The 50,139-nt window shown below is 42.5% G+C and carries 36 protein-coding genes (1 of these 36 cut by a window edge); 18 read left to right on the top strand and 18 right to left on the bottom strand.

Going from position 1 to position 50,139, the window contains the following annotated elements:
• Positions 1-317 precede the first annotated feature (317 nt).
• Positions 318-743: a hypothetical protein gene (locus PL9631_RS09935; protein WP_083619624.1), complete on the top strand. Its 426-nt coding sequence runs from the start codon at positions 318-320 to the stop codon at positions 741-743.
• Here the strand turns inward: PL9631_RS09935 and PL9631_RS09930 are convergent.
• Positions 740-1,912, bottom strand: coding sequence for an IscS subfamily cysteine desulfurase (locus tag PL9631_RS09930; RefSeq protein WP_083619622.1), 1,173 nt, complete (start codon positions 1,910-1,912; stop codon positions 740-742). The genes PL9631_RS09935 and PL9631_RS09930 overlap by 4 nt on opposite strands.
• Before the next feature lie 130 nt (positions 1,913-2,042).
• Between PL9631_RS09930 and PL9631_RS09925 the strand changes: the two genes are divergently transcribed.
• From PL9631_RS09925 to PL9631_RS09905, 5 genes are all read left to right on the top strand, one after another.
• Positions 2,043-2,693 carry a DUF3386 domain-containing protein gene (locus PL9631_RS09925; RefSeq protein WP_083619619.1) on the top strand — a complete coding sequence of 217 codons (651 nt, stop codon included), beginning with the start codon at positions 2,043-2,045 and terminating at the stop codon, positions 2,691-2,693.
• Between the two features lie 101 nt (positions 2,694-2,794).
• Positions 2,795-3,034: a NifU family protein gene (locus PL9631_RS09920; RefSeq protein WP_083619616.1), complete on the top strand. Its 240-nt coding sequence runs from the start codon at positions 2,795-2,797 to the stop codon at positions 3,032-3,034.
• A gap of 102 nt (positions 3,035-3,136) precedes the next feature.
• Positions 3,137-4,990, top strand: a complete 1,854-nt coding sequence (locus PL9631_RS09915) for a response regulator (RefSeq protein ID WP_083619613.1) — start codon at positions 3,137-3,139, stop codon at positions 4,988-4,990.
• Between the two features lie 53 nt (positions 4,991-5,043).
• Positions 5,044-7,074: a PAS domain S-box protein gene (locus PL9631_RS09910; RefSeq protein WP_083619610.1), complete on the top strand. Its 2,031-nt coding sequence runs from the start codon at positions 5,044-5,046 to the stop codon at positions 7,072-7,074.
• Between the two features lie 144 nt (positions 7,075-7,218).
• Positions 7,219-7,440 carry a hypothetical protein gene (locus tag PL9631_RS09905; protein ID WP_083619607.1) on the top strand — a complete coding sequence of 74 codons (222 nt, stop codon included), beginning with the start codon at positions 7,219-7,221 and terminating at the stop codon, positions 7,438-7,440.
• 142 nt (positions 7,441-7,582) lie between these two features.
• Here the strand turns inward: PL9631_RS09905 and PL9631_RS09900 are convergent, their stop codons facing one another.
• Together PL9631_RS09900 and PL9631_RS09895 are read right to left on the bottom strand one after the other, a co-directional pair.
• The gene (locus PL9631_RS09900; protein WP_079680193.1) at positions 7,583-7,726 is read right to left on the bottom strand and encodes a chlorophyll a/b-binding protein; all 144 of its coding nucleotides are present in this window, start codon (positions 7,724-7,726) and stop codon (positions 7,583-7,585) included.
• Between the two features lie 154 nt (positions 7,727-7,880).
• Positions 7,881-8,465, bottom strand: coding sequence for a DUF3611 family protein (locus PL9631_RS09895; protein ID WP_083619603.1), 585 nt, complete (start codon positions 8,463-8,465; stop codon positions 7,881-7,883).
• A 60-nt stretch (positions 8,466-8,525) separates the two neighbouring features.
• On the opposite strand from PL9631_RS09895, the gene PL9631_RS26085 reads away from it, so the two are divergent.
• The 3 genes from PL9631_RS26085 (at position 8,526) to PL9631_RS09885 (ending at position 9,802) form a co-directional block, all read left to right on the top strand.
• Positions 8,526-8,696 (top strand): hypothetical protein, encoded by a 171-nt coding sequence (locus tag PL9631_RS26085; RefSeq protein ID WP_186440269.1) that lies wholly within the window; start codon positions 8,526-8,528, stop codon positions 8,694-8,696.
• 346 nt (positions 8,697-9,042) lie between these two features.
• Positions 9,043-9,336: a hypothetical protein gene (locus PL9631_RS09890; protein WP_083619600.1), complete on the top strand. Its 294-nt coding sequence runs from the start codon at positions 9,043-9,045 to the stop codon at positions 9,334-9,336.
• 31 nt (positions 9,337-9,367) lie between these two features.
• A complete protein-coding gene (locus tag PL9631_RS09885; RefSeq protein ID WP_083619597.1) occupies positions 9,368-9,802 on the top strand; it encodes a heavy metal-responsive transcriptional regulator in 435 nt (144 codons plus the stop codon).
• Positions 9,803-9,922: 120 nt separating this feature from the next.
• Here the strand turns inward: PL9631_RS09885 and PL9631_RS09880 are convergent, their stop codons facing one another.
• Positions 9,923-10,135 carry an Hfq-related RNA-binding protein gene (locus tag PL9631_RS09880; protein WP_083619593.1) on the bottom strand — a complete coding sequence of 71 codons (213 nt, stop codon included), beginning with the start codon at positions 10,133-10,135 and terminating at the stop codon, positions 9,923-9,925.
• 124 nt (positions 10,136-10,259) lie between these two features.
• On the opposite strand from PL9631_RS09880, the gene dapF reads away from it, so the two are divergent.
• On the top strand, positions 10,260-11,108 hold the full coding sequence (gene dapF, locus PL9631_RS09875) for a diaminopimelate epimerase (RefSeq protein WP_083619589.1): 849 nt from the start codon (positions 10,260-10,262) through the stop codon (positions 11,106-11,108).
• Positions 11,109-11,144: 36 nt separating this feature from the next.
• Entirely contained in the window at positions 11,145-12,311 is a 1,167-nt protein-coding gene (locus PL9631_RS09870; protein WP_083619586.1) for a hypothetical protein, read from the top strand.
• Positions 12,312-12,398: 87 nt separating this feature from the next.
• Here the strand turns inward: PL9631_RS09870 and PL9631_RS09865 are convergent, their stop codons facing one another.
• From PL9631_RS09865 to PL9631_RS09855, 3 genes are all read right to left on the bottom strand, one after another.
• Complete coding sequence (locus PL9631_RS09865) at positions 12,399-18,068, bottom strand: Ig-like domain-containing protein (RefSeq protein ID WP_197046315.1); 5,670 nt, start codon at positions 18,066-18,068, stop codon at positions 12,399-12,401.
• A gap of 602 nt (positions 18,069-18,670) precedes the next feature.
• Positions 18,671-19,162, bottom strand: coding sequence for a YajQ family cyclic di-GMP-binding protein (locus tag PL9631_RS09860; protein ID WP_083619583.1), 492 nt, complete (start codon positions 19,160-19,162; stop codon positions 18,671-18,673).
• Between the two features lie 96 nt (positions 19,163-19,258).
• The gene (locus tag PL9631_RS09855; protein WP_083619580.1) at positions 19,259-19,762 is read right to left on the bottom strand and encodes a DNA recombination-mediator protein A; all 504 of its coding nucleotides are present in this window, start codon (positions 19,760-19,762) and stop codon (positions 19,259-19,261) included.
• 110 nt (positions 19,763-19,872) lie between these two features.
• Between PL9631_RS09855 and PL9631_RS09850 the strand changes: the two genes are divergently transcribed.
• From PL9631_RS09850 to PL9631_RS09840, 3 genes are all read left to right on the top strand, one after another.
• Positions 19,873-21,300 (top strand): carotenoid oxygenase family protein, encoded by a 1,428-nt coding sequence (locus tag PL9631_RS09850; RefSeq protein WP_083619576.1) that lies wholly within the window; start codon positions 19,873-19,875, stop codon positions 21,298-21,300.
• Between the two features lie 95 nt (positions 21,301-21,395).
• Complete coding sequence (gene leuS, locus PL9631_RS09845) at positions 21,396-24,200, top strand: leucine--tRNA ligase (RefSeq protein ID WP_231516698.1); 2,805 nt, start codon at positions 21,396-21,398, stop codon at positions 24,198-24,200.
• A 318-nt stretch (positions 24,201-24,518) separates the two neighbouring features.
• The gene (locus tag PL9631_RS09840) at positions 24,519-25,532 is read left to right on the top strand and encodes a tetratricopeptide repeat protein (protein WP_083619569.1); all 1,014 of its coding nucleotides are present in this window, start codon (positions 24,519-24,521) and stop codon (positions 25,530-25,532) included.
• 104 nt (positions 25,533-25,636) lie between these two features.
• Here the strand turns inward: PL9631_RS09840 and PL9631_RS09835 are convergent, their stop codons facing one another.
• Complete coding sequence (locus PL9631_RS09835) at positions 25,637-26,437, bottom strand: sulfite exporter TauE/SafE family protein (protein WP_197046314.1); 801 nt, start codon at positions 26,435-26,437, stop codon at positions 25,637-25,639.
• A 292-nt stretch (positions 26,438-26,729) separates the two neighbouring features.
• Between PL9631_RS09835 and petH the strand changes: the two genes are divergently transcribed.
• The gene (gene petH, locus PL9631_RS09830; protein WP_083619566.1) at positions 26,730-27,932 is read left to right on the top strand and encodes a ferredoxin--NADP reductase; all 1,203 of its coding nucleotides are present in this window, start codon (positions 26,730-26,732) and stop codon (positions 27,930-27,932) included.
• 344 nt (positions 27,933-28,276) lie between these two features.
• Positions 28,277-29,236, top strand: a complete 960-nt coding sequence (locus PL9631_RS09825) for a GDSL-type esterase/lipase family protein (RefSeq protein ID WP_197046313.1) — start codon at positions 28,277-28,279, stop codon at positions 29,234-29,236.
• 1 nt (position 29,237) lies between these two features.
• Here the strand turns inward: PL9631_RS09825 and PL9631_RS09820 are convergent, their stop codons facing one another.
• Entirely contained in the window at positions 29,238-29,423 is a 186-nt protein-coding gene (locus PL9631_RS09820; RefSeq protein WP_083619559.1) for a hypothetical protein, read from the bottom strand.
• A 427-nt stretch (positions 29,424-29,850) separates the two neighbouring features.
• Here PL9631_RS09820 and PL9631_RS09815 point away from each other — a divergent pair, with 427 nt between their 5' ends.
• The gene (locus tag PL9631_RS09815) at positions 29,851-34,206 is read left to right on the top strand and encodes a Calx-beta domain-containing protein (protein ID WP_083619556.1); all 4,356 of its coding nucleotides are present in this window, start codon (positions 29,851-29,853) and stop codon (positions 34,204-34,206) included.
• Positions 34,207-34,414: 208 nt separating this feature from the next.
• On the opposite strand, the gene PL9631_RS09810 is transcribed toward PL9631_RS09815, so the two are convergent.
• From PL9631_RS09810 to PL9631_RS09770, 7 genes are all read right to left on the bottom strand, one after another.
• Complete coding sequence (locus tag PL9631_RS09810; protein WP_083619553.1) at positions 34,415-36,565, bottom strand: polyribonucleotide nucleotidyltransferase; 2,151 nt, start codon at positions 36,563-36,565, stop codon at positions 34,415-34,417.
• A 392-nt stretch (positions 36,566-36,957) separates the two neighbouring features.
• Positions 36,958-37,299: a hypothetical protein gene (locus PL9631_RS09805; RefSeq protein ID WP_083619550.1), complete on the bottom strand. Its 342-nt coding sequence runs from the start codon at positions 37,297-37,299 to the stop codon at positions 36,958-36,960.
• 161 nt (positions 37,300-37,460) lie between these two features.
• Positions 37,461-37,778: a hypothetical protein gene (locus tag PL9631_RS09800; protein WP_042155751.1), complete on the bottom strand. Its 318-nt coding sequence runs from the start codon at positions 37,776-37,778 to the stop codon at positions 37,461-37,463.
• A 345-nt stretch (positions 37,779-38,123) separates the two neighbouring features.
• On the bottom strand, positions 38,124-40,199 hold the full coding sequence (locus PL9631_RS26710) for a serine/threonine-protein kinase (RefSeq protein WP_231516691.1): 2,076 nt from the start codon (positions 40,197-40,199) through the stop codon (positions 38,124-38,126).
• Positions 40,200-40,330: 131 nt separating this feature from the next.
• Positions 40,331-40,618, bottom strand: a complete 288-nt coding sequence (locus PL9631_RS09780; protein ID WP_083619543.1) for a DUF7734 family protein — start codon at positions 40,616-40,618, stop codon at positions 40,331-40,333.
• A 9-nt stretch (positions 40,619-40,627) separates the two neighbouring features.
• Positions 40,628-43,216, bottom strand: a complete 2,589-nt coding sequence (locus tag PL9631_RS09775; RefSeq protein WP_083619540.1) for an ATP-binding response regulator — start codon at positions 43,214-43,216, stop codon at positions 40,628-40,630.
• A gap of 323 nt (positions 43,217-43,539) precedes the next feature.
• Entirely contained in the window at positions 43,540-44,790 is a 1,251-nt protein-coding gene (locus tag PL9631_RS09770) for an RNA-guided endonuclease InsQ/TnpB family protein (RefSeq protein WP_083619537.1), read from the bottom strand.
• Positions 44,791-45,242: 452 nt separating this feature from the next.
• Here PL9631_RS09770 and PL9631_RS09765 point away from each other — a divergent pair, with 452 nt between their 5' ends.
• Complete coding sequence (locus tag PL9631_RS09765) at positions 45,243-47,390, top strand: hypothetical protein (protein WP_231516690.1); 2,148 nt, start codon at positions 45,243-45,245, stop codon at positions 47,388-47,390.
• A 398-nt stretch (positions 47,391-47,788) separates the two neighbouring features.
• Here the strand turns inward: PL9631_RS09765 and PL9631_RS09760 are convergent, their stop codons facing one another.
• Positions 47,789-49,885 carry a M3 family metallopeptidase gene (locus tag PL9631_RS09760; RefSeq protein ID WP_083619531.1) on the bottom strand — a complete coding sequence of 699 codons (2,097 nt, stop codon included), beginning with the start codon at positions 49,883-49,885 and terminating at the stop codon, positions 47,789-47,791.
• Between the two features lie 77 nt (positions 49,886-49,962).
• Positions 49,963-50,139: the 3' portion of a 30S ribosomal protein S6--L-glutamate ligase gene (gene rimK / locus PL9631_RS09755; protein ID WP_083619529.1), read on the bottom strand. The gene runs 738 nt beyond the window's last position; only the last 177 of its 915 coding nucleotides appear in the window; its start codon lies off the right edge, out of view — the gene reads right to left on this strand; it ends in the stop codon at positions 49,963-49,965.

Genomic DNA, 50,139 nt, shown 5'->3' with positions numbered 1-50,139 from the left:
AATTATACACCATCTGTAGGGGCGAACGGCCGTTCGCCCCTACTAGATATGGTTGTTTTGCGTAAGTCCTGTCTGTGCAAACTCATTCCCTGTTCCCTGTTCCCTATATATCACGAAATCTTAACACTCACTTGAGAACTGGAGAAATTTCTGTAACAATAAATACAGCAGGGGAAATATTTATGAGAAATGGGAGCAAACTGGGGAATAAGTGTTTGTTGTTCAGTTTTAGACCGATGAAAACAGACTTGATATCCCGACTCAAAATATCAGCGCTGTTTGTAGTGCCTAAACCCTCTTAAAAAGGAGTGTTTCTTATGAAAACTAAATGGGAAATTTATCAAGAATTAGAATTAATTCCTGATACGGTTTCATCCCCTGGGGATGAAAAAAGAATATCAAGATTTTATCGAAGTCAAATATGGCGATCGCTCGTTAACCATTGTACCACAAATTTATCAAATAAACAGATATTTAATCATCTTAATACCTGTTTTGAAATCGATCTTTGCGATCCTAATATAACCCAAAAAAATAATTTTTTCAAAACCATTTGGCTGATTTTAAATCAACCCATTCAACCCTCTCATTTTTTAAATCAATCCAAACCTTATATCTGGAAAAGTCATAACTTTTTAGGGAACACTCAATGGCATATTTATGATCCCAAAAGTGGATATACCTATGATTTAGACTCGGAAGAAGATGTTTTAGTCTGGTTAGAAAAGCGAAATTATCATTAATGAATTGAGCGAGATTGAACTTTTCTCAAGGCTTGAATCGTGTTTATAGTATGATCTGCCACTTGGTTAATTTCTGATTCTGTGGTGAACCGACCCAAACCAAAACGAATCGAAGCATAGGCTAAATGATCGGAATGACCTAATGCTTTTAAAACGTGGGAGGGTTCAATTTTTGTTGAGGTACAAGCGGAACCAGAAGACACGGCCATCATCGGTTGTAATCCTAATAATAAAGCCTGACCATCAACGCCGTCAATACTAATGTTTAAATTTCCCGCTAACCGTTGGGTAGGATGACCGTTTAAATAAATTCCTTCTAGGGTTGATAATTTATTCCAAAGGTTTTCCCTCAGTTGAATTAACCGTTGAGTTTCAATTAATCTTTCAGCTAAAGCAATTTCAATCGCTTTAGCAAATCCCACAATTTGAGGCGTACATAAAGTTCCTGAACGCATTCCCCTTTCATGCCCCCCACCATGGATTTGAGCCGCTAATTTAACCCTAGGATTCCGTCGGCGAACATATAACGCTCCGATGCCTTTGGGGCCATAAATTTTATGGGCGGTTAAAGACATCAAATCAATATTAAGTTGCTGAACATCCAGAGGAATTTTACCTATAGCTTGGGCGGCATCGGTATGAAATAAAACTCCCTGACCATGACAAAGTTCTCCAATTTCAGCTAAGGGTTGCAGCACTCCAATTTCATTATTAGCCGCCATAATTGAGACTAAAATCGTATCGGGACGAATGGCTATTTTAAGTTGATCTAAATCTATCATGCCATCGGGTTTAACCTCCAGATAAGTTATTTCAAACCCCAAAGATCCTAAATAATTACAGGGATCGAGAACGGCATTATGTTCGGTAATCATAGTAATAATATGTCTACCTTTATTAAAATAGGCTTCAGCTACTCCCTTTAACGCTAAATTATTAGATTCCGTTGCCCCACTGGTAAAAATAATTTCTTCGGGAGAGCAGTTAATCCCATTAGAAATAATTTCTCTGGCTTGTTTAACGGCGGCTTCAGCTTCCCAACCATAAATATGATTAATACTGGCAGGATTGCCAAAATATTGGGTAAAATACGGCAACATGGTTTCTAAAACCAAGGGATCAACGGGGGTTGTAGCATGACAATCGAGATAAATTGGACGTTCAGACATCGTTATTAATAATCATAGGTTAATTTTAATCTCTGATGTTTAAGTGTAGTCTATTTTTTTAGAATCAAACCCAGAAACCCTTTATTATTGTATAATACAGATTATAGTGCTATTCATCCTTCCGTATTTTATGACCGACTCAAAAAACGCTTTAGATCTGTTTCGGACGGCCTATGAACATCGTTATACTTGGGACTCTAATTTCCCGGGTTATCGCGCTGATATTCAACTTAAACAGGGGGATGAAGTCTACACAGGACAGATTCAGATTAACCCGGACATGACCGTAGAAGTGACCGAAATTGCCGACGAAGAAGTCAAGCAAAGCGTCTATACCCAACTGCGGGATATAGTCACCCATCGCAAACGCAGTTCTTTTGAACAAGCCCATGGAAAAAACAAATTTAGTTTAGGAGAAATCGACGATACGGGGGCTTTAGAAATCCTGGTCGAAGGTGATGCGATGGGATCAAATTATTCCGTCCGTGGCGATCAAATTTCCCGAGTTAGCCGGGTTATGGGTCGGATGGCATTTGTGATTAATACCCATGAAAGTTTAGACACCGGAGAAGGTTACGCAGCCAGCCGTTATGATGCGGTATTCCGCAACCCTCAAACTCAAGAAATTATCAAGGAACTCGAGTTTGAAGATACTTTTGAGAAATTCGGTAACTATTACATTATGACTCGCCAAGTTGTTAACTCCAAAGAAGCCGAGCAAGTGATGACAAAGGAGTTTAACTATTCCCAAGTCAAATTGCTTGAACCCGTTGCAGTTTAACTGGGATCAGTGATCAATAAAGTGGGATTCATTTATTCCCAAATAACGTTAGGATGAAACTATCCCAACCCGATTTCTGTACTATCAATTTAAGGTAAATCATGACTACACTAGCACTAACTGAAGAAAACGTAGAGACTGTTTTAGATGAACTGCGTCCTTATCTGATGGCGGATGGGGGAAACGTGGAAATCGTTGAACTTGATGGCCCGATTGTCCGACTCCGACTTCAAGGAGCCTGTGGTTCCTGTCCGAGTTCGACGATGACTTTAAAAATGGGAATTGAACGCCGTCTACGAGAAAGAATTCCTGAAATTGATCTGGTTGAAGCCGTTGCTTAGGGGATTTTTTCCCTAACAGATTGTCCAAGGTTCAATTATTCATAATAATGAACTTTGGACTCGATAAATCTCCCCTTTTTCTCTCTAATTTTCGTCCCGTCCATGCGTGTTTTATTGGTAGAAGATGATCAGGATCTAGCTGAGACTTTGGTAGAGGCTTTAGTTCACCAAGGTGATACTGTTGATCGGGTAAAAGATGGGATTTCGGGATGGGAAAAAGCCGAAAAACTGATTTATGATCTGATAATTGTAGAGGTGGAATTACCCGAGTTAGATGGGATAAGTTTATGTAAAAAACTGCGATCGCAAAATATTATAAATCCGATTATTTTATTAACAGCTTCTGATCATCGAGGAGATCAAGTCATAGGCTTGGATGCGGGAGCGGATGATTATGTCGTTAAACCCTTTGATATTCAGGAATTATTAGCTCGAATTCGGGCTATATTTCGCCGACGTCAACCCACGGTCTCCATCCTTTTGGAATGGGAAGATCTGCATTTGAATACGAAAACCTGTGAAGTTATTTATCGGGAAATGCTCCTGAATTTAACCCCGAAAGAGTATGGATTATTGGAACTATTTCTCCAACATCGTCAACAGGTTTTTAGTTTAGACCTAATCCTAGAACAACTCTGGACATTTGAAGATCCCCCAACAGAAAATGCTGTCCGAGCCCATATTAAAGGACTCAGAAATAAACTTAAAAATGTCGGTGCTCCCGCCGATTTAATTGAAACAGTTTATGGCTTAGGATATCGTCTTAAACAGCAATCCTACCCTAAAACTAAACAATCAAAAACCAGTATAAAACCTCCGGTAGATCAATATAAACTCAATCAAGCCACCATTGAAATTTGGCACAGATATCGAGGCAAAATTTGCGATCGCATTACCCTACTAGAAGAATTTCATCGCTCCATTCAAAAGGGAAAACCCGATCAAAATATTCAACAAAAAGCCCAACAAGAAGCCCATAAACTGGCTGGGTCTTTAGGAACATTCGGCTTAGGAGGAGGATCTATTATAGCCAAAGAAATCGAACAACTCTGTCAAAATTCCACCTTAAATCTAGCAGAAATTACCCTATTTAAAGAATTAGTCTTGAAACTCAGACAGGAAGTTGAACAATACTCTCCTCCGGCTACCGCAGAAAACCCCCAACCCCCCCCGATCAAATCCGATCATAAAGTTTGGATTATCAGTCAGGATCAATTATTAATTGAATCCGTAGAAATAGCGGCTAAAAATTCAGGAATAGAAACCCAAATTCTCACCGATTTATCCTTAATTACAGCCCTGCAATTACAATCCCATAAAAAATCCTATCCTCCCTTGGTATTTTTAGATTTTGACTTCTATTTCTCCTATGAGTTATTAACCCAACTAACCCAACAAACTCCCCCGATTCCTGTAATTGTTTTAACGCAACAAAAAAACCTAACCCAACGGGTAAAAGTCGCCCAATTTGGCGGCCAAGGATTCCTAGAAAAACCCATCACCTCCGAACAAATTATTAAACTGATGATGGATACCTTTCGTCAAAACTGTAGCTTCAATGCTAAAGTTTTAATTGTTGATGATGATGCCCAGATTCTCGCTACCTTTCAAACGCTGCTGCAACCTTGGGGAATTCAAACCTTTACCGTCGAAGACCCCCGACATTTTTGGGAAATTCTCGAAACCACAACCCCCGACTTACTCATTTTAGATATTGAAATGCCCTATTTAGATGGGGTTGAAATTTGTCAAATTGTTCGGGCTGATTCCCGTTGGAAAAGTTTGCCCGTAATGTTCCTCACCGCCCATACCAATCGAGATCTACAACATCAAGTTTTTATGGTCGGTGCCGATGATTACTTAACAAAAACAACAGAAGCTTCTATCCTCGTCAATCGAATTTTAAATCGATTACGGCGAAGCCGAAGTTTACGAGAATCCTCAACCCAAGTTTAGTGGCTTTTCGCCTATCCTAATTAGCCTCTAAAAATTATTAAAATTTTATTAAAATGATTGATCAAAATTCTGAAACTAAAACTCAATTGATTGCTTCCCTACAAGCAATTAATCAACAATTAATTCAAGAAATTCAAGAAAGACAACGGGTTGAGGAATCCTTGCGAGAGAGTTGTCAAAGGTTGAAAACCTTGATTGATACCATGGGGGATTTAGTCTGCTTTAAAGACGCTTCAGGACGTTGGTTAGAAGCTAATCAAGCAACCTTAGAAGTCTTTCACATCCCGACAGATTATCAGGGAAAATCCGACGCAGAATTAGCAGAATTACTAGAACAGATTCACGGTAAAACTTTCTATAAAAATGCCTTAATTAATTTTCAAAAATCCGATCAAGAAGTTTGGGAAAATCAGCAACCTTGTCACCAACAAGAAATTATTCCTGATATTAATGGCAACTCCAGAATTTTTGATATGATTAAAGTCCCTTTATTTCATCCGAATGGAGAACGAAAAGGATTAGTGATCTTAGGACGAGATATTACCGAACATCAACAAGCCGAAAATGCTTATAAACAATTAGCTGCCATTGTAGAATCCTCCGAAGATGGAATTATTGGTAAAACCTTAGAAGGAAAAATTATTAGCTGGAATAAAGGGGCTGAACAAATTTATGGTTACTCCGAAACTGAAGTGAAGGACTGTCCCTTTAGTTTATTAACTTTACCAGAAAGATCCAGCGAAGTCCCTCAAATTTTAGCCAGTATTCAATCGGGGGGAAGTATTGATCATTATGAAACCGTTCATATTCGTAAAGATGGACAACATATTGATGTTTCTTTAACCATTTCTCCGATGAAAGATGATCGGGGAAATATTACGGGAATTTCTACTATTTCCCGGGATATTAGTTATCAAAAAAGAATCGAAAAAACCCTAGAACAACTCCGTCATCAAAATGAATTAATTTTAGATTCAGCCGGAGAAGGAATTTGTGGTTTAAACCGAGAGGGAAAAATCACCTTTGCTAATCCCGCCGCCGCTAGAATGACCGGATATACTGTCCGAGAATTACTCATGAGTGATTGGCAAAAAATCACGCGGGGAGTTACAGTCATTTTGACTTCCCATACTCTCCCTGAAAAACCCACGAATTTCGGGTATCAACCCTTAAATTATCAACAAAATTCTCAAATTTTTGAAACCTTAAAAGATGGTTTAGTTCGCCATATTGATCAGGAAGTATTTTGGCATCGAAATGGGTCTTATTTCCCCGTCGAATATGTCAGCACTCCCATTCAAAACCAAGGAGAAATTATTGGGGCTGTGGTCATCTTTAAAGATATTACCGAACGGCAAGCCATGGAAAAAATGAAAGATGAATTTATCTCCGTTGTTAGTCATGAACTGAGAACTCCTTTAACCTCAATTCATGGGGCTTTAGGATTATTAGCCAGTGGATTATTAGATACCCAACCCGAACGAGTTAAACGAATGTTTGAAATTGCCGTTACCAATACAACCCGTTTAGTCCGTTTAATTAACGATATTCTTGATTTAGAACGGATGCAGGCTGGGCAAATTACCCTAGATAAAAAATACTGTGATTTAGCCGATTTAATGGTTCAAGCGAATAATGAAATGATGGGAATGGCAGAAAAAGCGGGTGTGAATTTATCAATAAAACCCCTAAGCGTTCATCTCTGGGTCGCCCCAGACCGAATTATTCAAGTATTAACTAATTTATTAAGTAATGCCATTCGATTTTCCGGTGCTGATAGTTGCATTTGGTTTGATGCCACACTCCACCATTCCACTTCCTTGGAAGTTTTAATTACTGTCCAAGACCAAGGACGGGGAATTCCGGCCGATAAACTGGAAACCATTTTTGGTCGTTTTCAACAGGTGGACGCCTCCGACTCCCGCCAAAAAGGCGGAACTGGACTCGGACTCGCTATTTGTCGCAGCATTGTGCAGCAACATGGGGGGCACATTTGGGCGGAAAGTCAATTGGGCAAAGGAAGCACCTTTTTTGTGCGTTTACCCGTTGTGGCGGAAACCGGAGAAGATATGGATTTTCAGTAATATAAAGTTTTGTAAAAAAAACCGAATTTTTCTCACTATTTTTCTTTTCTTCACAAGATCTTCATGTTTCCCTCCTATTCTAAATAGTGTAGTCCACTGCACTCACAGCCCTACTCACTGCAACTCACCTAGGAGGTGGAGATCATGCCCTCAGTCTATCTTATGCTTCTGACTTTTGCCCTGGGTTCTATCTGGATCTATACACAAACCTCTAATGATATTCCCTTCGTGTTAGCCGGGGTAATTGGACTCATCTGCCTAGTTTGGGGGTTTGCCTTCGCCCATTGGAGCCTTCAAATTCTGATTGTACTGGGGTTATGGCGTTTATATAAAGTTTATATGCCGGAAGAAGTTAACCTGAGTTAATTTTAAATCCTTTCATTTATTTCTAATCACGAAAATCCCCCAAACACTAAGAATTTGAGGGATTTTTGCTATTTTAGGGGTAATTTGGGTTCTGAGGTTAAGTCCCAGAACCCTTGAATGTGTTGAAAACAATCCGAACAACTTACATTAAACCTAATTGAGACAGAATCCCTTGACCAGTTAGGAATTCCGTGGCTAAACCAATAGCGAACCCTAACATGGCTAAACGGCCATTCCAAGTCTCCGCGAAGTCTGTAAACCCAAACTTGGTATCTTTGCTTTCCATAATCAAAAAATCTCCTGTTTGCTTGAGCCAACTACATAAAAGTTAACACAGTTTCCAGAAGTTTGCAACTTTTTGTTAAGAAAGGTTGACAAAAATCCAAACCCTTATCTATAAGTACATTCTTTCTGTTCCCCATTCGTAATTCGTAATTCCCCTAATTCTTGTAAATTCGGTTGATCAGCCACAGTGCCCCAGCAATCCCAATAAAATGAGCCAAAATCGTATGGGTATTGGCTAGAACCACGAAAAAATCCAGGGGTTGGATAAAATCTTGCAAGTTGCCAGAAGGGGAGAATAAACCCCGAGGTTGGGAAATCGCTTTAGCTAAGAGAATCCCATTAATCGCTTCCGAAGCCAGCAAAGTCACCGCCATGCCAGTTAAATTACTGGTTAACCCTGTGCGGATGCGTTTGAAAGTTTCTCCCCGACTGGGACGGGTGATCCCCGGTGCTTTCAATCTACGGGCCAAACGAGTATAACCAAAGGCCTGAAAAATACTAAATCCTAAAATTACTAATCCGATTAAGGCAAAGACCAAACCCCCACCAATTCCCGATGTAGAGGCCGTTGTTCCCGTCGCCCCGCGACTAAAAACTAAAATAGCGAAAAGCTGAATAATAAACGAAATTACCCATAAAACCAGTTGTGTCCAAAAGCAAATCCAGCCTGTGGTACGCAGGGTAGAGGCAACTCGTTGAACCGAATTCGGAATCGGTGATGGGTCAGGTATATAGGACATTTTTTATGCAATCAGGGGGTAGAATCAAAATCAACGCACGAAAAACCCAAGGAATTCAATATGAACCAACCCCAACCGACGACAACCCCTAACCTCAACGAACCCAAATTTGGATTCAATCAATATGCTGAACGGTTAAACGGTCGAGCCGCCATGATTGGTTTTTTGATCACCTTGGCGATTGAATACTTTAGCGGACAAGGTTTATTATCCTGGCTCGGGTTGAGTTAATACTACCAAATTGATTGATGATTGGTCATCAGTCTTCCGTTGCACCGAGTCAGGGATAATTTAGGGTACAAAGAGTCTACGCACCCAACCAGAGAAACCGGGTTTTTTTACGAGGTTTCTCGGGCCCCATGCGTAAGTCCTATCAAATCCAGACTAAACAAAATCCTAAGTTTCCCCCTGCGGCCAACGGATGACCAATCACCCAAATCCAGTCAATCCCTATAAATTAGGTTAAATTAGGATTAGATGAACTTTCAAGTGAAGAAAACTATAAGATAATTCTGTCGGAGCCAACTCCGAAAGAGTTTACCGAAATTAACCCTGAAAAATTTAGAGTGAAATTGTGATGAATGCTTTATGGCCGCGTGTTCTCAGGTCTGTTTATCGTCGAGAACCTATTGTTAGTTTTGTAGTCACGGTGGGAACCGTAGATGCAGTCATTGGTGGAGTTAGTTCCAGTTTATCCTTATTAAGTTTTGGACTCTCTACCGTTGGGGTAATCTTGGTTTTGCGGTGGTGGATGGGTCAAAAGTCTAAACTTGAACAAGCCGAAACCGCCCCAGAATACGCGCTTCCCCCGAGTTCGGCTCGTTCTCCCCTGCCTAGACTTACGGATAAAAAACAACGTTCTTCCTATTAAATCTATTAATAGTTAGTTAGGGTTACGGAAAATGGATGTTGTGATTGCAGATGAAAGACTAAAAATCGGTGATGTCGCCCAACGAAGCGGTTTATCCGTAAAAACCGTTCGTTATTATGAAGAAATTGGCTTATTAGCGCCGACCGTTGAACGCTCAGACTCAGGATATCGACTTTTTGAGCCGTCGGTGGTTCACCGCTTGGGCTTTGTTAGACGCGCTCAAGCGTTGGGTTTAAGTTTAAATGAAATTAGAGATATTTTAGAAATTAGCGATCGCGGGGAACTTCCCTGTGAGGAGGTTAAACAACATTTAGCGATCAAAGTTGAGGAGATTAATCACCAAATCAAAGCCTTGGAAATTCTAAAAGGCGAGTTGCAACAACTACTAAACCATTGGCAAGATCATCCTTCATCAATGCCCATAAAAACCACGATCTGCCCCAATATTCAAGCAGAATCAAGTTAACACCCTCCGCTCTCCTTGACTTCTTCCTCATCCCATTTCTCTCGAATCGTGCAACCCCGGCCCCTTTTTTGAAAGGGGGTTAGGGCGATCAATTCCCGGCCACTTCACCCAGAATGGGGATCAGGATTTAGGACGGATAAAACCAATCGAATGTCTAAAAATCAAGACTTGTAAGTTGTTTGAGTCCTGTAAGCAAATACAGTTAGGATCTTGCCAAAGAACAGTTCCTACGAGCAGATCATTCGTGATCAATTTAACTTCCACCAAGTTTTTATCTTTGGTATACCCTTGAACTTTTCTAATGCTGGGTAAATCCGTATTAAATTCAGACATAAGGAGTTGTTTTTAATTCAACATTAAAAGGATAATAGAGAAGGAGTCAGGGATTTTCAAGTGCTTGATTAACCCTCGACAATGACGCCCAAAGTTAAAATAACCCGCTTCAGTGGAGGAGTTCATGACCATTACATTTACGAAATATCACGGTTTAGGAAACGATTTCATCCTGATTGATAATCGTCATCAGTCCGAACCCCTAATCACCCCAGAACAAGCCATAGAACTGTGCGATCGCAATTTTGGTATTGGTGCTGACGGCGTGATATTCGCCCTGGCGGGAACCTCCAACACCGACTATACCATGCGAATTTTCAACTCCGATGGCTCGGAACCTCAAATGTGTGGAAACGGCATTCGCTGTCTGGCTAAATTCATCGCTGAACTGGAAAACCGCGATCAAATTACATCCCCAGTTAGCTATAAAATCCATACCCTAGCGGGTGTAATTACTCCGGTCTTACAAGCCAACGGCCAAGTTAAAGTGGATATGGGAGTTCCGCGACTTTTAGCCCAGGAAATTCCCACCACCCTCGCCGCGGCCGATCAGAAAGTGGTTGATGTTCCCTTACTTGTGGCTGGACACCCTTGGAATGTCACCTGTGTGAGCATGGGAAACCCCCATTGTATTACCTTTGTGGAGGATGTTGAAGAAATTAAACTCGCAGAAATCGGCCCATTATTTGAGCATCATGCCGTTTTCCCCGAACGCACCAATACGGAATTTATTCAAGTGATTAACCGCAATTATCTCAAAATGCGAGTCTGGGAACGGGGGGCTGGAGCAACTCTCGCCTGTGGAACTGGAGCTTGTGCGTCTGTAGTTGCTGGAGTTTTAACGGGAAATTGCGATTTTATTGCTACAGTGGAACTACCGGGAGGTTGTCTTGAAATTGAATGGTCAAATCAAGATCAACATTTGTATATGACCGGGCCAGCACAACGGGTGTTTACCGGGAATTATTATTAGCAATCACCGAATTTAAGAGTTAAAAAGGTAAATAATATGGGTGGAGGGATTTATCTGATTCAGGATGATGATCGGCTGGTTGAAATGATGGAACAGCCCTACGATTCTGAAGACCAAATACAGGAATTATTAGAGACTTATCCTAATCTTTTAGCCGGGGATGAAATGGATCGGGTACAGACGCGCCATGGTACATCTGTACGACGATGGTTATTAATCTCCCGGGACGTAACCCTTCCGGCGGAGGAAGATAACGGGGGTCGCTGGTCAATGGATCATTTATTTCTGGATCAAGATTCTATTCCTACGCTGGTTACAGTTAAACGCAGCCGCAATGCGGAAACTCGACAAAAAATGATTGGTCAGATGTTAGATAATGCGGCAAATTTAGGATTATATTGGCCGATAGAATCAATCATTTCTCAATTTGAAGCCAATTGTCGAGATCAAGGTCGAGATCCAGAACAAGTATTTGAAGAATTTCTGGGTTCGGATCTGAATGAAGATGGATTTTGGCAAAAGGTTAAAACCAATTTGCAAGCGGGAAAACTGCGTTTAGTATTTGTGGCGGATGAAATTACCAGTCCCTTAAGACGGGTGGTAGAATTTCTGAATAAACAAACGGATTTAGTCGAAGTTTTGGCTTTAGAAATTAAACAATATGTCAGTCAAGATGGTTTAAAAACCTTGGTTCCTCGATTAATTGGTCAAACAGCCGAAGCCCAACAAAAAAAATCCAGTGCTACGGGAGAACGCCGTCGTTGGGATGAGGTTTCCTTTTTTGAAGAACTCCACCTGCGTCGGGGAGAGGATGAAACACAAATAGCCCAAGAAATTCATAACTGGGCAAAAATTCAAGAACCGGAAATCATTATCCAATGGGGGACGGGAGATATTTATGGTGGGTTTACGGCTTTATTAAACCAAAAAGAAAAAGGTCGAAAACAGTTAAAGTTATTTACCGTTGATATTTCAGGACGTTTAGAAATTTCTTCTAATAAATATGGTTCTCAACCACCTTTTGATCGACAAGAAAAATGGTTAGAACTCAGAAATAAATTGAGTGCGATCGGTTTATCTCTCCCCTTAGAACCCACGGAATATCGAGAACCTACATTACAGTTATCCAACTTAGAAGATCAAACCGTATTGCAACAAGTTCTAAAAACATTTGATTGGGTGATTTCTATGATTAAAGCCTGAAGGAGTAAACCCACCAAGGCCAAAAATTATCGGTGTTAGATAAGAGTTAGAGAGACGCGCCGTGGCACGTCTCTACATTAATTACTGTTAGCCTAGAACAAAATTACTCTCACCAATCAAGCTACTATTGACTCCAAACAGTTCAGCCAAATGTTGTTGACTGCTGGCGACTTTAATCAGAGTCGAGCCGTTAAAAGAGGTAATTTGTAACTGTTCAAAAGTTAAGCCTCCGGTTAAAGCGATAATATCCTCTCCGTTAGTAAAGTCGGTAATCAGGTTATTCCCAAAACTACTGGCCAGATAGAAGCGGTCATTACCCGCACCACCTGTTAGGGTGTCATTGCCCCCGGCTCCGACTAACCAGTCATTACCCTGACCTCCGGTTAAGATATCGTTACCCTCACCGCCATCGAGGGTATCATCCCCTAAATCTCCGAATAGGATATCATTGCCCTCATTTCCATCTACAAGGTCATTGGCTTGACCGCCATAGAGGGTGTCATTATCTGCACCACCAGACATAGTGTCTTGGTCTTCTCCACCCAAGAGCAGGTCATCACCTCCATTGCCTTCTAAGACATCGCTGCCCACATCTCCGAATAGGCTGTCGTTATCGTTACCGCCTCGGAGGGAGTCATCGTTTTGACCGCCAAACAGCTGATCATCACCGTCGCCTCCTTGCAAAAAGTCATCATCTTGACCGCCTAAGAGGATGTCATTACCGTCATTTCCGATTAGGACATCTTTGCCTTCATCCCCAAAAATGAGATCATTATCCTCACCACCGATAATATAATCATCTTCTTTACCTCCATAAGCGATGTCATCTCCGCTACCGAGGTCGAGGTAATCATTGCCTTTATACCCGTACACCTGATCATTTCCAGCACCTGAGTTAATCCAGTTATTCTCATCTGTGCCGAATATTTCATCATTATCACTCGTCCCCTGTTGGGCTTCTCCACTGGGTTCGGTTGTGTTTAACGATAGCCCAACAATAAAATGCGAGGGATCAAATACAGCCGTTGGTTCCGGTGTGGGAGTAACTGTTGGTTCCGGTGTGGGAGTAACTGTTGGTTCCGGTGTGGGGGTTTCGGTGGGCTCGAATGTAGGAACGGTAGGTTCCGGTGTGGGAGCTACCGTGGGTTCGGGTGTAAGAGCTACGGTCAGACTCACGGGTGTCGAAGCACTCGAAACGTTCCCGGCATCATCGGTAGTCGTGACGGTGAAATCATAAGTACCTTCGGCTAGGGCCGTAGATGGAGTAAATGTCCAGTTCCCATCAGCATCGGCTGTAGCCGTACCGATACTGGTGCCATCTTGCAGGATCTCAACGGTACTATTGGCTTCGGCTGTACCGGTCAACGTCGGAGTGGTGCTGTTGGTAGTGCCACTGCTAGTAATCGTCGGCACAGTTGGTGCTGTGGCATCGACGGTGAGACTCACGGGTGTCGAAGCACTCGAAACGTTCCCGGCATCATCGGTAGTCGTGACGGTGAAATCATAAGTACCTTCGGCTAGGGCCGTAGATGGAGTAAATGTCCAGTTCCCATCAGCATCGGCTGTAGCCGTACCGATACTGGTGCCATCTTGCAGGATCTCAACGGTACTATTGGCTTCGGCTGTACCCGTAATAGTTGGGGTGGTGTCGTTGGTACTGCCACTGCTAGTAATCGTCGGCACAGTTGGTGCTGTGGCATCGACGGTGAGACTCACGGGTGTCGATGCACTCGAAACGTTCCCGGCATCATCGGTAGCCGTGACGGTGAAATCATAAGTACCTTCGGCTAGGGCCGTAGATGGAGTAAATGTCCAGTTCCCATCAGCATCGGCTGTAGCCGTACCGATACTGGTGCCATCTTGCAGGATCTCAACGGTACTATTGGCTTCGGCTGTACCGGTCAACGTCGGAGTGGTGCTGTTGGTAGTGCCACTGCTAGTAATCGTCGGCACAGTTGGTGCTGTGGCATCGACGGTGAGACTCACGGGTGTCGAAGCACTCGAAACGTTCCCGGCATCATCGGTAGCCGTGACGGTGAAATCATAAGTACCTTCGGCTAGGGCCGTAGATGGAGTAAATGTCCAGTTCCCATCAGCATCGGCTGTAGCCGTACCGATACTGGTGCCATCTTGCAGGATCTCAACGGTACTATTGGCTTCGGCTGTACCCGTAATAGTTGGGGTGGTGTCGTTGGTACTGCCACTGCTAGTAATCGTCGGCACAGTTGGTGCTGTGGCATCGACGGTGAGACTCACGGGTGTCGATGCACTCGAAACGTTACCCGCATCATCGGTAGTCGTGACGGTGAAATCATAAGTACCTTCTGCCAGGGCTGTCGTCGGGGTAAATGTCCAGTTCCCATCAGCATCGGCGGTAGCCGTACCGATACTGGTGCCATCTTGCAGGATGTCAACGGTGCTATTGGCTTCGGCTGTACCGGTCAGAGTCGGAGTGGTGTCGTTGCTACTGCCACTGTTGCTAATTGTCGGTGCTGTCGGTACGGTGGCATCTATGGTGAGGTTAACTGCCGTGGAAGTTGGAGAAATGTTACCTGCTGCATCGGTAGCTGTGGCGGTAAAGGCATAAGTGTTGTCTGCCAGAGCCGTAGTGATGGGAAATGTCCAGTTACCAGTTGCATCGGTGATAGCAGTGCCGATACTGATACCGTCTTGCAGGATGTCAACGGTACTATTGGCTTCGGCTGTACCCGTAATAGTTGGGGTGGTGTCGTTGGTACTGCCACTGCTGGTAATTGTCGGCGTCGTCGGTACGGTGGTGTCTACGGTGAGGTTAACTGCCGTGGAAGCACTAGAAACGTTACCCGTGGCATCGGTAGCTGTAGCGGTGAAAGCATAAGTGCCTTCTGCCAGAGCCGTAGCGATGGGAAATGTCCAGTTACCAGTTGCATCGGTGATAGCAGTGCCGATACTGATACCGTCTTGCAGGATGTCAACGGTACTATTGGCTTCGGCTGTCCCTGTAATTGTGGGAGTGGTGTCGTTGGTACTGCCACTGCTGGTAATTGTCGGTGCTGTCGGTACGGTGGCATCTATGGTGAGGTTAACTGCCGTGGAAGTTGGAGAAATGTTACCTGCTGCATCGGTAGCTGTGGCGGTAAAGGCATAAGTGTTGTCTGCCAGAGCCGTAGTGATGGGAAATGTCCAGTTACCAGTTGCATCGGTGATAGCAGTGCCGATACTGATACCGTCTTGCAGGATGTCAACGGTACTATTGGCTTCGGCTGTACCCGTAATAGTTGGGGTGGTGTCGTTGGTACTGCCACTGCTGGTAATTGTCGGCGTCGTCGGTACGGTGGTGTCTACGGTGAGGTTAACTGCCGTGGAAGCACTAGAAACGTTACCCGTGGCATCGGTAGCTGTAGCGGTGAAAGCATAAGTCCCTTCTGCCAGAGCCGTAGCGATGGGAAATGTCCAGTTACCAGTTGCATCGGTGATAGCAGTGCCGATACTGATACCGTCTTGCAGGATATCAACGGTGCTATTGGCTTCGGCTGTACCGGTAATAGTTGGGGTGGTGTCGTTGGTACTGCCATTGCTGGTAATTGTCGGCACAGTTGGTGCGGTGCCATCTATGAGCAGGTTAACTGGACTTGAAGCCGGAGAAACGTTACCCGCAGCGTCGGTAGCTGTGGCGGTAAAGGCATAAGTGCCGTCTGCTATGGCTGTAGCGGGAGTAAATGTCCAGTTCCCCGTCCCATCCGCCGTAGCTGTACCAATACTGATACCGTCTTGCAGGATGTCAACGGTACTATTGGCTTCGGCTGTCCCTGTAATTGTGGGAGTGGTGTCGTTGGTACTGCCACTGCTGGTGATAATCGTTGGCTGTAATGGAGCAGTAATGTCTATTGTCAGGTTAACTGCACTTGAAGTTATGGAAGTGTAAACTCCATCCGTGGCAGTAGCTGTGAAAGCATAATTATTGGGGTCTGATAGAGCAGTGGGGACGGTAAATATCCAATTACCAGACGCATCAGCCGTAGTCGTACCGATACTGGTGCCATCTTGAAAGATGTTGATAGTGTTATTGGCTGCTGATATCCCTATGATATCGGGGGTGGTGTCGTTGGTACTTCCACTAACGGTGGTAATGACAGGGGGGTTGATGGGGATGACGTTCATCATCGCAGGAAGTGTGCGGGTACTAAAAGCCGTTGTTCCTCCATTGATGGTGGTGTCAGCTACCCCCCCATCCGTTCCGGTTGTCTGATCCCAAGCGCGAAAGATTATATTTCCAGAGGGGCCTTGGTAGTTGAGATTAGGGACAAAGCGGACTTGGTTATTGGCAGTGCCAGCTAAGAGTAGGGCGTTAGTTTCAGAGGGAGTGCCAAAGGCTGTCCAGGTAGTACCCCCATCAGTGGAATATTGCCAAGTGCCGTTGGTATTGTCCACTCCAATAACGGCAATTCCTAGAACATCTCCATCAATGTCAGAAATAACTCCGGTGAAAGTTGGATCGGAGATACTGACTCCGGGGGGGTTGGTGTCGTTCACTACGATCCCCGGTAATCCAGAGGGTTGCAAAGGTAAACCAGGGTATACTAAGCCATTTTGTACTTGCCAAAAGAAAACTCCAGGCTGGTTGATATTGGATTGTGATTCTATGTTCTCAATCCCGACGGTTCCTGATCCTGGTACTTCAGAATAGTTGGTCAAGTCCCCCGCAGTCCAACCCGCAGTACCATAAGCACTGCCGCCAGACGCACCCCAAGCCAAATCTTCATAGCGCAATTCAATCCCAAAATCGCCATTCTCCAAGTCCCATAGCCGGATCTGATAGGCATTGGCAGTTGTGGCTGCCTGAGCGTAATCTCTTACGTCATCAAAAGTGATGGTAACGACACCGTTGACAGCATCAAGGTCATAGTAAATCAGGTTGGTTCCTGTGGAATTTCCGGCAGGATCGAAGGATATGGGCGCTAGGCCTGTATAAACGTCGGTATAGTGGGCGGCAATCATCGGAGTGGTGGAACCTGCGATACCTGTTGGGTCATAGCTACTATTCCCAGTACCGAAAGTGACGTAGCCGTTGGAACCGATATAAAAATCGGTAGCGGCATTCCAAGTATTGTTGAAAAACTTGAAGCCATTGGGAAAGATAGAAGAAACATCTATCTGCCAGAAATCATCGTCCACGCCTGGTTGAACGTTTTCCCCAAACCCTTGAGTGCCGCCGAGTCCGTTATTGATGCTGTTGCCAGGGAGGAGACGCACCAGGCCCACATCGGGGGCATTGTTAAGGATGCCTTTATAACTTTGCATCGCTGCTGGTGCAAATGCCAGAGATGCTTCAATCTTGCCCGTGGCGACTTCTAAATTCCAGTCGCCCCCTAATTCAGCATTACCTGTGGGGGTGGCGGAGGCGGCGATGTCTGCACCCGTAATTTCACTGAGTCGTTTCAGGAAGTTTTGGCCAGCTTCTCCTTTGGCGACTTCGCAGCCATATAATAAAATGTCGGCATTTTGGGTTAGGGCTTTTCCCCACTGTTTTAGCTGAGGGCTGAATTTTTCTAGGTTATTGCTATTGAGGGATTCTTTGCCCAGGTGGAGGCTGGCTGGGCTACCGTGAGAAAGAATATGTATCGCTTCAATATCTTTTTGATGAGCTAAGGCATTAGTAATTTGATTGATGTAGTTTAAATTATCATCTAAAATAACAATCTGAGCAACATCGGTGTTTTCAATTAGGCTTTGATAGTCTTGTACTGAGGAGTCTACGAAAATGATGGATTTGTTCATTGTTGGCAGGTTCATAATTGCTGAAATTTCTGATATGTGTTGTTTCGATTTAAGTCCGGCTGGGGTTGAAACCCCGGCATATGAAAATAAGTCCTCTTTATTTTCGCCGATGGCTTTCAACACTCGACAAAATGACTATGCTCCCGTCGTTAGTCAGAGTCCTGTAAAAGTATAGTAGTAAAGTGATAAAAAAAGAGCTTTTACTGACCTCCTATCATAAGGTTTAAAGTTAGAATACTTTGTCATCCATTCCCTGGGTGTAGATCAACCCACTCAAGTAGGTCACAAAAGACATTTATACCTTAAGGCAGATGACACCTTATGTTTGCCCTGTTAGCAACATAGCAAGGTTACTTTTGCTTGTCAATGGTTTATCCCCTCAATGACAAATCTTTATATTTCTTAGGAGTATTATCAAGAAACTATTAAAAAAGTCTCAGCGATTTACCATGGCCAGAGGCCGGGTTAATGATATTTGTTTGTAAAACCAGTCCCTACATTTGGGATATGTTAAAGATATATGTCTTGAGATTCAATAAACAAAGAATCCACTAACCTTTAGGTAGTGGAGTGTCAATCAAATATAAATCAGTGGGGATATTTTACCTATAGTTGGTAAACTGCAATGCAGACGGATAATCTTCTTCTTTTAGACGTTGAATTACTAATTGTAAGTCATCTTTAGATTTGGCTGAAATCCTAACCGAATCACCCTGAATAGATGCTTGTAACTTTTTAAATTCATCCTTAATCAGTTTAGTGATTTGTTTCGATACTTCTTGAGTTAAACCTTTTCTCAGTTTAATTTCCTGCCTAACTCGATTCCCACTCGCAGATTCTACTTTCCCGTAATCAAAAATCTTCAAAGAAAGATTACGTTTAGCGGATTTAGTTTGTAAAATTGTATGAATTGCATCTAGGGTAAACTCGCTATCTGTATTAACAATAATCGCCGTTTCCCCTAATTCTAAGGTAGTCTTAGTATCTTTCAAATCATAACGGCTTTTAATTTCCCGTTCGGTTTGATCAACAGCATTGACTAATTCCTGGCGGTCAAAATCACTAACAATATCAAATGAATAAGTAGAAGCCATAGTCAATTGCAATTATTTAATAAAAAAATTTATCAGCGTAAAGACGTGCCAAGAGCGCGTCTGTACGAGTGACTGATTCAACATTGGCATTAACTACTAATCCAAATAGAATAAAGTCACAATTTTGCGCTGATTTTCCGCCTCCTCACAGGTGCTCAGAAGGGTGACACTATCATGATAGGCAAAACAGATTAACTGTTGACACCGAGAAATAATCTCTTGGTTGCAAAACCCACTAGCTTCAGCTAAGGATAAATCGTCACCCTTGGGACTTTCCACCACATGAATCACTTCTTCCAACTGCTGGCGGGACTCCCTGGGCTGACGTTTCATGCTTTGGGGCAAAATTACCGTCAACAAATTGGGGTTAGCCCGCATCGCGCCTCGAATGGCCGCCGCGTTCGTTCCCGTTGAACCCGATGTAATCAAATGATTCCCTTCTAAAACCAAGGCATAACTCATCATCTCGATCAAGTTTTGATGGGTTAGGGGAATATGGCGGGAACCCAACAAAGCAACACGCTTGGAGCCAGTTTGTTGAATGGCTGCCAATTCTTCTAAAAAGTCATCTACTTTCGGCAGATTGATAGATTGGTTCAAGGATAATTACAAAATATAATCAGGACAATCCTGTAGATTCTAGCAAATTCAGCGACAATTATTCGGAGTGCAAGTAAAGTTTTTATCTGATTTCATTAACGGCGATCATTATGACAGCAACAACCGCTCAACCGACCTGGAATCAACAGTTTACCACCCCCGCCACCGAGTTTCCGCCCACGCCCTTACCCATTTTGTCGGGAAAAATTCCGTCGGGGTTACGGGGTTCTCTGTATCGCAATGGCCCAGGACGATTGGCACGGGGAGGACACCGAGTCGGACATTGGTTTGATGGAGATGGGGCAATTTTAGGGGTTCATTTCACCGAAAAAGGGTCAACCGGGGTCTATCGTTATGTTCAAACCGCCGGCTATCAAGAGGAAGAACAACAAAACCGCTTTATTTATGGCGGCTATGGAATGAAAGCCTCGGGAAACCTTTGGGAACGTTTTCGTAAACCCCTAAAAAATGCGGCGAATACTTCAGTTTTAGCTTTACCCGATAAATTATTGGCATTATGGGAAGGGGGACAACCCCATAGTTTAGATTTAGAAACCTTAGAAACCCATGGACTGGACAACCTCCAGGGTTTAGCTCAAAATACCCCCTATTCTGCTCACCCTAAAATTGATCCCGAAACCGGGGATATTTTTAATTTTGGGCAAATTTTGGGGCCGAGTCCTGAGTTAATTTTGTATCGGAGCGATCGCACAGGTAACATCAAACAACAAAATAAAATTCCTCTGGATGGCATTTCTGCCATTCATGATTTTGTCCTAGCGGGTGAATATTTAATTTTTGTAATTCCCCCACTGCGGTTAAAACTTTTACCCGTATTTCTTCAGTTAAAATCTTTCAGTGAGGCTCTCTCCTGGCAACCCCAAACCCCCACCCAAATTTTAATTATTGATCGTCATAATTTAACCTTAGTGAATCGGATTGAAACCGAACCTTGGTTTCAGTGGCATTTTAGCAATGGTTATGTTGCAACAGATGGAACGGTTATTGTTGATTTTGTCCGATATCAAGATTTCCAAACCAATCAATATTTAAAAGAAGTTGCCACCGGAAACACTCAAACCTTAGCCAAATCAACCTTATGGCGGATGATATTGCAACCTCAAACGGGTAAATTACTACAATTGGAAGAACTCTGCGATCGCCATTGTGAATTTCCCTCGGTCAACCCCCAAGAAGTGGGAAAAAAAGATCAATTTACCTATTTATCCCTTCATAAATCCGGTATTAATCCGGCGGTTGAAATGTTTGGCACGATTGGACGTTTTAATCATCAAACCCAAACCTTAACCACCGCCAATTTAGGGGAAAATCGTTATCCGATGGAACCTTTATTTGTTCAAGATCTCGATCATCCTCAACAGGGTTGGGTTTTAACCATTGTTTATGATGCTCGGCAAAATTCCAGCGAAGTTTGGATATTTGATGCCCAATCTTTAGACACGGAACCTGTTTGTCGGTTAGGATTACCCCAGGTAGTTCCGAATGGATTTCATGGAACTTGGAAACCGGCGACTTAGGTTTGTATAGTCAGGCGAAATCGGTGGGGGATAACCTCACCCATATGTAAAAATAATAAACAAATAAGAAAACGTATCCGGCACAAAGTATGGCTGTGGAGTCTCGATATCATCCTGCATCCCTCGAACAAAAGTGGCAACAAACCTGGGAAGAACAGGGGTTGTATAAAACCCCAACCGATAAAAATAAGCCCAAATTTTACGCACTCTCCATGTTCCCCTATCCGTCGGGGAGTCTACACATGGGTCACGTTCGCAATTACACCATTACTGACGTGATCGCCCGACTCAAACGGATGCAAGGCTATCGTGTCTTACATCCGATGGGGTGGGACGCCTTTGGACTCCCTGCCGAAAATGCCGCCATTGACCGAGGAATTCCTCCGGCGGAATGGACATATCAAAATATTGCCCAAATGCGGGAACAACTGCAAAAGTTAGGGTTCTCCATTGATTGGGAAAAGGAAGTGACCACCTGTTCCCCGGAATATTACCGTTGGACACAATGGCTGTTTTTACAATTCTATAAGTGTGGACTCGCCTATCAAAAAGAAGCCGCGGTGAATTGGGACCCAATTGATCAAACGGTGCTGGCTAATGAACAAGTCGATAATGAGGGAAGATCTTGGCGGTCTGGGGCTATTGTTGAACAAAAATTATTGCGTCAATGGTTCCTAAAAATTACCGATTATGCAAATGAATTGCTCAATGATTTAGAGCATTTAAACGGTTGGCCGGAACGGGTTAAATTAATGCAAGCTAACTGGATCGGACAATCCATTGGGGCGCAGTTAGAATTTCCCATTGTGCCTATCCCCATTGTGCCTACCCCCATTGTGCCTATACAGAAAACTACAAATCAAAAAAAGGTAAGCAACCCTTTTAAATCCTGGTTTCTGGATAGTCGCAGAAGTATTTCAGAAATGAGATGCCGAGATTTTGTTCGAGGAAGTTGGCTACATGATCGCAATAAGCGGTGGTTGGAAAATCATCCCCAACATAGTCCAGAGATATCGAATGAAAAAATCTCTGTCTCGAGCACTTGTCCTGATGATGAAAAAATCTCTGTCTTCACAACCCGTCCTGATACGGTTTATGGAGTTTCCTATGTGGTATTAGCCCCGGAACATCCCTTAGTTGCTCAGGTAACAACTCCCGAACAAAAAGCCGCCGTAGAAGCATTTATTCAAGAGGTTAAAAACGAAAGCCAAACCGATCGCACCTCGGAAGATAAACCAAAACGCGGCGTTCCTACCGGGGGAAAAGTCCTTAATCCTTTTAATGAAGAAGAAATTCCGATTTGGATTGCGGATTATGTTTTATATGGATATGGAACAGGCGCAGTGATGGGAGTTCCAGCCCATGATCTGCGTGATTTTCAATTTGCCACTCAATATGATTTACCCATCAAACAAGTGATTGTTCCCGATGATGCGGATAATGATAATGAGGAAAATGATCGGATCACAACGGCCTATACGGGGACAGGAATTTTAGTCGAATCCTGTAATTTTAGTGGGGAACATTCCGAACACGCCAAACAAGCGATTATTGAGTATGCAGAAGATGAAGGATATGGCAAAGGAATTATTCAATATCGCCTCAGAGATTGGTTGATTTCCCGTCAACGCTATTGGGGAACTCCGATCCCGATTATTCATTGTCCGAATTGTGGGGCGGTGGCTGTTCCTGATCAAGATTTACCTGTAAAATTGCCGGAAAATGTCAAATTTAGTGGTCGAGGTTTATCTCCTTTAGCCCAATTAGAAGATTGGATTAATGTACCTTGTCCGAGTTGTGGAACTCCGGCTAAACGGGAAACCGACACCATGGATACGTTTATTGATTCTTCTTGGTATTATCTGCGCTATCCCGATGCCAAAAATGATCAACAAGTCTTCAATCCAGCGATTACTAATGATTGGATGGGGGTAGATCAATATGTGGGCGGTATTGAACACGCCATTTTGCATTTATTGTATTCTCGATTCTTTACTAAAGTGGTGCGCGATCGCGGATTATTACATTGTAAAGAGCCCTTTGAAAAGTTATTAACTCAAGGGATGGTGCAGGGAATTACCTATAAAAACCGCACCACTGGAAAGTATTTTTCCGCTTCCCAAGTGAGTCCGAGTAATCCCCAAGATCCGACAACGGGAGAAAAGTTAGAAGTCTTCTATGAGAAGATGTCTAAATCTAAATATAATGGGGTTGATCCATTAGAAGTGATGGGTAAATATGGGGCTGATACCGCCCGAATGTTTATTCTATTTAAAGCCCCTCCTGAGAAGGATTTAGAATGGGATGATGCCGATGTTGAGGGACAATTTCGCTTCTTAAATCGGGTTTGGAGAATTGTTACTGAATTTGCTGAAATTACCACTTCTAAACCTAAGAATCGAGAATTAAGTAAAGTCGAAAAAGACTTAAAACGGGCGATTCATACGGCTATTAAAGAAGTCAGCGAGGATTTAAACGGAGACTATCAATTTAATACTGCTGTATCTGAATTGATGAAACTTAGTAATGCTTTATCAGAGGCGAATTGTAAGGAGTCTATCGTTTATTCTGAAGGCATTGAAACCCTGTTGAAATTATTAGCTCCCTTCGCTCCCCATATTGCGGAGGAATTATGGCAATTGATTGGAAAAACGGGTTCAATTCATACTCAAATATGGCCTGAGCATGAGCCAGAAGCCTTAGTAGTGGATGAAATTACCTTAGTGATTCAAATTAATGGAAAAACCCGTGGGACGCTGCAAGTCCCAGCAACGGCCGATCACCAAACTTTAGAAGAATATGCCCGAAATTCTGAAGTCAGTCAACGTCATATTGGAGATAAAACCATTAAAAAAGTGATTGTTGTCCCGGGAAAATTAGTTAATTTTGTTGTAGTCTAACTCAGCCAGGTTAAAATACTTTAAGATTCCTCCAAATTTTTCCGGTTTGGGGGTTTTTTATTCAGAATAAATGAGGGATTAGGATTGATAACACCAGACTGGGGAACGAACACAATATATTCTAAATTTGATATCATGGATAATACGGATAATCAGACGACCACAAAAAACGGTTTACGAGTCTCAAATTTTGCGTAGGTAACTTGATCATGAAGGGATGAGAAGCTCAAAAATTTTGGTATAGCTTGCTTATCTTTAATCAAGTTTAGTCTTTCTATAAAAAATCAACTGATCTTAATTGTTGAAAAAGGAAATTTCATGTTTAATAATAGCAAAAAATTTTATGACCAAGGCTTAAAAAAAGCACGCCAAGGTAATTATCATGGTGCTTTGAAGGATTTTGATCAAGTGATTAAATTAAACCCTAATTATGCTAGTGCTTATAATAATAGGGGTCTAGTTTATTATTATTTAAAAGATTATCAAAAAGCGGTTAGTGATTTAACAAAAGCCTTACAACTGGAACCCAAGTTACCTGATGCTTATTTGAATCGAGGGAATGCTTGGAGACATTTAGGCAAATATGAAAAAGCGATTCAAGACTTTAAAATTGCTCTTAGTTTTAATCCCCAAAGTGATGCGGTTTATAATAATTTGGGATTAGCGATCGCCCAATCAGGACAATATCAAAATGCTATTGATAATTACAATCAAGCTCTATCTTTAAATCCTGAGAATCATAAAACCTATTATAATCGGGGTCGAGCTTTTTATTTATTAGGAATCAAAGAAAAGGCTTTAGATGATTTCAATAAAACTACTGAATTAGAATTGAATTATATTAAAGCCTATATTAATCGAGGATTATGTCATTATCAATTAGGCAATCATGATCGGGCTATCCGAGATTATAACCGAGCATTACAAATTGATGCTTATAATGTTTACGCCTATTATAACCGAGGTTGTGTTTACCATAATTTAAAACAATATCAAGCAGCAATTGATGACTTTGATCAAGCTCTAAATATTGACCCCAACTTTATTAAAGCCTATTTGAATCGAGGGTTATCTCGTTATAAGCTAGGAGATGAATCGGGAGCCAATAAAGACTTTTATCATGTGATGTGTGTTAATTCAGATACCTATATTCATTATCAAGCACAACGGGGGATTTCCGATTCGAGTCCCTATGCTAAAAATTCTCCTAAAGTTGATATGCAACACGGGGGAGAATATTTTTATACTACATTTCTGAATGGATTATGGGATGCTGAAGACCTACAACAAAGGGAATCAACTATCTGTGAAGCTGAATTTCTCAATGAATAAAAAATAATATATCAATTCTATTTGAGTTGTGTTCCCTATTCCCTGTTCCCTGTTCCCTGTTCCCTGTTCCCTATTCCCTCCCTATCTGTAAATACCCTGGGGTTTTAACTCAATAACATATTTAAACTAATGAATAATAAAAATAAAGCAAAAGCCGTCCGTAACTTTTCCCCTGAAATTAAATGGGAAAGTGATGTCCCTAAAAAAGCTCCTAAGATTGTAAATGGGGCAATTAATAATAATGATGGCCAGTAAATATATCCAATAAACCCCGGAAAAAAAGCCTCACCATGAGAAGATAACAGAAAAGCCAAGGTTCCTAAAATGGAAATCGGTAAACTAAAAGATGAAGATGTACCCACCACTTCGTACATGGGTAATCCACAATAAATTAAAAAAGGAACACTAATTGCACCGCCTCCGACTCCTAGAAGACCTGACTTAAAACCAATTCCTAACCCGACGGCGTTGATTATGGCTAATCCGGGTAAGGATTCCAACTTTGCTTTGGGTTTAAAATCTAACAATAGTTTAACTGAAATCAATAATAAAAATAATCCAAAAATAATTTTTAGTACGGCACTGGATAAAGTATCATCTAATAAAGCACCTAATAAAACTCCTAATAAAATCCCCGGAATAATTTTCCAAAAAACTCCCCATTGCACATCCCCTTTAGAATGGTGTGCCACAATCGAAGAAGTCGCCGTAAAAGTCATTATACTCATGGAAGTGGCGATCGCACTGTGCATCACCAGATCGGGCGGAAAGTCCATTAAATTAAAAATATAAAATAACCCAGGGACAACTAACATTCCCCCACCAATCCCGAGTAATCCGGCCGTTGTTCCCGCAGCTAGTCCTAATGTTGCTAATAACACCCAAGGTAGAATCCCCATGATCATCAAAAAATATCCAGTTGAAAGCAATAGGTCAAATGTATTCTGTCACAAATTTTTATAGCGCGCTTCCCCCCAGCTGATCTTCCCTGGAATTAATTCCGATTAGCCGATGAACACTAAGCTGTAAAATAGTGCAAAGTGCAAATTGACAACAGTAACGGCCCTCAAGCTAGTGTGAGAGGGAAGGTTAATATCTGACTGTTTCCGTCCATCGCACGTAAAAAAAACCAGCAAGTGATGTATTCGTCACATTTTGTTAGTTAAGAGCTTCGGTATTATAAGGGAGAACAAACGAATGTATCGTCCAAGTGGAATTGGTGTTGCAACCAAGACGGGAGCTAATGGCCGCGTCTTCATCTTTGAAGTGGAGGGACTCCGACAAGGGGAGAATACAGACAAACTCAATTTTCCGATTCGTCGCAGTGGTGTCGTTTACGTCACCGTCCCCTACGAACGCATGAATCAAGAAATGCGTCGGATTGCCCGGTTAGGAGGGAAAATTGTTAATATTCGCCCCGCCGGTGAACCTCAACCAGAAACGGCTGTAGCGACTGTCAGTCAACATCAGAGCCAACCATCGGTCGAAAAAAGCCAACCCATGACTGACACCAAGGCTAAAACGGAAATACCCGTTAATATCTACCGTCCCAGTAATCCTTATATTGGGAAATGTATCGAAAACTATGAACTCGTAGGTGAAGGCGGTTCGGGTACTGTCCGTCACCTTACCTTTGACCTTTCCGGTGGCGATTTACGCTATGTTGAAGGTCAAAGTATTGGGATTGTTCCGCCAGGAAAAGATAACAAAGGCAAACCCCATAAGCTAAGACTGTATTCGATTGCCTCGACTCGTCATGGTGACAAACTCGATGATCAGACTGTCTCCTTGTGTGTTCGTCAACTGGAATACAAACATCCTGAAACCGGAGAAACCGTCTATGGGGTTTGTTCCACCCATCTATGCAATTTAGAACTCGGGGCGGATGTGGCCATCACCGGGCCAGTGGGTAAGGAAATGTTATTACCTGATGATGAAGAAGCCACTGTAGTGATGATGGCAACGGGTACGGGTATTGCACCTTTCCGGGCTTTCCTGTGGCGGATGTTTAAAGAACAACATGAAGACTACAAGTTCAAGGGTTTAGCTTGGCTATTCTTCGGAATTCCTTACACCGCTAATATTCTGTATAAGGAAGAATTGGAACAGTTACAACGGGAATTTCCTGATAACTTCCGCTTGACCTATGCCATCAGTCGTGAACAACAAAATCCCGAAGGTGGCAAAATGTATATTCAAGATCGGATTAAAGAAAATGCCGATGAACTGTGGCAATTAGTTCAGAAAGAGAATACCCATACCTATATTTGTGGTCTTAAAGGTATGGAAGGCGGAATTGATGAAGGTATGACCTCGGCTGCGGGTAAATTTGATGTGAACTGGAGTGATTACCAGAAAACACTCAAAAAAGGACATCGTTGGCACGTGGAAACCTACTAAATCAGTTATCAGTTATCAGTTACCAGTTATTAGTTACCAGTTATCAGTTGCCAGGTTAATAATTTAAGTTGAAAATCACCGATTATAAACTGGTTCTTAGCTGTTTTAAGTTAACTGCTTATTGTAGTTAACTTAAAAATAGTTCTTCAATGACAACTATTAACTGATAACTTAAAAATAGTTCTTCAATGACAACTATTAACTGATAACTTAAAATCAACTATTTACTATAATAACTAATAACTAATGATTGATAACCAGCAACTAATAACTAATAACTAATATTGATAATTAATAACTGATGACTGATGACTGATGACTGATGACTGATGACTGATTATTTTATGATACCAAAAACTGGCATTGAAATGTACCAAAAGCGACTTTTTGCCATATATAAAAGTCAAATTTATACTAATTTAGATGATGAAATTGACCAACTAAATTATCAAGATTGGCTAGATATATTAAAGCAAGAATCTGATTTAATCCAAGATAAAATTGCCAAAAATTCCGATTCATCTCGTCTGAATATTTTATTAGGAGATTCCCTTAGTATGTGGTTTCCCAATAATTTATTACCATCGGGAATATTATGGTTAAATCAAGGTATTTCAGGGGATACGACAAGCGGAATCTTAAAACGTCTGGATATTTTTGCTAAAAATAATCCTAATAATATTTATATTTTAGCTGGAATTAATGATTTAAAAAGACAAGTTACAGTTAAAGAGATATTAGAAAACCATCAAAAAATAATCGATTATTTACAATACCATTATCCTAATACCCGTATTCTAGTTCAATCTATTTTTCCGACTCAACTCCCTTCAGAAACCCTAAATTTTTCGATTCTAAACTCTTTAATTAAAGAACTCAATCAAAAGTTAGCCCAACAAGTTAACGACCAAGGAAGCATCTATTTAGACTTTTACCAAAGATTTACCAACACCCAGGGAAATCTCCGTTCTGAACTCACAACCGATGGCTTACACCTGAACCTAGAAGGTTACAAAGTTTGGCAATTTGCCCTCAAACAAACCGAATCTCGCCTATCCAAAAATCGAGATTCTAAATATCAAAAATGGTTACAAAAATCATCAGAATTGCCCCTAGATGGACAATCCTACCGTTGGATTTCCTATCAAGTTAAACCGGGAGATACCCTAAAAAAAATTACCCTAAAAGCATTAGGACGAGAGGATTTTGATTATTGCGATTTAATTGCGATCCGAAACGACTTAACGTCAGACGTTCTCCTGATCGATGACCCGATCGAAATCCCACAATTAATCCCAAACTGAACTAGAGGGTTTGGCGAGAAACGAATTTTTCCAAGTCAGCCTGAGTTTGTTGTAGCATTTGCTCACGAGAATCACGAGCCGTCGTCAGGTTGGGAACTAAATTACGAGCCTGTAACGTCATATGCAGTTGTAAATCTGCCACATAAGCACTTACGCCTTGATGATCAGAAGCTGTTAAGTATCCCATCTCTAACTTCACAGGTTTTTCTCCCTTTACGCTTAACTGTGTTTTTTGGTCACTGGGTAGAAGGTATCACGTCTGTTGCCAAACTGTATAATCCCGCAACGAAGTTTAACGGTTTTGGGGATAATCTTTACAGTTTGTTACAAATCGAGGAAGATGGGAGGCAACTAAACGACTAACCGCTAACCATTGCAATATTGAGATTTGTTAACAAACCGGGGACTTATGGGTAAGATCCTGGTGATGTTAAGAGAATTTCTGTTAGAGGGAAAAATGACCGTACAGGACTAACCAACCCGGGGATATTCTATCTACCTATCCACCAGATGGGGGTTTACTTGTGGTTTGTATCATTAAAATACAAAAAAATCGACATTCAACCGGGTTCACACTTAGAATCAATTACCAACTTTAATTAAACTCCGTAAATATGGCACAACTTATTGGAACTGCGGGCAATGATTTCCTGAGCGGGACACCTGAACCCGATGAAATCCTAGGATTTGCAGGAAACGACACTTTAGAAGGATTAGGCGAAAACGATACCCTGAATGGCGGGCAAGATCAGGATTTGATTTCCGGGGGTAATGGCAATGATCTGATGTTTGGGGATCTGGGAAATGACACCCTCAAAGGAGAAACCGGGGATGATATTGCCTATGGAAATATTGGAGATGATCAACTCAGTGGCGACGAAGGTGACGATATCCTCCATGGTGGACAAGGGAACGATACCCTATTTGATAGCAGTGGAAATGATCGCCTATTTGGAGATAGGGGAAACGACCTTCTCTATAGCGGAAGCGGGAAAAATGAACTCACCGGTGGAGGAGGTTCCGATGTATTTGTCATCGGTCGAGAACTGATTGATAGTGAAGTTGATAGTATTACGGATTTTAGAATTGGAGTCGATTTAATTGGACTAACCAACGAATTAAAATTTGCTGATTTGCGGTTTGTGCAAGTGGGAAATGATACCGTAATTGAAGATAAAATTAGCAATCAACAACTAATTATTGTTCAGGAAACCCAAGCTACAACCCTGAATAATCAAGCCAACTTTACCCAATCCATCGAAACCGTTACCCCAATTATTGAGTTTACCAATACCGATTCCCTATTTGTTCAAGAAGGCGAAACACCCGCCCTATTTGTCAATATTCGACGGGCAGGTTCCCCGTTTAATACGGTGAGTGCCCAACTAGAATTACAACTAGACAGCGCCACCGGTAGTGACGTTAACCTAGAACCGATAGAAATTATCTTCCAACCTTACGAAACTTTTAAAATCGTTCCTATTCCTTTAACCGTTATTGATGATCGAGAAACCGAACCCAATGAAATCTTTAAGTTAATCTTAGCCAATCCCACCGGAGGAGCTACCCTAGGAGAATCCCAAAGCATTAATCTTACTCTACAAGACAATGATAGTAGTTCCCCGGGAACTCTCCCCCCGACCAATTCGACGCCGCCCATCGTTTTCCCGATTGGGCCCTCTGCATCCGAGATTAGTCTGTCCGTTGCTCCCCCGACCCTCCTAGAAAACAGCGAAGAAAACTTTGTTTATGCCTTTACACGGGCGGGAGGTTCCCTAGACCTACCCATTAACGTTAACTTCACCGTCGGAGGAACGGCGATACTAGGGGAAAACTATACCGTTATTGACAACGAAACCTTTACCAGTAGCGGGGGTAGTGTTTCCTTCCCTGCCAATAGTACCCTCGCCACCCTCACCCTCGCTCCCATCAATAACGATGATTTTGAGGAAGACCCCTTAACTATTGATATCACCTTAAGGGAATCGGGGTTTTTATACACCGCCAATCCCCAACAATCCGGCGCCATAGCCAGTATCCAGAGCGAAGATCTGCCCCCCAAACCCCCGGTTTATAACTTTAGTCAACCGGAATTTTCTATCTTTGAAGGTGATCCGAACATCCCTCAGCAGGCGACAATCACCGTTAACCGGACTTTTGATACCAGTCTGCCATCGAGTGTTCGGATTCTCCTGACTCCAGGACTAGAAAACGGGGGAACACCCGGCGTTGACATCGTACCCACGGAAATTTTCCTAGAATTTGCCCCAGGTCAGAGCGAGAATACTTTCCAAATCCCAATCATTGGTGATGACGAGATTGAAGCTTCCGAGGTACTTACCTTATCCTTCGATCCAGAAGGTTTTCAACCCACGGGACAGCCGGGAACCCTTCATCCTACAGCTAACCTGGTGATTAATGATGATGACGGCCCCACCACCTATGATTTTAAACAACCTCTATTCACCACTCTCGAAGGCAACTCCAGTAACATTACTCAACTGGTGGAAGTGGATCGTTCGGGGGATATTAATGTTAATTCCTCCGTTGAAGTCAACGTAACTGGGACTAATGCCATCCCCAATGTAGATTTTGTTCCCGGGCCAATTACCGTGAGCTTTACCCCGGGACAAATTGCCCAAACCGTCCCGATCACTATTCTCGGCAACCTCACACCGAATCAAAACAGAACCCTGAATCTCTCCTTCAATCCCCCCCTAGGGACTTTGGTGGGAAATCTCCATCCCACCTCAGAGTTACTGGTGATTGATGATGATAACGTTCCGACCTACGACTTCACCACTAACACTTATCAAGTTCGAGAAGGAAACAGCGATATTACCTACGGTGAAATTACGGTTATTCGTTCAGGAAAGGTTGATATTAACTCATCGGTGACGGTGGACTTAAACCCTGCGGCTCAAAATGGAGCCACTTCAGGGGAAGACTTCACCCCCAGTGCTATTCCCGTAGAATTTGCGCCGGGGGAAATTAGCAAAACGGTACAAGTCACGATTAAAGGGGATGAAACATCCGAGTCTACCGAAACCGTAGTTCTATCCTTTTCTGGCTTTGACAACAATGGACAAACGGGAACCACCGTCCCGGAAGCTGCTCTAATCATTGATGATGATGATTCCCCACCTAGCTATAACTTTGCCGAGGGCAGCTACACCGTAGATGAAGGAGATAGCACTAGCCTGTTTAATCAAGTTCAGGTGATTCGCTCCGGGGATCTGACTCAAACTTCTAGTGTGGATGTGGTATTAACCAATGGTACGGCGATCGCGGATACGGACTTTACACCGGGGCCCCAACGCATTCAATTTGCGGCTAACCAAGACAGGCAAACGGTATTGCTGGGAATTATTGGTAATATTAAGGTTCAACCTGACCGAAACTTTCAACTCTCCTTTGCCAATTTTGACAACAACGGACTGGCGGGAGAAAATATCCCTACCAGTACCGTTACCATCAAAGACGATGACAAAGCGACTCTCAGTTTAACCACCGTAGAAGCGACGGCCACCGAACCTGTCACCACAAAAGTTGCCGATGAACAGCCCAAAAACGGAATTTATCGGATTAGTCGCGCCCCGGATACCTTTGGGGATTTAACCATTAACCTCACCCTAGAACCCGATAAAATTAGCGCGGCGGACTATACTTTGACCACCTCGACGGGTCAAACCGTAGTGGTCAGTGACACCTCCACCGCTACTCTTACCCTGCCCAATGACCTAGCCAGTATGGATATCATCTTGACTCCGATTGATGATATTCAAGCCGAAGCCGACGAATCCCTCACCCTAGTTTTAGCGGATGGGGACTACAAGATTGATCCCGAGGAAAATACGGCACAGGTGACAATTCTAGCTAATGATACCGCCGTGACTCAACTGGGAGATACGACCAGCAAAGCCGCCGAAGACTATGCCACCCTGGAAGGTTCCTTACGTCAGGCGATTCTCAACGCCGAATCTTTACCCGGAGAAGATACGATTACCTTTGTTGAGCAAGCAACTGCTGGGGTGATTAATCTGGCGGGGGCTTTACCCGGGGTCAGTAGTGATGTAATTTTTGATGGGCCAGGAGCCGATCAACTTACCATTCGTCGAGATACGGGCGGAGACTACAATATTTTCACCGTTAATGGGGGGAATGTCACCTTTGAAGGATTGAAACTGAGCAATGGTTTCCCCGCCGGAACCATACCTAACACAAGCAGTACGACCACAGGAAGTCGAGGCGGTGCGATTAATATTACTTCTTCTACCAGTAAGGTTAAGGTACTCGACAGTTGGCTCGATGGAAACCAGGCGAATAATGGAGGGGCGATCGCCAACTCCGGCCAACTCACGGTTCAAAATAGTACCATCAGCAATAACATAGGGAGCAACGGTGGTGGAATTATTGTGATTGATGGTCAAGTCCAAATTATTAATAGTACGATTGCTAACAACAAAGGCAACATCGGCGGCGGCGTGTTTAACTCCGTTGCGGACTTGACCATTACCAATAGTACGATTGCTTTCAATGATGCGGCTGGAAACAGTGGTGGGGTCAGAAATATTGGGGGTTTAGCCAACCTGAAAAACACAATTATCGCCAGTAACACCTCCCCTCTTGACCCCGATGTGGGAGCCTCCATAGAATTTGCCTTTAAGAGTGGTGGCAATAACATTATTGGAGACGGAACCGGAGGAGAGGGTTTAGTTAACGGGGTAAACAATGATCTGGTGGGTAGCGGTACGACCCCGATTGATCCCTTACTCAGTCCCTTACAAAACAACGGGGGTAGCACGCCAACCTTGGCTTTAGCCAGTACCAGTGTCGCCATTGATACCGGAAGTGGTAGCTTTGCCAGCCCCTATACCGACCCTGGACAATTTGACCAACGGGGCACAGGCTTTAACCGAATTATTAATAACACCATTGATATCGGAGCCTTTGAATCTCAACTGTTCTAATCAGTTATCAGTGTAAGAGTTAAGCTGTTGTGCATTTAAACTGTATATTCTAGGGGACGCTCCCACTACGAGGAATTTGCAATTTCCTAACTACAACTAGATGCACAATAGCTTATCAGTTATTAATTAAAAGTTAATAGACTCTTAACCAATAACTGATAACTTCTTAACTGTTGACTGATAACTGTTGACTGATAACTGATAAAGCCTACTTCGTTGCCGCAGTCCGGGCTGCCGCAGCTTCATCCGGGTGAATATTCAGACGGGTTAGATTAATCCGACCTTTACTGTCAATTTCCCGAACTTTGACAATGACCTCATCCCCAACCGAGACTTCATCTTCCACCCGAGGAACTCGATAATCGGCTAACTGGGAAATATGAATCATTCCTTCTTTGCCCGGGAGTAACTCCACAAAGGCGCCAATCGGAATAATCCGAGTAATCCGGCCTACATAGACATCCCCGGCATTGAGTTTGCGGGTCATGCCTTGAATAATTTGATAGGCGCGGGCGGCATTTTCACTATCGGTGGAAGCAATTGTGACCGTGCCATCATCATCAATGTCAATCTTGACTCCGGTTTCTTCGGTAATTCCCTTAATGGTTTTCCCTCCAGGCCCAATCACCAAACCAATCAAATCAGGATCGATTTTCAGGGTTAATAACCGAGGGGCGTAGGGTGATAAATCCGAACGAGGTTTGCCAATTACCTCTAACATTTTTTCCAGGATATGCAGTCGGGCAGGTTTAGCCTGATAAATGGCATCCGCCACCGTCTTCATCGGCAACCCGGTGATTTTCATATCCATTTGCAGGGCAGTGACTCCACTATCCGTCCCCGCCACCTTGAAGTCCATATCTCCTAAAAAGTCCTCAATTCCTTGGATATCAGTGAGAATCCGAACTTCTTCTCCTTCTTTGATTAATCCCATCGCCGCCCCACTCACGGGCTTGGAAATAGGAACCCCGGCATCCATCAACGCCAAAGTTGATCCACAGACCGAACCCATAGACGTTGAACCATTGGAAGACAACACCTCTGAAACCACCCGAATCACATAGGGGAACTGATCCTTAGAAGGTAATACCGGAACTAAGGCCCGTTCCGCTAAAGCTCCATGACCAATTTCCCGACGTCCGGGCGATCGCATGGGTTTAGTTTCCCCAACCGAATAAGGGGGAAAATTATAGTGGTGCATATAGCGTTTTTCTTCCTGGGGATGCAAGTCATCCAAATCCTGAGCATCTCCGGGGGTTCCCAAGGTAGCAATCGACAACACCTGAGTTAAACCGCGATTAAACAGACCACTGCCATGCACCCGTTTGGGTAAACAACTCACCTTGCAGGAGACTGGACGCACTTGATCTAAGCTACGACCATCGACCCGCACGCTATCTTGAACAATTTGCTGACGCATCAAGGTTTTGGTGATGTCCTTGAAAATCTGACTCACCAACTTAGAATCCTCCGCTACCGCCACCCGGATCGGATCATCTTCGGGTAAGGCTTCAATCGGAGCCATAATCTCAGTTGCCTTGATTTGATCTAGGTTGGCATCCCGGGCGGTTTTATCCAGGTCATGTTGCTTGAGAACCTGTTTAACCGGGAGAGTCACGCGATCGCGCACAAACTGAATTAACCCCTGATTTCCCTCGGGAGGTTCGCCGGGTTTGATCTCAATCCCCAAGTCCCGCATTAATTCTTCTTGGGCCTTGATCAAATCACAAACCGCCTCATAACCAAAGTCGATCGCTTCGATAATATCCTGTTCTGGCAGTTGGTTAGCCCCCGCTTCTACCATGACCACGCCATCGGGAGAACCCGCCACGACTAAATCTAAATCCCCATTTTTGACTTCCCGGTAGGTTGGGTTAATAATAAAGTCATCTCCGACTAATCCTACCCGTACCGCAGCCATGGGCCCAAAAAACGGAATTCTTGCTAAAATCACCGCCACCGAAGCCCCCGTCACCGCTAACACATCCGGGGGAACCTGTTCATCCATGGACAGGGTTGTAGCCACCACTTGAATATCATCCCGCAACCAATGGGGAATCAAAGGACGCAAAGGACGATCAATTAAACGACTGGTGAGGGTAACGCGATCGGGTGGGCGACCTTCCCGACGTAAGAATCCCCCTGGAATTCTTCCCCCTGCATACAGTCGTTCCTCATAATCCACCAACAAAGGCAGAAAATCCAATCCGGGTCTCCCTTCGGCGCGAGTCGCAGTCACTAGAACTGATGTATCTCCCGACTCGATTAACACGGCTCCACCTGCCTGTGGCGCAAGCAAACCTATTTTGAGTCGAATATCCCTTCCATCAAATGATATCGACTTAATGATCTCTTCCATGTATTTTATCTTCCTTCTTCTTCCACTATTCTCTGATATTGTCGCCCTCTTGACATCCTCCACTGCCTTATCTACGAATAGATTCCCAGGCTGCTCCTTTGGGGATACATAATCGGGGTTGACGCTTCATCGATAACCGCCTAACTTCTTAGGTCTTAAGCTTTCTCCACGCCCGCATAGAGTCTCCAAATGTCGGTGCGGCGACTTTGACATTATACCAAATCAAAAGCCTCAGCCGCCGCTTATCCGATAGAAGTCAGGATGATCAGGTTGTGATCGGTTTGTACTTTAGTTTTTTTTATCCGATTTTGAAATAGCCCTGGGGGGTTAGGCGGGATCTAAGCCTAGAAAAAAATTAACAGAAAGAAACCGAGTTTCTGCTATAACTTTTACTAACCGAAAGATAACTCAAGAAACCCGGTTTCTGATTCTTTGGGTAGATTTCTAAACTCCGTTAATAAATCAAAGAAGTTTTTAAAAGCATCGGTTTCATCACTAGAATACAGTAAAATAATTTTTGCCCAAGATGCAGAGGTATTTACCCCAAATTTAGTTTGTAACCAAGGCTGAAATTGTGCAAATTCCATTTCTTGTTCGCTTTCAGGAAGTTCCATCGCTTCACAGGCGTATTGATAACCACACAAAAACATCAATAAATTGTTAATATTAGGACTTCCAATATACATTCCGGGTTTTTGTTTAATCTTTTCGAGTAAGTCGTAGAGGTTGGTCATCTTTTTTCTCCAGAAACATTACAGTTAAAACTTCTCAATTTCTTCTATTATAAACTTTCCGCTTGGACAGTCAAAATCGGCAATCCACTGTTCTCTAGTTAATCCAAAATTGGATAATTTGAGCAATTTTTTGATAGATTTGTTCATCGGTAAATTGGGAATTATTGGACATTATTGGGAATTAAGAACATAGATACCAAGTTAGGATTTGAATTAGTCTCAATAGAAACATCCTCTGGATCTGAATATCGAGAAAATAATTCGTTTAAAGCTTCTTCTCCCGATATTTCGCCTTGACTAATAAATCTTTCAATCTCGACAGATCCATCATTCAAAAATTCAACTTCCCAACGCTCCCCAGGAAGCGCAACACTCACCATAATCGCCTCATCCCGATGATGAGCTAGAGAATAGCTAATTTCTTGTTGATCTAAATTTTGTAAGAAACCAAGAAACTGATCAAAAATATCATTTTTCATTTATCAAACCTCCGATCACCCACGCCTCCTAAAAACCGGGTTTCTACCTTAACCTTTGCTACTAACAGAAAGCTCAGTTAAGAAACCCGATTTCTAACCCAATTATTAAAATAAAACCCGTAGGGGCGGGTTCGACAAAATCTTTCTAATCTGACAAATAATCTTGATAAACCCGCCCTCACCCCACCCAAATTTAACGTTAATAAAACCGGGTTGATATTGATTCCTATTATGGGGTTGGGCGGGTTTATTTAGGTTAATTATTATTAACAAAAATCCCGGCGAACCCACCCCTACATTCAATTGATGTCATAAATCTTTACGAAAATCTGTGGGCCTTATATGTTAGAGTCTACAAGTCTCAAGGAGATAGAAGAAGCTAAAAAGCTGCGGCCCATAAATCGGCGGCAAGAGATCAGTTCCATGGTTCAGTCTGAGCCAAAGCCAGACAGCAAGCGGCGACAAGCGATCCATAGCTCTAGCCCACCACCTGTGGTCGTAACCAACCCCCCAAGGGAGGTGACCCACTGGTGCTGTCTGATTGAATTTTAGATCTTTGTAATCCAACCAGCTACCTCCTACACGCCAACCCACCTGATCACCAAACGCTTCCCAGACTTTCTCCTCATAACTCCAGCTTCCTCCCAGACTTCTATAGATGCGCTTCTGTACCGAAAAGCCGAAGCGTCCATTGCTATATTTTACCCAAAGTTGGTCAATAGTGCGTAAATCCTCACAGGGAAAATTATCAATATCTGAATCCCTTAAGTTTCTCTCCTTTGTTCTTCCGGCTACTTCTAACATTTTTCTAGCCGTTTCTTGGTCAGATTCTACCCAATTTCCGGCTTTCAAAAGTTGTTCTAATTTATGATAATTAACGCCTTTAGCTGACTTTAATTCTATATTGGGTTGGGGGATCTGAACAGGTTGGGGTTGAATATCGTTACATACTACAAGTCTCGATGCGAGAGAAGAGAACCACCCCCCCCACTCAATATCCAAACCCCAAAATATCCCCCGACCTGACCACATAATGGTATGCTCCTGCTGCACACGCGGAAGGTGGCCCAGTGGTGCTGTCTGATTGAATTTAAGCTCATTGTACGAAAACCATCTACCTCTATCTCCAAATACATCGTAGTTCCACCATCCACTTCCTATACGCGCCACACGCCAACCCACCCGTTCACAAAACGCTTCCCAGACTTTCTGATCATAATTCCGGGTTCCTCCCACACTTTGATAGATGCGCTTCTGCACCGAAAAGCCGAAGCGTCCATTACTATATTTTACCCAAAGTTGGTCAATAGTGCGTAAATCCTCACAGGGAAAATTATCAATATCTTTTTTCCTTAACACTCCCTCCTCTTTTCTTCCGGCTACTTCAAACATTTTTTGAGCCGTTTCTTGGTCAGCTTCTTTCCAATGTCCGGCTTTCAAAAGTTGTTCTAATTGACGATAATTAACACCTTTAGCTGACTTTAATTCTGTATCGGGTTCGGGTGTTGGTTGGGGTGTTGGTGGCGGTGTCAATTGTGGTGGACGATAATTAACACCTTTAGCTGACTTTAATTCTATATCCGGTTGGGGAATCTGAACAGGTTGGGGTTGAATATCTAATAATCTCCAAAACTCCGCCATTGTTTGAGGACGTTGTTCCGGTTCTAACCCCAAGCCTTTTAAAATAGCATGATTAATTTTATCACTAATTTTAACAATTTTATTAGGCGGAATTAAGGCTTGATTTTTCAACTTTCGAGTTAAAGCCTGGGTCGGCAATTGTCCGGTAATGGCATAATATAAAGAAGCCGCTAAACAATAAACATCAACCGTAGGTTTCCCACTCCCTTCTAGGAATTGTTCATAGGGGGCAAAGTTTAAATTAGCCGGATGTTTTGAACTCATCACTCTGGGCATAATTTCCGCAGCCAGTCCAAAATCAATTAACACCGCCGAGGTATTATTCCTTAACATAATATTCCCCGGATGGGCATCTCGGTGAATAATTCCAGCGTTATGAATCATAACCAAAGCATCAGCAATTTGACGAATAATATTAACCGCGTCTGCTTCCGATAACCGACCCTTTGTTTGCACAAATTCCCATAAACTCTGCCCCACAATTAAATCCATGACTAAGCAGTGAAGCCCATTTTCTTCAAATAAATCACTAACTCGGACAATATGGGGATGGGAATTTTGGCAAAGTCTGGCTAAGGTTTTACCTTCTTGAATAAAGCGTTGAACATATTTGGGATATTCAGGGTCATTTTGTAGACCCGCATTGGGAGTTTTCAGAACAACTTGATGATCTAAGTCCAAATGTTTGGCTTTGTAGGTGATCCCAAAACCCCCTTGTCCCAGAATTCTTTCAATAATATAGGGACGTTGACGCAACTTGTAGCCCGGTGTCCATGACATAGAATTTTAGAGGTGAGTCAATCTATATTATTGTAAGCGATCGCAGCTTGAAATGAATACCTAGAAACCGGGTTTCTGTCATACCAACAGAAAGATAAATTGAGAAACCCGGTTTCTGATCCTGAGTGTGTTTATAGTCCCAATTCTATTAATAATTCCTGCATCATTTCCCAGGTTAACCCCTGTTGAATATAATGGGGATTGGTGGGATTGTAAGGACTCGATAGACGATCAATTTCCAGGATTTTAGCTGTGTTAGGAAGAACTGAAATATCAGGATCAAAAGCAGTGGGACGCATTAACGAACTAGAAAATCCTTTAAAAATCGCAATTTCATCGAATTCGCCCTCGATTTCAATTTTAACAATTAAAACTTCTTGAGGACGTTTAGTGGTATATTGTTCTAAGCGATTCACGATTAAAAATTCCTAATGACTTGAATTAAATGGGGCTAAATAAGATGATTTTTGTAAGGGAAAGGTAACAGTAAAAGTAGCTCCTTTTCCCTCGCCTTCACTTTCAGCTTTAACTGTTCCTTGCTGTAATGTTACTAACTTTTTAACGATCGCTAATCCTAACCCTAATCCTCCATGTTGTCGAGTGATGGAACTATCAGCTTGTCGAAAAGATTCAAAAATAGATGATAAGGAATCGTGGAGAATGCCTTGACCCGTATCCTGAACTTGAATACAAGCTTGAGTTGAATTGGCAGTTAAACTAATTGTTACCGCTCCTCCCGGGGGTGTAAATTTAATCGCATTATCCAAAAGATGCTGTATAATTTGTTGTAGTCGATCTGGATCTCCTGCCACAGTATCAACAGATTCATCTACTTTTATTTGTAGCTCAATTCCTTTACTTTTTGCCACGGGTTCAAAGATTTGTAAAACCGATTGAATCACCGACTTTAAATGCACTGAACTGAAATTAATCTTAGTTTTTCCCTGTAATAAATTGGAAATATCTAATAAATCTTCAATTAGTTTCGTCAAAGATTTAGCATTACGTTCTATGGTTTCTAAAGCGACTTGAGAACGTTCAGGGGTTAAAGAACGAGTGCGCAACAGATATAACCAACCTAAAATAACATTTAAAGGCGTTCTTAATTCATGGGAAACGATGGCTAAGAATTCATTTTTTAACTGATTAGCTTGAGCTAATTCTTCCGTTTGTTGCTGAAGTCCAGTTAAAGCTAATTGTAATTCCCGTTTTCTTAAGGCTAATTCCCGGGCTAAGGTTTCTAAATCAACACTTTGAGTGGTTAACTCCTGCTGCAATAAATCTCTTGTCCGTTTAATGATAATCCAATTACTTACCCTCGCCCGTAATTCTTCTACGGAAAAGGGTTTCATCAAATAGTCCTGGGCTCCTTCTCGTAACAATTGTACCCGAGATTCATCATCTGTTTTAGCAGTTAAGATCACAATGGGAGTAATATTCAATTCTGGATAAGTGCGAACTTTCTGCACCATTTCATCCCCACTCATGCCCGGCATCATAATATCACTAATAATTAAATCGGGATGAAGGGCGAGCGCTTGGTCTAAACCTTCTTCTCCATTGGTAGCAATGGCGGTGTTATAATCCGAGGCTAAAGTTGTACAAACAAAATGACTCATAGTTGGATTATCTTCTACTACTAATACCAAAGGTTTTTCCGGTTGGGAAAACATCGATAGGGATGGCTCAGATCCTAAAGTTTTTAGTTCATCTAACCAAGGTTGAAACTTCTTATTAATATCTATATTCGGAGTAAAAATCAAGGATTCATCTACCGTTTCAGATATTATTTTTAAGGGAAACTCCACGATAAACAATGCACCTTCCTGGGGTGCTTCCTCAACGGTAACATTCCCTCCTTGAAGCTCCACAAATTCTTTAACAATTGCTAATCCTAATCCTGTCCCACCAAATTGCCGAGTTAAACCCGTATCAACTTGACGAAACCGTTCAAAAATAACCTGTCTCAGTTCCGGCGGAATCCCAATTCCAGTATCTTGAACCTGTAGGATTGCCCAAGGAGAATTGTTTTTTTCGGATACAGATAAACAGCAAGAAATCTTACCGCCTATTGGTGTAAATTTAAAGGCATTAGAAAGTAAATTCAATAAAACTCTTTCTATTTTTTCCTCATCTATTTCCACGCAAACAGAATCGGGCGTACTCACCATAAATTCTATATTTTTTTGCTGTGCTAAACCTTCAAAATTCGCTGCTATAACTTGCACTAACTGAGTAATATCTACAACGCTATAGTGAAGTTTCATCTGACCTTCAGCTAATTTTGAAACATCTAATAAATCATTAACTTGTTTGAGTAATAGACGGGCATTTTGTTCAATAATTTTAATATTTTGATAGTGTTTTGGAGTAATTTCTGTTGAGGCTAACAGTTGTTCGGTCGGCCCTAAAATCAAGGTTAAAGGAGTCCTCAGTTCATGACTAATATTTGCAAAAAACTGGGTTTTTAGGTGATCTAATTCCTTGAGTTGACCGTAAATACTTTCTAATTTTTGATTAGCAACTTCTAAATTTTGATGACGTTTTTCTGACAGATGAGCAGCTTCAATTAATCCCACAGCTTGGGGAACTAAAGGCGGTAATGCCAAAGCGGTAACGATGGAAACAAAAGCCGTAATCACTTTAATCATCCCCGATAACCAATACATCGGATGCCAGAGTGTCCATACCTCCATAACATGAGTAATTCCACAGGCAATAATAAAGGTTCCAAAGGCTAAAAACATCCAATGAAAGGGGATTTCTCGACGGGATTTATGAACAAAATAAACTAATGTAATCGAAATCGAAAGATAGGCTAAAGCAATCATCAGATCGGAACTAACGTGCATCCACACCAGTCCGGGTTTCCACAGAAAACAATGACCATGGGGAATAAAACCAGACCCATTAAATAGAATTTTAAAAACCTCTGGTACAAGGATTTCAATTAAAATTGGAATAGATAAGATAACAAGAGGAATTGAGAGAATCGGATCGAATTGGGTTGTGATCATCGTCACTACTTATATCCTGAAGATGGGTATTTAGGGTATGTATCTCTTTAGTCTAAGCTACCCCAGAACAAGTTGTCAGTCCAGGTTAAAATTGTTTATAAATTTTAATTAATTGTTTAGCTGCAAAAAGTAGAGTTAAATCTGGAATATTATCAATTCAATTCTTATTAAAGCCGATATTGACGATAAACCTGAGCCGTCGCCCGATGGAGAGCCGGGACGAGAGACTCAAGATTATCAAGTGGGAACTGATTTTCAAGGGTGCTGTCTAGGGGCAGTTTGCAAGAGTTTTGACACTCCTCGCGCTAAAGCGACGAGGATTTTTAAGTAGTCCAAAGGCGAACCCTTAATGGCGTAGTCAATGCGCCACTACTGACTCCATTGAGATTTAATCCCAATGTTGCCGATACTTTACGAATAATATTAGCTGCTGCGTTACAATCCGCATTGATATATTGATTAAATGCAGTGCGGTATAAACCCCGTTTAACTCGTTTTCCTGATGATTCCCAATTGTCGGGTTTTTCACCGAATTTAGGGAGAAAATCCTGATCAACAAAACTAGCCTTTGAGGTATAAGATTCCTCGGTTTCTACAAACTCAATCCCATAACGAGAACAAAGTTCTTGAATCCGAGACTTCAATCGAGCGGTGGGAATCTGAATAAAGTTTTGATTCCCTTTATTCCCAAGGGTAGCACCGTCTTTTTGTCCTTGATTCCAACCAAAAACAATTCGACCAATGCTATTTTCGATACAATGATTGATCACCAACCTAGCAGCTTTATTAATGGCATCTCTAACTTGGCGATTCCGTTTTTCAGTGAGAGCGGATAAAGAATTACTCCAAAAACCCTGGGGTTTATCATGTTTATGATTAGCAACTTGCTTGTTATACCATTGATTTAAGGATTTCAAGTGTTTGCCGTCAATAATAAAACTGGTTCCTATATTACTTATACAAGTTAACCAGTTATCGATTCCATGATCTATTCCTAGTACCTTGTTTTGATCTAATTCAATATTTTCTGTTTGAACTTGGTAAACAAACTCGGCATAAAAACATTTATTCCGAGGAAGAATACGAACCTCTTTGATTGAATCCCAGTTGAGGTTAGACGGCATGGGTAATAAAAATGAATCAATCCCAAACCATACTTTAACCTGATTTCCTAATGGAATTCTAATTCCCTGCGGGGTTAACTTTAACCATCGAATTGGATAAGAAACTGTAAATAGCCCTTGCTTTCTATATTGAGGAGGACGGGGCTTTTCTTCTAGCTTTCCAGTCTTCCATAATTTTACAAGTTCTTTATAAGAACTCATGGCTTCTACTACTGAATTACAAGTTTGTTGGGCAGAAGAAACATACATAGCCTTAAAATGCCGATTAGCACTTTTAGACATCTCAGAACAGACGGCTCCCCTATTAACAAAAACTTGCTTTTTGAAAAACATTTGCCTAGCGTAATAAAGAGCGCAATTGTAGACCTTGTTAGACTCTAAACAAAGATATTTGATAATTGCCTCAATATCAGGAGTGGCATGAATTAGAATCTGTTGACATCCATACATCTTTTTGTTGTTTGCTGTAAAATAATCAACATTATAGCTATTAAATGTATTGAAGATCCACATCACCATTAATTGAATGCGGATAAATCCGCCGAGTTACTTTTCCGCCTCGCTCTAAAGGGACGAGGCTACCAAGTATCCCGTGCCTTTCTTGTGTAGAATAGGAGGTTATTATAAATCAACCTTATCCTAAATACGGTGGCTCTGTGACAAAGTATGGATTCCGTCGGGGTGACTGAGTTAATTTGCCTCAAGGAATCGGCTATGTTAGTGGCAACACTGACCCACGAATATCTGTCAGCGATGCTAACGGTCAACGGTTAGGGCAGATAACATCTAGCAATGTTACTTTAGATGGTTGAACCGGATTGATTATTTTTAGCTAGATTAAGGTAAAGCCGTCCTCCACTTCGCTGGCATGACGGAGTTTCAAACCCATTTTTTTGATGACAATGCCACAGTTTGACCAAACCCATGTCCCTGCATCGGAACCTAATCAGGAAGTTTCGAGTCCTGCACCATCGGAAAATTCCTTAGAAACTGCGGTAGAGAAAACCGCCGAAACTCAGAAATCAATCCCGTTGAAACTTCCGGCTTGGTTTTGGGGTTGGCCGTTTCTGTGGCTGATTGTCTTGCTGGGGTTTGGGACAATGGGAACAGGGGCGTTGTTGTGGTTATTGACCATGCCACCCGTCCCAAACTGTGATGATATTTCTTCCCTGTCTCCCGATAGCGAACACCTCTATTGCGCTGACATGGCCACGAAATCGGGCAAAATTGAACCGCTACGTCAAGCCTTTGCCTTGGTTGCCAGTTGGCCGGCTGACCATCCTCTCCAGGGACTCGCCCAGCAAAAAATGAAAGAGTGGTCACAGACTTTAATTGCGATCGCCGAGCAGAAGATTGAAACCGGAAATTTAGAAGATGCCTTAGCTATTGTCAAGATTGTCCCGAAAAATACGCCGGCTTATGAATCGGTTGCCATTGCAATTGACGGATGGAAAAATAATTGGGATCGAGGGCAAAAAATTTATGATCAAGCTAAAAAAGCAATGCAAGCTTTAGATTGGAAACAAGCCTTTGAATATGCCCAGGCATTATCCCAATTAAATAATAGTCATTGGAGTGAAAAACGGTTTAATGAAATCATGGATCGTTTGAGCTTGGAGCGTCAAGGGAATCAACGTCTAAATGAAGCCCGGGAGTTAGCGAAGGAAAACACCCCGGAAAAATTAGCGGAAGCGATCGCCTTAGCCAATCAAATTGATAAAAAACTTTATATTCAAGCCGGAGCGATTAAAGAAATTAAAAATTGGAGTCGCTCTTTACTGGATTTGGCAGCCAAACAATTAGAGGAAAAAAACCTAGACGGTCTAACCACAATTGCTAGTTTAGTTCCTAACTATTCGCCTTTATATTCAGAAGCGCAAAATTTAATTTTAATGGCGCAAGTGAAAGCCCTCAGTTGGAATCAAGCCAGTAGCAAACCAATTTGGCAACAAATGGCAATTCTCTGGGAAGGACAAGCGACCCTTGATAAAATGGGCAATCGACCCCTTCCATACGAGCAAGCCAAAGTAACCTCCAAAGAAGTCTCGGGACAAATTCAAGATCTGGTTAATTTACAGTTAGCGACGGCGGTGGCTAATGTTCAACATCCTTTGGCTTTACAATTGGCGATTGATCAAGCTCAGATGATTACCCCCCAACAGCCTCGGCGGGTTCATGCTCAAACCTTAGTTGCCCATTGGCGCAAGGAAATCCAACGTCTTGAGGATCGCCCCTATCTGGCTTTGGCTCAACGGTTAGCCCAGACCGAAACCCCCGAAGGATATACCCAGGCGGTACAACAAGCCCGTCAAGTGGCGCTAGGGCGTCCCTTGCGGGTGGAAGCCCAAACCTTAATTGCCGAATGGAATAAACGGATTGAGATTATTGAAGATCAACCTCTGTTAAATGAGGCATTAGCCTTGGCAAAGGCAGGCAACCTCAGCGCGGCAATTGACAAAGCCTCTAAAATTGGCAACCGTCGAGCCTTGCATAAGCAGGCACAGGATAAAATTTCCGGTTGGGTGGCGACGGTTCAAACCGCCGAAGATCGGCCCATTTTGGATCGAGCTTATAATTTAGCGAAAAAGGGAAATTTGAGTGGGGCGATCGCCGAAGCCTCTCAAATTCGCTATGGTCGGGCTTTATATTCTGAAGCTCAAGGGGTGGTGGCCGGTTGGGTAGCCGAAAGGGATGCGTCAATTGCCAGACAAGCCCCTGTAGAACCCGCCCGTTCTGTGTATCAAGATTCCTACTCCAATGATTCGGGTAATTCTAACTATTCCGAACCGAGTTATTCCGAACCGAGCTATTCCGAACCCAGCTATTCCGAACCGAGTTATTCCGAACCGAGTTATTCCGAACCGAGCTATTCCGAACCGAGCTATTCCGAACCGAGCTATTCCGAACCCAGTTATTCATCCGAACCCGCAGCACCTGCGGTGGAAGAAGTCGCCCCCGCTCCCGCTCCCGCCCCAGCCCCAGAAGCAGCCCCAGAAGCCACTCCCGCCGCCGGAAATGATGCGCCCGATCCCAATTTATTCTTGGAGTAGGCTATCTTGGTTATTTCTGACAGGACTTACGCAGTTACGCTATATATAGCGTACTAATGAGTTAGCGCTCGCGCTCGTAACTCAAACGAGATCACTTTAACAGGAGAACCTCTTAAAGTCCCCCAATTTTGGGGGATTTAGGGGGCAAATATTGCTGCTTGAGAAATCTGTCTAAACACTATACATTTCAAGCCATCTAGCCCCCTAGCCCCCAACATTGGGGGGAAAATAAATAATTAGGACTTTTTATTTTTAGGGCGATTGCTATGATCATTGGTATGCGATCGCCTACTTTTGACACGCTATATCTAGCCTGCTTGCGTAAGTCCTGTCTGACTTAAATTGGGATGCCCTAACTCCTGTTTTTTTAAGTAGTTAGGGCTAGTTAAACTCCTTGCTTAAGCCGCAACTAAACCATTATGAATTAATAAAGGTTTGGTACTCGGTTCCCGGCCTCGGAAAGCCTTAAAGACTTCCATGGGGTGCAAACTTCCCCCTAAAGCTAACACCGTATCTCGGAAGCGTTTTCCCGTTTCAGAGACGGCATTTTCATTGTTTAATCCGGCTTCTTCAAAGGCGGCAAAGGCATCGGCACTTAATACTTCTGCCCATTTATAACTATAATATCCGGCAGAATAACCCCCGGCAAAAATATGACCAAAGGCACATAAAAAAGCATCTTCAGGCAAAGGTTTTAAAACCATAGTATTCTCGGCAATCCGATTGCGAACATCACTAATCGTTTCATTGTTTCCCGGTTGATAACGGTGATGTAATTCAATATCCACCAAGGCAAAATGTAACTGTCTTAACATGGATGTCCCACTCATGTAGGTCTTAGCCACTAATAACTTTTGATAATAATGTTCGGGTAAAGTTTCTCCGGTTTGATAATGTTTTGCCATGCCGAATAATGTGGCTTGGTCATAACACCAATTTTCCATAAATTGGCTAGGCAATTCCACCGCATCCCATTCCACATTATTAATTCCGGCCGCTCCAGAATAGTCAACGGTAGTTAACATATGTTGCAGGCCATGACCAAATTCATGAAATAGGGTTTCTACCTCGCCAAAGGTCATTAAACTGGGTTTATCATCGACTGGGGGCGTTTGATTACATTGTAAATAAGCAACGGGTAATCTGACTTTAGTTTCGCCATTTTCGACAAATTTAGCCCGGTTAATACAATCATCCATCCATGCCCCTCCCCGTTTTTCTGCGGGGCGACTATAGGCATCTAAATAGAAAAATGCAATGGGATTTCCGCTTTGATTTACAACTTGAAAATAACGAACCTCTGGATGCCAAATCGGGGCTTGACCATCGGCGGGAGTAATCGTAATTCCAAAGATCCGTTGAACTAATCCAAATAACCCATCTAACACTTGAGGTAAGGAAAAATAAGGCCGTAATTCTTCATCGGTAAAGGCAAATTTTTCTTCCCGTTGTCGTTCTGACCAAAAGCCGATATCCCAATGTTGTAAATTCTCAGCTTCTGCCGCTCCTTTTGACCGGGCAAAGGCTTTTAAATCTTCAAATTCCTGTTGAGTTGCCTCATAACTAACGATGCGTAATTCTTCTAATAGGGCTTCTACGGCTTCCACATTAGGAGCCATTTTGCTCTTTAAACTCAGTTCGGCAAAACTATGGAAACCGAGAATATTAGCTTTCTGTTTTTTAAGTTCTAAAATTCGTTCAATTAGGGGAAAATTATTCCATTCCCCACTAGATGCCCGACTAATATAACCGCGATAAACTTGTTCCCGTAAGTCTCTCCTCTGACTATATTTTAAGAAAGGGCTAAAACTGGGTGAATCTAAAGTAATTCGCCAGGGGCCATTTTCGGCGGTGGCATTTTCTGACCCCGATGCACGAGCAGCTTGAGCGGCTAAACTGAGTAAACTTGGGGGTAAACCCGCAATTTCTTCTGGTGTTGTTAAGGTTAAACTAAAGGCTTTTGTCGCATCTAAAACGTGATTAGAAAAGTTAGTTGAAAGCTCGGCTAATTCTAATTGAATTGCATTAAAGCGATCGCGATCTTCGCCTTCTAATCCCACGCCAGATAATTCAGCATCTCGTAAAGCCGTATCAATAATTCGTTGTTGAGCCGAATCTAAGTGATCCCATTCTTGGCTATTTCTTAACTGTTTAAAAGCCTGATAAATTGCTTTACTTTGATTGAGTTTATTGATAAATTGAACAATATTAGGCTGAACCGTTCCATGGGCTGTTCTCAATTCCGGGCTATTTTTTACCCCCATTAAATGACCCACAATTCCCCAACTCCAGGTTAACCGTTCCTGTAGTTTTTCTAAAGGTTCAACTAAATCTTTCCAAGTGGGTTTGACATCGGTTTCTAACTGAGTTAGCTCCTGTTCTAATGCTGTCAAGAGTTGGGTAATTCCAGGAACAACGTGATCCGGTGTAATCTGTTCAAAAGGGGGTAATCCCTGACCGATGAGTAACGGGTTTTCTGTGATTGTTGGACTCATATTTTCTGATTTTCAATTTAGGGGGTCTAATACCTTATAGAGTATCAGAAAATTGGTATTTTTGCAAAAAAAACAGATCACTTTGACATTGGATCTTCAATTTTTTGAGTTTTTCTTTTTAGGATGTTTTTCTCCAAACATTCAATAATTTTATCAGAAACATCAATACCTGTAATTGTTTCAATTCCTTCAAGTCCAGGGGATGAATTCACCTCTAAAACTAATGGCCCTTGATGGGAACGAATTAAATCAAC

Origin of the sequence: Planktothrix paucivesiculata PCC 9631, assembly GCF_900009265.2 — a bacterium.
Lineage (GTDB): Bacteria > Cyanobacteriota > Cyanobacteriia > Cyanobacteriales > Microcoleaceae > Planktothrix > Planktothrix paucivesiculata.
Note: the sequence above shows the minus strand (reverse complement) of the source record. Positions and strands in the feature narration are given on the sequence as shown.

Coding starts and splice junctions, on each gene's coding strand:
- PL9631_RS09935 (WP_083619624.1), top strand. CDS start 318: ATGAAAACTAAATGGGAAATTTATCAAGAATTAGAATTAATTCCTGAT.
- PL9631_RS09930 (WP_083619622.1), bottom strand. CDS start 1,912: ATGTCTGAACGTCCAATTTATCTCGATTGTCATGCTACAACCCCCGTT.
- PL9631_RS09925 (WP_083619619.1), top strand. CDS start 2,043: ATGACCGACTCAAAAAACGCTTTAGATCTGTTTCGGACGGCCTATGAA.
- PL9631_RS09920 (WP_083619616.1), top strand. CDS start 2,795: ATGACTACACTAGCACTAACTGAAGAAAACGTAGAGACTGTTTTAGAT.
- PL9631_RS09915 (WP_083619613.1), top strand. CDS start 3,137: ATGCGTGTTTTATTGGTAGAAGATGATCAGGATCTAGCTGAGACTTTG.
- PL9631_RS09910 (WP_083619610.1), top strand. CDS start 5,044: ATGATTGATCAAAATTCTGAAACTAAAACTCAATTGATTGCTTCCCTA.
- PL9631_RS09905 (WP_083619607.1), top strand. CDS start 7,219: ATGCCCTCAGTCTATCTTATGCTTCTGACTTTTGCCCTGGGTTCTATC.
- PL9631_RS09900 (WP_079680193.1), bottom strand. CDS start 7,726: ATGGAAAGCAAAGATACCAAGTTTGGGTTTACAGACTTCGCGGAGACT.
- PL9631_RS09895 (WP_083619603.1), bottom strand. CDS start 8,465: ATGTCCTATATACCTGACCCATCACCGATTCCGAATTCGGTTCAACGA.
- PL9631_RS26085 (WP_186440269.1), top strand. CDS start 8,526: ATGAACCAACCCCAACCGACGACAACCCCTAACCTCAACGAACCCAAA.
- PL9631_RS09890 (WP_083619600.1), top strand. CDS start 9,043: ATGAATGCTTTATGGCCGCGTGTTCTCAGGTCTGTTTATCGTCGAGAA.
- PL9631_RS09885 (WP_083619597.1), top strand. CDS start 9,368: ATGGATGTTGTGATTGCAGATGAAAGACTAAAAATCGGTGATGTCGCC.
- PL9631_RS09880 (WP_083619593.1), bottom strand. CDS start 10,135: ATGTCTGAATTTAATACGGATTTACCCAGCATTAGAAAAGTTCAAGGG.
- dapF (WP_083619589.1), top strand. CDS start 10,260: ATGACCATTACATTTACGAAATATCACGGTTTAGGAAACGATTTCATC.
- PL9631_RS09870 (WP_083619586.1), top strand. CDS start 11,145: ATGGGTGGAGGGATTTATCTGATTCAGGATGATGATCGGCTGGTTGAA.
- PL9631_RS09865 (WP_197046315.1), bottom strand. CDS start 18,068: ATGAACAAATCCATCATTTTCGTAGACTCCTCAGTACAAGACTATCAA.
- PL9631_RS09860 (WP_083619583.1), bottom strand. CDS start 19,162: ATGGCTTCTACTTATTCATTTGATATTGTTAGTGATTTTGACCGCCAG.
- PL9631_RS09850 (WP_083619576.1), top strand. CDS start 19,873: ATGACAGCAACAACCGCTCAACCGACCTGGAATCAACAGTTTACCACC.
- PL9631_RS09840 (WP_083619569.1), top strand. CDS start 24,519: ATGTTTAATAATAGCAAAAAATTTTATGACCAAGGCTTAAAAAAAGCA.
- PL9631_RS09835 (WP_197046314.1), bottom strand. CDS start 26,437: ATGATCATGGGGATTCTACCTTGGGTGTTATTAGCAACATTAGGACTA.
- petH (WP_083619566.1), top strand. CDS start 26,730: ATGTATCGTCCAAGTGGAATTGGTGTTGCAACCAAGACGGGAGCTAAT.
- PL9631_RS09825 (WP_197046313.1), top strand. CDS start 28,277: ATGATACCAAAAACTGGCATTGAAATGTACCAAAAGCGACTTTTTGCC.
- PL9631_RS09820 (WP_083619559.1), bottom strand. CDS start 29,423: ATGGGATACTTAACAGCTTCTGATCATCAAGGCGTAAGTGCTTATGTG.
- PL9631_RS09815 (WP_083619556.1), top strand. CDS start 29,851: ATGGCACAACTTATTGGAACTGCGGGCAATGATTTCCTGAGCGGGACA.
- PL9631_RS09810 (WP_083619553.1), bottom strand. CDS start 36,565: ATGGAAGAGATCATTAAGTCGATATCATTTGATGGAAGGGATATTCGA.
- PL9631_RS09805 (WP_083619550.1), bottom strand. CDS start 37,299: ATGACCAACCTCTACGACTTACTCGAAAAGATTAAACAAAAACCCGGA.
- PL9631_RS09800 (WP_042155751.1), bottom strand. CDS start 37,778: ATGAAAAATGATATTTTTGATCAGTTTCTTGGTTTCTTACAAAATTTA.
- PL9631_RS26710 (WP_231516691.1), bottom strand. CDS start 40,199: ATGTCATGGACACCGGGCTACAAGTTGCGTCAACGTCCCTATATTATT.
- PL9631_RS09775 (WP_083619540.1), bottom strand. CDS start 43,216: ATGATCACAACCCAATTCGATCCGATTCTCTCAATTCCTCTTGTTATC.
- PL9631_RS09770 (WP_083619537.1), bottom strand. CDS start 44,790: ATGTATGGATGTCAACAGATTCTAATTCATGCCACTCCTGATATTGAG.
- PL9631_RS09765 (WP_231516690.1), top strand. CDS start 45,243: ATGCCACAGTTTGACCAAACCCATGTCCCTGCATCGGAACCTAATCAG.
- PL9631_RS09760 (WP_083619531.1), bottom strand. CDS start 49,885: ATGAGTCCAACAATCACAGAAAACCCGTTACTCATCGGTCAGGGATTA.